The sequence below is a fragment of the Nocardia niigatensis NBRC 100131 genome, from assembly GCF_000308655.1.
Taxonomy (GTDB): domain Bacteria; phylum Actinomycetota; class Actinomycetes; order Mycobacteriales; family Mycobacteriaceae; genus Nocardia; species Nocardia niigatensis.
This window is the reverse complement of sequence record NZ_BAGC01000055.1, coordinates 1-57,671: the sequence shown is the minus strand read 5'-3', so window position 1 is coordinate 57,671 and position 57,671 is coordinate 1. Positions and strand designations below refer to the sequence as shown.

43 protein-coding genes and 2 pseudogenes (1 of these 45 running past the window's edge) are annotated in these 57,671 nt (G+C 69.7%); 29 read left to right on the top strand and 16 right to left on the bottom strand.

The window, feature by feature from the left end; translation table 11 throughout:
* Positions 1 to 482, bottom strand: a pseudogene (locus tag ON33_RS38615) (ATP-dependent DNA ligase) (its annotated part extends 49 nt beyond the left edge of the window); the annotation flags it as partial.
* Between the two features lie 564 nt (positions 483 to 1,046).
* Between ON33_RS38615 and ON33_RS38610 the strand changes: the two are divergent.
* Positions 1,047 to 3,200 carry an Hsp70 family protein gene (locus ON33_RS38610; protein ID WP_051152828.1) on the top strand — a complete coding sequence of 718 codons (2,154 nt, stop codon included), beginning with the start codon at positions 1,047 to 1,049 and terminating at the stop codon, positions 3,198 to 3,200.
* A gap of 635 nt (positions 3,201 to 3,835) precedes the next feature.
* On the opposite strand, the gene ON33_RS26505 is transcribed toward ON33_RS38610, so the two are convergent.
* From ON33_RS26505 to ON33_RS26495, 3 genes are all read right to left on the bottom strand, one after another.
* Positions 3,836 to 4,600, bottom strand: coding sequence for an SDR family NAD(P)-dependent oxidoreductase (locus ON33_RS26505; protein WP_040861810.1), 765 nt, complete (start codon positions 4,598 to 4,600; stop codon positions 3,836 to 3,838).
* Positions 4,601 to 4,716: 116 nt separating this feature from the next.
* On the bottom strand, positions 4,717 to 5,364 hold the full coding sequence (locus ON33_RS26500) for an HAD family hydrolase (RefSeq protein WP_040861809.1): 648 nt from the start codon (positions 5,362 to 5,364) through the stop codon (positions 4,717 to 4,719).
* A gap of 24 nt (positions 5,365 to 5,388) precedes the next feature.
* Complete coding sequence (locus ON33_RS26495; RefSeq protein ID WP_245550718.1) at positions 5,389 to 5,955, bottom strand: hypothetical protein; 567 nt, start codon at positions 5,953 to 5,955, stop codon at positions 5,389 to 5,391.
* A 136-nt stretch (positions 5,956 to 6,091) separates the two neighbouring features.
* Here ON33_RS26495 and ON33_RS26490 point away from each other — a divergent pair, with 136 nt between their 5' ends.
* Positions 6,092 to 6,799 carry an AIM24 family protein gene (locus ON33_RS26490; protein ID WP_040861808.1) on the top strand — a complete coding sequence of 236 codons (708 nt, stop codon included), beginning with the start codon at positions 6,092 to 6,094 and terminating at the stop codon, positions 6,797 to 6,799.
* Positions 6,800 to 6,805: 6 nt separating this feature from the next.
* On the opposite strand, the gene ON33_RS26485 is transcribed toward ON33_RS26490, so the two are convergent.
* The 7 genes from ON33_RS26485 to ON33_RS26460 form a co-directional block, all read right to left on the bottom strand.
* Positions 6,806 to 7,681: a sirohydrochlorin chelatase gene (locus tag ON33_RS26485; protein ID WP_083869319.1), complete on the bottom strand. Its 876-nt coding sequence runs from the start codon at positions 7,679 to 7,681 to the stop codon at positions 6,806 to 6,808.
* 1 nt (position 7,682) lies between these two features.
* A complete protein-coding gene (locus ON33_RS26480; RefSeq protein WP_040861807.1) occupies positions 7,683 to 8,972 on the bottom strand; it encodes a sulfate adenylyltransferase subunit 1 in 1,290 nt (429 codons plus the stop codon).
* Positions 8,972 to 9,925, bottom strand: a complete 954-nt coding sequence (gene cysD, locus ON33_RS26475; RefSeq protein WP_040861806.1) for a sulfate adenylyltransferase subunit CysD — start codon at positions 9,923 to 9,925, stop codon at positions 8,972 to 8,974. The genes ON33_RS26480 and cysD overlap by 1 nt, the downstream gene beginning before the upstream one ends.
* Complete coding sequence (locus ON33_RS26470) at positions 9,904 to 10,614, bottom strand: phosphoadenylyl-sulfate reductase (RefSeq protein WP_040861805.1); 711 nt, start codon at positions 10,612 to 10,614, stop codon at positions 9,904 to 9,906. Before ON33_RS26470 ends, cysD begins: the two co-directional genes overlap by 22 nt.
* A gap of 15 nt (positions 10,615 to 10,629) precedes the next feature.
* On the bottom strand, positions 10,630 to 12,420 hold the full coding sequence (locus ON33_RS26465; RefSeq protein WP_245550717.1) for a nitrite/sulfite reductase: 1,791 nt from the start codon (positions 12,418 to 12,420) through the stop codon (positions 10,630 to 10,632).
* A 122-nt stretch (positions 12,421 to 12,542) separates the two neighbouring features.
* Positions 12,543 to 12,635, bottom strand: a complete 93-nt coding sequence (locus ON33_RS44500) for an Ms4527A family Cys-rich leader peptide (RefSeq protein ID WP_354835468.1) — start codon at positions 12,633 to 12,635, stop codon at positions 12,543 to 12,545.
* A 166-nt stretch (positions 12,636 to 12,801) separates the two neighbouring features.
* The gene (locus ON33_RS26460; RefSeq protein ID WP_040861803.1) at positions 12,802 to 13,665 is read right to left on the bottom strand and encodes an immunity 49 family protein; all 864 of its coding nucleotides are present in this window, start codon (positions 13,663 to 13,665) and stop codon (positions 12,802 to 12,804) included.
* A 148-nt stretch (positions 13,666 to 13,813) separates the two neighbouring features.
* Between ON33_RS26460 and hemW the strand changes: the two genes are divergently transcribed.
* The 10 genes and pseudogenes from hemW to era all read left to right on the top strand — a co-directional run bounded on the left by hemW (position 13,814) and on the right by era (position 23,807).
* Positions 13,814 to 15,037 carry a radical SAM family heme chaperone HemW gene (hemW, locus tag ON33_RS26455; RefSeq protein WP_040861802.1) on the top strand — a complete coding sequence of 408 codons (1,224 nt, stop codon included), beginning with the start codon at positions 13,814 to 13,816 and terminating at the stop codon, positions 15,035 to 15,037.
* Between the two features lie 174 nt (positions 15,038 to 15,211).
* Complete coding sequence (locus tag ON33_RS26450) at positions 15,212 to 16,069, top strand: alpha/beta fold hydrolase (protein WP_245550716.1); 858 nt, start codon at positions 15,212 to 15,214, stop codon at positions 16,067 to 16,069.
* A gap of 185 nt (positions 16,070 to 16,254) precedes the next feature.
* A complete protein-coding gene (hrcA, locus tag ON33_RS26445; protein ID WP_040861801.1) occupies positions 16,255 to 17,298 on the top strand; it encodes a heat-inducible transcriptional repressor HrcA in 1,044 nt (347 codons plus the stop codon).
* Between the two features lie 36 nt (positions 17,299 to 17,334).
* Positions 17,335 to 18,489: a molecular chaperone DnaJ gene (dnaJ, locus tag ON33_RS26440; protein ID WP_040861800.1), complete on the top strand. Its 1,155-nt coding sequence runs from the start codon at positions 17,335 to 17,337 to the stop codon at positions 18,487 to 18,489.
* Positions 18,490 to 18,493: 4 nt separating this feature from the next.
* The gene (locus ON33_RS26435) at positions 18,494 to 19,234 is read left to right on the top strand and encodes a 16S rRNA (uracil(1498)-N(3))-methyltransferase (RefSeq protein WP_040861799.1); all 741 of its coding nucleotides are present in this window, start codon (positions 18,494 to 18,496) and stop codon (positions 19,232 to 19,234) included.
* A 211-nt stretch (positions 19,235 to 19,445) separates the two neighbouring features.
* Positions 19,446 to 20,516, top strand: coding sequence for a PhoH family protein (locus ON33_RS26430; protein ID WP_051152863.1), 1,071 nt, complete (start codon positions 19,446 to 19,448; stop codon positions 20,514 to 20,516).
* A gap of 22 nt (positions 20,517 to 20,538) precedes the next feature.
* On the top strand, positions 20,539 to 21,096 hold the full coding sequence (gene ybeY, locus ON33_RS26425; RefSeq protein ID WP_040861893.1) for an rRNA maturation RNase YbeY: 558 nt from the start codon (positions 20,539 to 20,541) through the stop codon (positions 21,094 to 21,096).
* Positions 21,093 to 22,418, top strand: coding sequence for a hemolysin family protein (locus ON33_RS26420; RefSeq protein ID WP_040861798.1), 1,326 nt, complete (start codon positions 21,093 to 21,095; stop codon positions 22,416 to 22,418). The genes ybeY and ON33_RS26420 overlap by 4 nt, the downstream gene beginning before the upstream one ends.
* A pseudogene (locus ON33_RS26415) lies at positions 22,411 to 22,722 on the top strand (cytidine deaminase-like protein); the annotation flags it as partial. The gene ON33_RS26420 and the pseudogene ON33_RS26415, both read left to right, overlap by 8 nt.
* 143 nt (positions 22,723 to 22,865) lie before the next feature.
* Positions 22,866 to 23,807, top strand: a complete 942-nt coding sequence (gene era / locus ON33_RS26410; RefSeq protein ID WP_040861797.1) for a GTPase Era — start codon at positions 22,866 to 22,868, stop codon at positions 23,805 to 23,807.
* Positions 23,808 to 23,952: 145 nt separating this feature from the next.
* On the opposite strand, the gene ON33_RS26405 is transcribed toward era, so the two are convergent.
* On the bottom strand, positions 23,953 to 25,368 hold the full coding sequence (locus ON33_RS26405; RefSeq protein WP_040861796.1) for an amidase: 1,416 nt from the start codon (positions 25,366 to 25,368) through the stop codon (positions 23,953 to 23,955).
* A 140-nt stretch (positions 25,369 to 25,508) separates the two neighbouring features.
* Here ON33_RS26405 and recO point away from each other — a divergent pair, with 140 nt between their 5' ends.
* The 5 genes from recO (at position 25,509) to ON33_RS26380 (ending at position 29,373) form a co-directional block, all read left to right on the top strand.
* Positions 25,509 to 26,282, top strand: coding sequence for a DNA repair protein RecO (gene recO / locus ON33_RS26400; RefSeq protein WP_040861795.1), 774 nt, complete (start codon positions 25,509 to 25,511; stop codon positions 26,280 to 26,282).
* A 97-nt stretch (positions 26,283 to 26,379) separates the two neighbouring features.
* Entirely contained in the window at positions 26,380 to 27,831 is a 1,452-nt protein-coding gene (locus ON33_RS26395) for a HEAT repeat domain-containing protein (protein ID WP_040861794.1), read from the top strand.
* Complete coding sequence (locus ON33_RS26390; RefSeq protein ID WP_040861793.1) at positions 27,828 to 28,034, top strand: hypothetical protein; 207 nt, start codon at positions 27,828 to 27,830, stop codon at positions 28,032 to 28,034. Before ON33_RS26395 ends, ON33_RS26390 begins: the two co-directional genes overlap by 4 nt.
* A gap of 131 nt (positions 28,035 to 28,165) precedes the next feature.
* Complete coding sequence (locus ON33_RS26385) at positions 28,166 to 28,969, top strand: isoprenyl transferase (RefSeq protein ID WP_040861792.1); 804 nt, start codon at positions 28,166 to 28,168, stop codon at positions 28,967 to 28,969.
* The gene (locus tag ON33_RS26380; protein ID WP_040861791.1) at positions 28,966 to 29,373 is read left to right on the top strand and encodes a hypothetical protein; all 408 of its coding nucleotides are present in this window, start codon (positions 28,966 to 28,968) and stop codon (positions 29,371 to 29,373) included. The genes ON33_RS26385 and ON33_RS26380 overlap by 4 nt, the downstream gene beginning before the upstream one ends.
* A gap of 19 nt (positions 29,374 to 29,392) precedes the next feature.
* Here ON33_RS26380 and ON33_RS26375 read toward each other — a convergent pair whose 3' ends face one another.
* On the bottom strand, positions 29,393 to 30,025 hold the full coding sequence (locus ON33_RS26375) for a TetR/AcrR family transcriptional regulator (protein ID WP_051152826.1): 633 nt from the start codon (positions 30,023 to 30,025) through the stop codon (positions 29,393 to 29,395).
* A 102-nt stretch (positions 30,026 to 30,127) separates the two neighbouring features.
* Between ON33_RS26375 and ON33_RS26370 the strand changes: the two genes are divergently transcribed.
* Complete coding sequence (locus ON33_RS26370; RefSeq protein ID WP_040861790.1) at positions 30,128 to 31,093, top strand: preprotein translocase subunit SecD family protein; 966 nt, start codon at positions 30,128 to 30,130, stop codon at positions 31,091 to 31,093.
* 66 nt (positions 31,094 to 31,159) lie between these two features.
* Here the strand turns inward: ON33_RS26370 and ON33_RS26365 are convergent, their stop codons facing one another.
* Both ON33_RS26365 and ON33_RS26360 read right to left on the bottom strand, forming a co-directional pair.
* The gene (locus tag ON33_RS26365) at positions 31,160 to 31,570 is read right to left on the bottom strand and encodes a Fur family transcriptional regulator (protein ID WP_040861789.1); all 411 of its coding nucleotides are present in this window, start codon (positions 31,568 to 31,570) and stop codon (positions 31,160 to 31,162) included.
* Between the two features lie 3 nt (positions 31,571 to 31,573).
* Positions 31,574 to 31,969 (bottom strand): ArsR/SmtB family transcription factor, encoded by a 396-nt coding sequence (locus ON33_RS26360; RefSeq protein ID WP_040861788.1) that lies wholly within the window; start codon positions 31,967 to 31,969, stop codon positions 31,574 to 31,576.
* 234 nt (positions 31,970 to 32,203) lie between these two features.
* Here ON33_RS26360 and ON33_RS26355 point away from each other — a divergent pair, with 234 nt between their 5' ends.
* The 7 genes from ON33_RS26355 to ON33_RS26325 all read left to right on the top strand — a co-directional run bounded on the left by ON33_RS26355 (position 32,204) and on the right by ON33_RS26325 (position 52,380).
* Positions 32,204 to 33,595 carry a glycine--tRNA ligase gene (locus ON33_RS26355; protein ID WP_040861787.1) on the top strand — a complete coding sequence of 464 codons (1,392 nt, stop codon included), beginning with the start codon at positions 32,204 to 32,206 and terminating at the stop codon, positions 33,593 to 33,595.
* Positions 33,596 to 33,788: 193 nt separating this feature from the next.
* Positions 33,789 to 34,496, top strand: coding sequence for a DUF6875 domain-containing protein (locus tag ON33_RS26350; protein WP_245550715.1), 708 nt, complete (start codon positions 33,789 to 33,791; stop codon positions 34,494 to 34,496).
* 9 nt (positions 34,497 to 34,505) lie between these two features.
* Positions 34,506 to 47,873: a non-ribosomal peptide synthetase gene (locus tag ON33_RS26345; RefSeq protein ID WP_051152824.1), complete on the top strand. Its 13,368-nt coding sequence runs from the start codon at positions 34,506 to 34,508 to the stop codon at positions 47,871 to 47,873.
* A 120-nt stretch (positions 47,874 to 47,993) separates the two neighbouring features.
* A complete protein-coding gene (locus tag ON33_RS38605; RefSeq protein ID WP_218001516.1) occupies positions 47,994 to 49,439 on the top strand; it encodes a molybdopterin-dependent oxidoreductase in 1,446 nt (481 codons plus the stop codon).
* 94 nt (positions 49,440 to 49,533) lie between these two features.
* Positions 49,534 to 50,571: an ATP-binding cassette domain-containing protein gene (locus ON33_RS26335; protein ID WP_083869318.1), complete on the top strand. Its 1,038-nt coding sequence runs from the start codon at positions 49,534 to 49,536 to the stop codon at positions 50,569 to 50,571.
* A gap of 70 nt (positions 50,572 to 50,641) precedes the next feature.
* Positions 50,642 to 51,778, top strand: coding sequence for a sensor histidine kinase (locus tag ON33_RS26330; RefSeq protein WP_040861786.1), 1,137 nt, complete (start codon positions 50,642 to 50,644; stop codon positions 51,776 to 51,778).
* Complete coding sequence (locus ON33_RS26325) at positions 51,775 to 52,380, top strand: response regulator transcription factor (RefSeq protein WP_040861785.1); 606 nt, start codon at positions 51,775 to 51,777, stop codon at positions 52,378 to 52,380. The genes ON33_RS26330 and ON33_RS26325 overlap by 4 nt, the downstream gene beginning before the upstream one ends.
* 122 nt (positions 52,381 to 52,502) lie before the next feature.
* On the opposite strand, the gene ON33_RS26320 is transcribed toward ON33_RS26325, so the two are convergent.
* Entirely contained in the window at positions 52,503 to 54,494 is a 1,992-nt protein-coding gene (locus tag ON33_RS26320; protein ID WP_040861784.1) for a TPM domain-containing protein, read from the bottom strand.
* A 61-nt stretch (positions 54,495 to 54,555) separates the two neighbouring features.
* On the opposite strand from ON33_RS26320, the gene ON33_RS26315 reads away from it, so the two are divergent.
* From ON33_RS26315 to ON33_RS26300, 4 genes are all read left to right on the top strand, one after another.
* Positions 54,556 to 55,251: an MBL fold metallo-hydrolase gene (locus tag ON33_RS26315; RefSeq protein WP_040861783.1), complete on the top strand. Its 696-nt coding sequence runs from the start codon at positions 54,556 to 54,558 to the stop codon at positions 55,249 to 55,251.
* Between the two features lie 44 nt (positions 55,252 to 55,295).
* A complete protein-coding gene (locus tag ON33_RS26310; RefSeq protein WP_040861886.1) occupies positions 55,296 to 55,949 on the top strand; it encodes a YdcF family protein in 654 nt (217 codons plus the stop codon).
* Positions 55,950 to 55,952: 3 nt separating this feature from the next.
* Complete coding sequence (locus tag ON33_RS26305) at positions 55,953 to 57,221, top strand: deoxyguanosinetriphosphate triphosphohydrolase (RefSeq protein ID WP_040861885.1); 1,269 nt, start codon at positions 55,953 to 55,955, stop codon at positions 57,219 to 57,221.
* 5 nt (positions 57,222 to 57,226) lie between these two features.
* A partial coding sequence (locus tag ON33_RS26300) for a HalD/BesD family halogenase (protein ID WP_218001515.1) occupies positions 57,227 to 57,671 on the top strand: 445 nt, incomplete at its 3' end.

Genomic DNA, 57,671 nt, shown 5'->3' with positions numbered 1-57,671 from the left:
CCGATATCGCGAATCCGCCGGCTTGGCCACGATGTCCTCATAGCCTGCCTCGCCCGCGATCTCCAGCAGATTTGCGGATTGGTCTCGCTGCCCCAATTCGGAGGCATCTGCACCCCTCCACCCGACAGCTCGAGCGTCTCGAGGCGTTCTCTCCGGGCCGTATACGGAAGATCCATCGTCGACCGATGCGCCTCGCGCAGCAGGTCGAACGCGACGAACACCGCTGGCGCCTGCGCGATCCGATGGGTTGTCGCCCGCGTGTGCATCCGTTGCTGCAACCGGCTGTAACTCGGTGCGCCCGACGCGCCGAGTACCACGATCGCCCCGTCCAACAGCAGCCCGTCACGCTCGCGCGCCGCATCCAGCACCGCCGCAGTCACATAGGGGTAGGTGCCGGTGATCTCACGCAGTGTGCGACTCCAGATCCGGCACACCCTGTCCTCGCACAGGATCAAGGCCCGCTGCCCAACGAACTTCAGCTCATATTTCCAGGCAGGAGAGGGCGGTGGCGGCGGCCGCCCTCTCTCTGAACTAGGTCGTCGCGCCTATCGGAACTCGCCGTTTCCCATGGTGGGTGAACGCCCTATGCCGCGTTTGCTCGCGACGACATGTCCGGTAGTAGAGGCGATTTCATCGCGAATCACGGCCGGGAAAGCGGCTCACGTGGGATGTTCCAGGGCAGTTACCGACCAGTGACCGGCAATCCATCCTCCCGTACTGACGTAGCGGTTTTATTTTTCGGACACTACTCGCCTACCGGTCGGTATGAATCGTTTGTTCGCTGAGTTGTAGCTGTTGAGCAGGACTGTTCGGTTGCTTCTTCCTCGCAGGCCGATCTGATCTTGCTCGGACGGTTACCTGACCAGTAGATTCGCCATCTTCGCTACTGGACGCGAAACCTTTTCTCCGGATTCGATATTCAGGTACGCAATCGCCAGCTAACCTGAACGCGCTGTTTGGAAAACGACCGCGACCACATGGTTGGTACGCCCGTGGGCCGTGGTCTCGGTGCGTTGACGGGATAGCAAATGACAGTTGGCTTTGGCATGAGCATCGGCACAGTGAACTCTGTCTGGGCGACCACGGCCGGTGATCGCATCCGGCCCGCGGTGCGCGTTCGCCGGACCGCCGTCACCTTCGACAGCGCCGGTGGCCCACAGATCGGGGGGATTCCCCGCTTCGCCCCGGTGGTCACCGACTTCGCCGATCTCACCACCGAGCCGGATCCGGTGGTCATCAGCGGCCGCATCTGGTCCCCCGCGGACCTGGTGGCGGCCGTGGTGAACGGGCTCATCGAGACCAATGCCCCCGAAGCCCCCGCCGTATCCACTTATCCCGCTTGCTATTCGGACAAGCAAGTCACCCGGCTGCGGCGGGCGCTGGACTGGTCCGGTGCCGCGGACGTCACGCTCATGCCCGAACCGGTAGCGGCCGTGGAATGGCTCGACGCGGAATACGGCATCTCCGAATCCGGGCTCACACTGGTCTACGACCTCGGCGGCAATGCCCTCGACATCGCCGTGGTGCGCACCGAATCCGATCGCGACGAGCGCGGCATCCTCGGGCGCGCCGAACGCTCGTACGACTACGGCGGCCGGCCGCTGGGCACCCTGCTCGCCCGCTACGCGCGCAGCATCGCCCCCGGATCGACCGAGCCCGTCTCGGCCGTGGTGCCCGCCGCCGACACGAATCGCCTGCGCAGCTGGCACATTCGCAATTCACTACGGTTGGTGCGGTCGGTCGTGCACAGAGCCGGACTGCACATGGAGGAGATCGACCGGGTCCTGCTGATCGGCGGTGCGGCCCGCCCCGCCGAGGTGGCCCGCGTGCTCGCCGACCTGGGCCTGCCGGTCGTCATGTCGCCCGACCCGGCGAACACGGTTGCGGTGGGTGCGTCCATCGCCGCCTTTCACAGCATCGACACCGGCTCCGCCATCGCCCGATACGCCCCCCGCGCGGCCGTGATCTCCGGCGCCGCAGTGGCTTCCGCGCTGGCCATGTCCGCCGCCACGGTGCTCGGCGGGCCCGTCGCCGAACCGCCCGGACTGCAGGCCGCCCCCGAACCCGCCGACCCGCCCGCGGGCACCACGGCCCTCGGCACCGGCGATGTCATCCTCGACGACGTCGGCGCCCCGCCCGGCACCCGCTCCCACGCCATCGCCACCATGGCCGCCGTCCGCGCCTACTCCCCGCTGGCCTCGACCGTCACCCCCACCTGGGTCAACGGCCACCCCCTCGACTCCACCGGCGGCGGCAACCACTGCGAAACCCGCACTGTCACAGCCCCGGTCGTCACCACCTACGGCAACCCCGCGCAGTTCACCAACCCCGTCCCGTTCCAGAACCCGGCCTTCCCGGGCTGGCATGTCGGCTCGGGCTCCGGCGTGATCCCCAAGGTCAGCGCCCCGGGCACCGTCCCCGGAACCATCCCCGGCGCAGCGCAACCCGGCACTCAGCCTGGTGCGGGTCAGCCTGGCGCGGGTCAGCCCGGCAGTGGGCAGCCCGGCGGCACGACTCCCGGAAGTACCTCGGGCGGAACCCAGCCCGGCACCCCTGGTGGAACAACCTCCGGCGACGGAACCACAGGCGGCTCGACCTCCGGCGGCTCCAAACCCGGCACGTCGACCGGCGGCAACCCGGGTACCTCCACCCCTGACGGCGGTGCAACCGGTGATCCGGTGGGCGCCAACACAGGTGGCGGCGCGCCGGGCGGATCAACCCATGGCGGAACAAATCCCGGTGGCCCGAACCCGGGCGGGTCGAACCCTGGTGGCTCCAACCCGGGTGGCTCGAACCCTGGTGGCTCCAACCCGGGTGGCTCGAACCCTGGTGGCTCCAACCCGGGTGGCTCGAACCCTGGCGGCTCCAACCCGGGTGGCTCGAACCCCGGCGGCTCCAACCCGGGTGGCTCGAACCCCGGCGGCTCCAACCCGGGTGGCTCCAATCCCGGTGGAAGCCATATCGGCGCAACATCTCCCGGCGGCTCGAACCCCGGCGCGGGCAGCCCGGGTGGCGTGACCGGAGGCGGCACCAAGTCCGGCGGCGCCAACACCGGCGGCGCCTACGGCGGCGGCGCGCCGAAGGGCGGCATGGGCAGCCCCGGCGGTTCCACGCCCGGCGGCAGCCACGGCGGCATGGGCGGCGGGGGAATGGGTGGCGGCATGGGTGGCGGCGGCAAGGGCGGAGGTGGCCACCACTGATCCCCGGCGGCACTGTCTACCTCGTCGGCCGGTGACAGACAGGAACAACGTTCTCGCTCTGATGGATTCGCAGTCTTCACTCGTTCCACCGATGCCTGAGGGCGGCAACGATTCCGACCTGAGCGGACCAACGTCGCCTTCATGCGGGACGGCGAGCCCGCACACCCCGTGCGTTCGCGGTGCACCCGCCACACGCGGCCCGAGCCGCAGCGGTCCCCGGCTCCGTTGTTGTCTCCGCAGGTAGCCGATCCGGCTGCCATGGCGTTAGCGGCGTTGGTCTTCGGTGGGCGGCATCCGGTAGACGGAGGCCGGGCGATCGGTCCGAACCGTTGTGAGCGAGGGATTTCGGGCGAATCCCTGACCGGCCATGTCGTCCCGTACGCCAGGGAGGTCGAGCGGTGGGGTTTCACCATCGGCCCGCTCCCCACGGTGACGAGGGTAGCCGGTGGGACTGACCTACCCGCCCCACCTCGTCCCCGGGCCCGGGCGAGCGCGGGCCCGTCCGCATCGATCGATGGTGAGGGAGTGGGGGCGAATGGGGACCTGCGGGTTCCGCTTCCTCCTCGTCGAAAGTGACCGGCCCACAACGCGTTTCCCGTGCCGGGGCGCGGTGGTGGGCCGGTCGCGGGTCGAGGTCAGCGGGCGGTGAAGCCGCCGTCGATGGCGAGGGCCGCGCCGGTGATGAAGCTCGCCTCGTCGCTGAGCAGGTAGGCGCAGAAGGCGGCGATTTCCTCGGGCCGGGCGATGCGGCCGAGGGGGTGCAGGGCGGCGATGGCGGCCTCACCCTCCGGGGTGGCGCCCATGGAAGCGCGGAAGGCGGGCGTGTCGACCGCGCCGGAGACCAGGGCGTTGACGCGAATGGCCTGCTCGGCGGTTTCCATGGCGACGGCCCGGGTCAGGCCCACCACACCGTGTTTGGCGGCGACATAGGGCGCGACCTGCGCCATACCGACGACGCCGAGGTTGGAGGCATTGTTGAGGATCGCGCCGCCACCGGAAGCGGTCAGCGCCGGAACCTGGTGACGCAGGCCGTAATAGACGGCGGTGAGGTTGAGTTCCAGATCCGCTCGCCACCCGGTCTCGTCGATGTGCTGCACCGGTCCGAAGGCATTGACCGCGCCGGCATTGTTGAAAGCCGCGTCCAGACGGCCGAATTCGGTGATCGCGGCCGCGGTGAGTCGCTCCACGTCGGCTTCGACGGTGACGTCGGCAGGCACGAACAGCGCCCGTCCGCCCGCGGCGCGCAGCTCCGCCGCCATCCGGTCACCGGCATCCTTGCCGCGTGCTCCGAGTACCACGCTCCCGCCCTCGGCGGCGATCCGTCGTGCGACGGCCGCGCCGACTCCCGAGGTGGCGCCGGTGATCAGAACAACCTTGCCATCGAATCGTGCATCCGTCATGACTGTGGTCCCCTTGTGGTAGAGCGGTTTTCGTTGACGCGTCATAGTCAACGCCGCGGGAGGGGTGGCCGCTGGCGGAAAGCGGCCGTCACGCTTGATGTGTCATATAGATCGAATCAGGCGGGTGCGAGCAACTCCGGCAGCTCGTCGAGTCCATCGATGACCGTGGCCCGCGCCGCCTCCGGCTGTTCGGCGGTCAGATAACCCCAGGGCCCGCGCCGGATGAGCACCGGCATCATCCCCGCGGCCAGGACCGGCAGCACGTCATTGTCGACCCGGTCCCCGACATAGCAGATCTCGCCGGGTACGACCCCCGTCACCTCCGCGACCCGGGTGAAGAACTCGGGATCCGGTTTCTCCAGCGCCCATTCGGCCGAGGTGTACACCGCGTCCACCGGCAGCGCCATCCGCTCCAGCGCCGACTTCGCCTGCGGCGGCTGGTTTCCGGCGATGATCACGGTGACGCCGCGCGCCCGCAGCTCGCCCAGCGCCCGCCGCACATCCGGGTAGAGGTCGTCGGCGTCGAAGTTGTTGCGCAGGCTGTCCGGTTCCTCGGCGGCCCACGCGATCTGCTCGGCCTCCAGATCGAGGCCCGGCCGCACCAGATCGAAGGCGTCGGTGAGGGGCCGCCCGGCGGCCGCCATGCCGCCGATCACACCCAGGAACGCGAAGCGCGGCACGCCGAGCCGGTCGGCCCAGCGGCACCAGATGCGCGTCTCGTCGATCAGCGTCTCACCCACATCGAATACCGCAGCCTTGATCATTCGCCCAGCGTATCGGGCCGTCGTTCAGTGTTGTGCGTTGAGGAAGCCGATGGCGGTCGCGCCCCACCAGCACAGCTGCGACACCAGTCCGGTGGCCGCGCCCCAGGCCAGGAGTCGTGGCGTGAGCGGGATGTCGCCGCGGGCCTTCAGCCGGCGGTTCAGCGCACAGGCCTGAATCCCGTTGAGCGTCAGAACCAGTACCAGCGCCAGTTTGGTGCGGGTCATGGTGGAGGCGAGGTTCGGTTCCAGGACGCAGCCGCTGGCGACCAGTCCGGCCAGGCCCAGCCAGATCGGCGCGTGCAGTCGGCCGACCGCCCGCAGGGTCTCGGCCAGGCCGAGACGTCCTGCGGCCCACCGCAGGACGAAGGAGTCTGCCATGAGCACTCCGCCGAAGCCCACCACCAGCGAGGCCAGGTGAACGAACAGTCCGCCGGTGTGCACGGCGGGGCTGGTGGTGACGTGAGCGGCGATCCAGACGGCGGCCGCGAGGGTTCCGGTGGCCAGCAGCGCCGCGGCGGAAACGATTCGCCACGAATCGTGCGGTAGTCCCGCCGCGCCGGTGTGGTACCGGGCGTCACTGGTCTGGAGCATGGCTGAGCCTTCTATCAAGTAAGGGAAGCCTAAACTACTAAAAAGATGGTCCGGGTGGCAAGTCGGCAACGATCCCGCGGCGGCGGGCGCCGGGGCACACTGGTGTGAGTTGTCGTGCGCGGGAGGGGAGTACCTGATGGACGCCAGGATTCGCGGCACCGTGATGCCGGTGCTGGAGGTCGCACTCGATCCCGGTGACCGGCTCATCGCCGAGGCCGGCCAGCTCTCCTGGATGACCGACGCCATCCGCATGAGCACCTCCACCCGCGGCGCCGCGGGCGGCGTCTTCGGCGCGGTGCGCCGCGCCATGGCGGGGGCGGGCCTGTTCATGACCGAGTACACCGCCCACCGCGAGCCCGGCCGCGTCGCCTTCGCCGCCAAGCTCCCCGGCCAGATACTGCCCATACCGATCGGCAAGGACCGCGAATACCTGGTGCACCGACACGGATTTCTCTGCGCCGCGGGCGATATCCGGGTGGCGCTGAGCTTCCAGCGCCGCCTCGGTGCGGGCATCTTCGGTGGCGCGGGCTTCACGCTGCAGCGCCTCAGCGGTGACGGCTATGCCTGGGTGGAGCTCTCCGGCGAGGTGATCCACTACGATCTGGCCGCGGGGGAGACCCTGCGCGTGCACCCCGGCCACGTCGGATTGTTCGATGCCTCGGTGAATTTCGACATCACCATGGTCAAGGGCATTCGCAATGTCCTCTTCGGCGGCGACGGCCTGTTCCTCGCCGCGCTGACCGGTCCGGGCCGAGTCTGGTTGCAGTCCTTGACCATCACCAATCTCGCTCACTCGCTGATCCCGTATCTCCCCATCCCGGAGGTCGGCGCCCAGCAGCGCTGATCGGTCTCAGGCCGAGAGTTCGAGCGGCAGCGCGGCGGTGGCGTAGCGGTCCAGCGCCACCTCGGCCAGCAGGGGATGCGCGCCGATCGTGTCGGCGTGCGGCAGGTTCGGCAGGGCGTCGCGCAGCCGGTCGGTCAGCAGGCCCGGCGCGAGGAACCAGGGCGCGACCAGGATTCGCTCGGCCCCGCGCGACCGCAGCCGGGCGAAGGCCCTGTCGACCGTGGGCTGGGTGGTGGCGAAGCAGATTTCGGTATCCCAGCCGGTCATGGCGGTCAGCAGGCGCGCCACGTCACCGGTTCGGATATTGGCCGCCGCGGACGAAGAGCCCACGGCGGCAACGGCAATGCCCCACCGCGGACGGGGATGTCCGAGGCGGTGCGGTGAGGTGACATCGGTCAGGGCAGGCAGGTCGTCCGCGGTCATGGCCGCCACCACCCGATCCCGCAGCGCGATGATCAGATGCGGATCCGGGCCGAGCACTTCGGCCTGGGTCAGCCGCAGCCGCGGATGCCGGGCGCGGGCGGCCTCCAGCATCCCGGGCAGATCCACCCGGGCGTGAAAGGCGCTGCCCAGCAGCAGCGGAACCACGACCGCGTGCGAATGCCCGTCGGCCGCAACCTCGTCCACGACCTGATCCAGCGAGGGCGTACTCAGATCCAGGAACGCCAGGCGCACATCGAGATCCGGCCGCTGGACCGCGATCCGCGCGACCACGGCCCGCATGGTCGCGGCCGAACGCGGGTCCCGGCTGCCGTGCGCCACCGCGATGAGCGCGGGCGCGTCGGCGAGCCGGAAGGGGCGGCTAGGACCGCCGCGCACCGTGGACAGGGTCGCTCCGCCCGGCGGGACGGCCGGAACTGCGCCGTTGCCGGGCGGATTCATCTCAGGCCCCGACTTCGACCGCGGTCAGCGCATCGCCGACCAGGCCCGCGGCCAGGGTGTTGCCGCCCGCGGGATCGATCAGCAGGAACGACCCGGTGTGGCGGTTGACGCTGTAGTCGTCGGCCACGATCGGGTCGGCCACGCGCACCGAGATGCGGCCGATGTCGTTGAGCGACAGCGACTCCGGGTTCGGGTCGGCGGCCAGGTGCTGCTCGTCGAACCGCTCCAGCAGTCCGCCGACGATGGCCTGGGTGGTGCGGGTGCCGTGCTTGAGGAGCAGGCGCGCGCCCGGACGCAGCGGCTTGTCGCCGAGCCAGCAGACGGTGGCGTCGAAGGCATCGATCGGCTCGGGGGCGCCGGTGGCGGCGGCGATCACGTCACCGCGCGAGACGTCCACGTCGTCGGCGAGGATCAGGGTGACGCTGCGGCCGGGCTGGGCCGAGGCCAGTTCGCCGTTCGGGGTGTCGATGCGCTCGACGGTGGTGCGGGTGCCGGACGGCAGCACCACGACCTCGTCGCCCTTCGACACCAGGCCCGCTGCGACCTGACCCGCGTAGCCGCGGTAGTCCGGGTATTCGGCGGTGCGCGGCCGGATCACATACTGCACCGGGAAGCGCAGGCCCACTTCGTGGCGGCCGTGCGCGTCCGCGTCCACCGGCACCGACTCCAGGTGCTCGATGAGCGAGGGACCGTCGTAGTACGGGGTGTTCTCCGAGCGCGAGGCGACATTGTCACCGTGCAGCGCGGAGACCGGGATCTCCTGCACGTCGTCGGCCGACCAGCCGAGTCTGGCGGTCAGCTCGGCGAATTCGGAGGTGATCTTCTCGAAGACGCCGGCCGGATCGTCCACCAGGTCGATCTTGTTGACCGCCAGCACCAGCTTCGGCACGCCCAGCAGCGCCATGACCGCGGCGTGCCGGCGGGTCTGCTCGATGACACCCTTGCGGGCGTCGACGAGCAGGATCACCAACTGTGCGGTGGACGCGCCGGACACCGTGTTGCGGGTGTACTGCACGTGTCCCGGGGTGTCGGCGAGCACGAAAGACCGCTTGGGCGTGGCGAAGTAGCGGTACGCCACGTCGATGGTGATGCCCTGCTCGCGCTCGGCGCGCAGACCGTCCACCAGCAGCGACAGGTCCGGCGTGGACAGCCCCTTGTCGACCGAGGCGCGGGTCACCGCGTCGATCTGGTCTGCCAGCACGGACTTGGTGTCGTACAGCAGGCGTCCGACCAGGGTGGACTTGCCGTCGTCGACCGATCCGGCGGTGGCCAGTCTCAATAGGTCGGACATCAGAAGTAACCCTCTCGCTTGCGGTCTTCCATGGCGGCTTCGGAGACGCGGTCGTCGCCTCGGGTCGCGCCACGTTCGGTGAGCCGGGACGCGGCGACCTCGGCGAGGATCGCGTCATTGTCGGCGGCGTCGGAAATGATTGCGCCGGTGGTGGATCCGTCGCCGACGGTGCGATAGCGCACCGACTTGATCAGCAGCTCCTCGCCCTCGGCCGGGCCACCCCACACACCGGGGGTCATCCACATGCCGTCGCGCTGGTACACCGGGCGCTCGTGGGCGTAGTAGATGCTGGCCAGCTCCACGTCCTCGCGGGCGATGTAGCGCCAGATGTCGAGTTCGGTCCAGTTGGAGATCGGGAACACGCGCACGTGCTCGCCCGGAGCGTGACGGCCGTTGTACAGATTCCACAGCTCGGGGCGCTGCCGCTTCGGGTCCCAGCGGCCGAAGGCGTCACGCAGCGAGAAGATGCGCTCCTTGGCGCGCGAACGCTCCTCGTCGCGGCGACCGCCGCCGAAGACCGCGTCGAAGCGGTTCTCGTTGATGGCGTCCAGCAGCGGCACGGTCTGCAGCGGGTTGCGGATGCCGTCCGGACGCTCCTGCAGGCGTCCGTCGGCGAGGTAGTCCTCCACCGACGCGACATGCAGTCGCAGGCCGTACTTCTCGACCACCTTGTCGCGGAAGGCGAGGACCTCGGGCAGGTTGTGCCCGGTGTCCACGTGCAGCAGCGCGAACGGCAGCGGCGCGGGCCAGAACGCCTTGATCGCCAGGTGCAGCAGGACGGTGGAGTCCTTGCCGCCGGAGAAGAGGATCACCGGCCGCTCGAACTCACCCGCCACCTCGCGGAAGATGTGGATGGACTCGGATTCGAGCGCAGCCAGGGTGTCGAATTCCGCCCCGAGCGGAGCGAGGACATTGGACTCGGCGAGAGAGGTCATGACGCGTGCAACCCGCATTCGGTCTTGGCGAGGCCGGCCCAGCGGCCGGATCGCGGATCGGATCCCGGTTCCGGCTTCCGCGTGCACGGAGCGCAACCGATGGAGGGATAGCCCTCTTCCACAAGGGGATTGACGAGAATGCCGTTGGCCTCGATGTAGGCCGCCATCTCGTCATCCGACCAGGCGGCGATCGGGTTGATCTTCACCAGGCCGAAGCCCTCGTCGTAGGAGATGAGGGGTGCGTTGGCGCGAGTCGGCGCCTCCACCCGACGGATGCCGGTCACCCAGGCGTTGTATCCGACGAGGGACTTCTTCAGGGGGACCACCTTGCGCAGGCGGCAGCATTCGGAGGCGTCGCGGGCGAACAGATCCTTGCCCAGCAGCTGATCCTGTTCGGCCACAGTGGTTTCCGGCTGCACGTTCACGATGTTCACGCCGTACACCAGTTCGGCCGCATCCCGGGTGCCGATGGTCTCGGCGAAGTGATAGCCGGTGTCGAGGAACAGCACGTCCACGCCCGCGCGGACCTGCGAGGCCAGCTGCACCAGCACCGCGTCCTGCATGTTCGAGGCGACGATGTAGTTCGAGCCGAAGGTGTCCTCGGTCCACTGCAGCAGCTGCTGCGCGGTGGCGTCGGGACCGAGCTCGGCATTGCCCTTCTCGACGAGGGCGCGCAGCTCGGACTCAGCGAGTTTCGTTGTGGTCATTGATGTTTCTCCCAACTACCGCAGGTCGGCTTCATCGGCACGAACAGCCCAGACCGCGAAACGCTCACCCTCGTCCCGGTTCTTGACGAAGTTGCGAACGACGCGCTCGATGTAGTCGCCCAGTTCCTCGCTGGTGACCTTGTGCTGGCGCAACTTCCGGCCGAAACCGGAGTCGAGCCCCAGGCTGCCTCCGAGGTGAACCTGGAAGCCCTCGATCTGATTCCCCTCACCATCGTCGACGAGCTGGCCCTTGAAGCCGATGTCGGCGATCTGCGAACGGCCGCACGAGTTGGGGCAGCCGTTGATGTTGATGGTGATCGGAACGTCCAGCTGCGCGTTGATATCCGCGAGCCGCTGCTCCAGTTCGGGCGCGAGCACCTGCGACCGCTTGCGGGTCTCGGTGAACGACAGCTTGCAGAACTCGATGCCACTGCACGCCAGCAGGTTTCGCCGCCAGATGGACGGACGGCCGTGCAGGCCAAGCGGTTCCAGCGCATCGATCAACTGCTCGACCTTGTCGTCGGGCACGTCGAGGACGATGAGCTTCTGGTAGGGGGTGAAGCGGACCCGATCCGAACCGACCGCCTCGACGGCCGCGGCGACCTGGGTCAGGATGGTGCCCGACACGCGACCGGCGATGGGGGAGAAGCCGATGGCGTTCAGGCCGTTGCGCAGCTTCTGCACACCGATGTGGTCGATCGGGCGTTCCGGCTTGGCCGGGGCCGGGCCGTCGATGAGCTTGCGCTTCAGGTACTCGTCCTCGAGCACCTGGCGGAACTTCTCGACACCCCAGTCCTTGACCAGGAACTTGAGGCGGGCCTTGGTGCGCAGGCGGCGGTAGCCGTAGTCGCGGAACAGCGAGACGACCGCTTCCCACACGTCCGGCACCTCGTCCAGCGGCACCCACGCGCCCAGGCGCTGGGCCAGCATCGGGTTGGTGGACAGGCCGCCGCCGACCCACAGGTCCAGGCCGGGCCCGTGCTCGGGGTGCTCGACGCCGACGAAGGCGACGTCGTTGATCTCGTGGACCACGTCCTGCTGGCCCGAGATGGCGGTCTTGAACTTGCGTGGCAGGTTGGAGTATTCCTTCTTGCCGATGTAGCGCTTGACGATCTCGTCGATGGCCGGGGTCGGGTCCAGCACCTCGCCGAAGGACTCACCGGCCAGCGGGGAGCCCAGCACCACGCGCGGGCAGTCGCCGCACGCCTCGGTGGTGTGCAGGCCGACCGATTCGAGCCGCCGCCAGATCTCCGGCACGTTCTCGATCTCGATCCAGTGGTACTGCACGTTCTCGCGGTCGGACAGATCCGCGGTGTCGCGCGCGAACTCGGTGGAGATGCCCGCGATGGTGCGCAGCTGCTCCAGGTTCAGCGCGCCGCCGTCGCAGCGCACCCGCATCATGAAGTAGCGGGCCTCGAGCAGGTCGATGTTCTCGTCGCCGGTGAAGGTGCCGTCGTAGCCCTGCTCGCGCTGGGTGTAGAGGCCGTACCAGCGCATGCGGCCGCGCAGATCGCTCTTGTCGATCGAGTCGAATCCGCCCTTGGCGTAGATGTTCTCGATCCGCGCCCGCACATTCAGCGGGTTGTCGTCCTTCTTGCTCTGCTCGTTGGCGTTGAGCGGCTCGCGGTACCCGAGCGCCCACTGTCCCTCGGACTTGCGCTTCGCCGGGCGGGCGGTGCGCTCCCGCGGCGCGACGGGCGCATCCGTACGGGGGCGATCCGGACGCACACGTCGTTCCGCTGCGGGCTTCTCGGGCCGGGCGGATCGAGCGTTATCGGAACTGCTGGCGTCGGTGCTCGACGTCATGGGGGTCGCTCCTGAGGGGTCTTGCGGGCAGGCGGGAGGGGCTGGCTCACGCCTCCGATATCAGAGAACCGGCTCTTACGGCGTCAGGTGGACGCCGGATTCCGGGAGAATTGGGAGCCGATCTACCGGAGGCTTCCTGGCAGACAGCTCGCGCTGCAGACACGCTTGAAGTCGACATGGCGACGTGCCACGAGTCGTACCCCAAGTCCAGTCATGGAGGTTATTGTGCCACGTCAGACGGGTCGTTCCGACTGCCGGATCGAATTTTCCGCAGTTTCCCGGGAAATCCCCTGGATATATTGTCCGTTTTGTGACGGGCATCATAGATTGCTGCCGGACAAACATCCTGGACGGTTGACCTGAATGGGTTCCCGGTGAACGCTACGGGATCCGATCGGCGTCGGCGGCCGCGAGCCGGGCCTTGGCCGCCGCCAGCCGGCCCAGCTCATCGGCCAGTTCGGGAGAGTGCGCCCAATCCGGGCGATCAATGAATCCGGCCGGTAGGTACGGCGAGCGGATGGCCGTCCGATACCCCAGATCCCGCGCCCAGCAGGCCAGCGCCAGCAGCGGCAGCGCGAAGACGCCCTCCGGATCGTTGCGCCAGGTGTCGTTGTCGAAGAAGGCGCGATGCAGCCGCAGCGCGTTGGTCATCTCGCAGTCGAAGCCCTCGGAATCGCCGTCCGCCAGGCGCAGGAACACCTCCACGGCCGGGCGAAAAAGCACGTCCGTCACCCGCTGTGCGCCCACCCGGCTGGTGGTGTCCAGCGCCCAGGCCGCCTCGTACACGCTCTTCGGGCCGAACCGCCAGGCCGCCTGCAGCAGCCGCACCCACTCGTACTGGAAGTCGTCGAAAGCGCCGTCGCCGAACTCGCGCAGCCGCTCGACCGGGTACTCGACCAGCTCGGCCATGGCCTCGGCATCGCGGGCGATGAGCGTCCACCAGAACGCGGCCCGCCAGCCCGCCACCCGGTCGTACTTGTCGAACCCCGATTCGATGCCCGCCGCCCGGAACCGACGGGTCACCGTCTGCTCGGTCGAATGCGCGAAATACCAGGTCCGCGCCCGGTAGGCCGGCGGATCCGACATCAGCATGGTGGCGAGCAGCGAACCGTCCATGGACCGCGAGAAATTCGGGCCGTCCGGGCGTACCGGCATCCGCGACCGATAGACCACCGGGGCCACCGACCCCTCGTCGACCTCCCGGATCGACCTGGCATCGATCCCGTGCCGCGGCACCTCGATCATCGGCCCGTCCCCGTCCGCACCTGGAGCCGCCCATCCGACTCGCCGAAATCCCTTGGAATGTATCCGGATTCGAGATGCCCCGCAGTCCGGGAACGGCTCCGGCGCGGGCGGGTGCGCTGTGACCGGCACAACCGGTCACACTGGAGGCGTGACCTCGACTGCTCCCGAACAGACCTCCGGCGCTGCCGCGGCGCCCGGCGCCGACGTGCCGGTCCTGCGCGATTTCGGGGGCGGGCCGTTCGGGATCTACATCCACGTGCCGTTCTGCGCGACGCGGTGCGGGTACTGCGACTTCAACACGTATACGGCGGGGGAGCTGGGGAGCTCGTCCTCGCCGCAGTCGTGGTTCGAGGCGCTGCGGGGCGAACTGGCCACGGCGGCGCGGGAATTCGATGGTCTTCCGTCGGCGACGCCCGCGGTGGAGACGATTTTCGTGGGCGGTGGCACACCGTCCCTGCTCGGCGGGGACGGGCTGGCCGGGGTGCTCGACGCCATTCGCGACAACTTCACGCTCGCCCCCGGGGCCGAGGTGACGACCGAGTCCAATCCGGAGTCGACCTCGCCCGAATTCTTCGACCGCCTCCGCACGGCCGGGTACAACCGGGTCTCGCTGGGCATGCAGTCCGCCGCCCAGCACGTGCTGAAGATCCTCGATCGCACGCACACGCCCGGCCGGGCCGTGGCCGCTGCCAGGGAAGCCCGCGCGGCGGGCATCGAGCACGTCAACCTGGACCTCATCTACGGCACGCCGGGCGAGACCGACGGCGACCTCGATGCCAGCCTCGACGCGGTGCTGTCGGCGGGCGTCGACCATGTCTCGGCCTACTCGCTGATCGTCGAGGACGGCACTGCCCTGGCCCGCCGGGTCCGGCGCGGCGAGCTTCCCGCCCCCGACGACGACGTGCTCGCCGCCCGCTACGAGCGCATCGACACTCGCCTGGCCGCCGCGGGCCTGGAATGGTACGAGGTATCCAACTGGGCCGCCTCCGATGCGGCCCGCTGCAGCCACAACCTCGGCTACTGGGACGGCGGCGACTGGCTCGGCGCGGGCCCGGGGGCGCACAGCCACGTGGGCGGCGTCCGCTGGTGGAACGTGAAACACCCTGCGCGCTACGCGGATCGGGTGACCACCGGCGCCCTGCCGGCCGCGGGCTGGGAGTCGCTCACCGCCGACGAGCGCTACACCGAACGCGTCATGCTGACCGTCCGCCTCCGTACCGGCCTGCCATTGGCCGACCTGGATGCCGACGGCCGCGCCGCCGCCGAGGGCGTCATCGCCGACGGGCTGGCCGAGCGCGTGAACGACCACCTCATCCTCACCGACCGTGGCCGGCTCCTCGCGGACGGCGTCGTCCGCACCCTCCTGGGCTGACCTCAGCGCCTCCGGCGACACTCGGACCTATGTCGTGACCTGCGGTAATCGGTGAACGCCGGGTGGAACCGCTCGGTCGGGACTAGATTGACGGACGGAGATTTCGCACAGCCGTCCATATCGCGGTCGAATCCTCGGCCGCGCCCCGAACACCCTTCGGCCCGAGGACATCTCATGATGAAGCCACTCGTGCGACCCGTCGAGCTCCTGCACCGCCTCCGTACCCGCACCGGTCACGCCGCTTCCCGCACGGCGGGCGCCGCGGCGGTCGCGCTGGCGCTCGCCGTGACCCCGCCGGCCGCCGCCCCGGCCACGGCCGCGGACCTGCCCACGATCGTGCTGGTACACGGCGCCTTCGCCGACGCGTCCAGCTGGGACGGGGTGGCCGCGCAGCTGCGCGCCGACGGCTATTCCGTTGTGACGCCGGATAATCCACTGCGCGGACCGGCGTACGACGCGGCGGCGATCCAGCGCACGATCGACGGCATCGCGGGCCCGATCGTGCTGGTCGGCCACTCCTACGGCGGCACCGTGATCAGCAACGTGCACGACCCGAAGGTCGAATCCCTGGTCTACATCTCGGCTTTCGCCCCGACCCAGGGTGAAGCCGCACTGCTGGAACTGAATCCGATCCAGTACCCCGGCTCGCAGCTCACCCTCGCCCTGCGGTTGAAGGTGGTGAACGACCAGCAGGGGATCGCGGGCAGGAACGTGGACGCCTACATCGACCCGGCCGGCTTCCACGACGTCTTCGCCCAGGACGTCGACCCGGCCACCGCCGCCGCCATGGCCGCCCGCCAGCACTCCCTGGCCCTGTCGGCCAATCTCGAACCCTCCGGCGCGCCCTCCTGGGCCTCGACCCCGAGCTGGTATCTGGTCAGCACCGCCGATCGGGTGATTCCTCCTGCGTCCCAATGGGATATGGCCAAGCGCATGAACGCCCGCACCTCCTCGATCGACGCCTCCCACGCCGGCCTCGTTTCGCACCCGGCGGACGTGGCCGCCGTCGTGGAGTCCGCCGCCGGTCAGTGACCCGGCGGCCCGGCTCCGCCCCGGTGGCAGGGTGGTGGTGCGGCAACTTGCGTCGGGGACACTAAACTGGAGGAGATAATCCGGGAAATCCGCGTGGCCGGTGCCGAATGATCGGCTGCTTCCTGCCGCGGAGGGCTCGGGCGTGCACGAGGCGTACCCGAGGCGAGCAAGGAGGTGGGGCCACCATGTCGAGCACCGAGCAGCGACGGCTCGAGGTCCTGCGGGCCATCGTCGCGGACTACATCGCGACGAAGGAGCCCATCGGGTCCAAGACCCTGGTGGAGCGGCACAATCTGGGTGTGTCCAGCGCCACCGTCCGCAATGACATGGCCGTACTGGAGGCCGAGGGCTACATCGCCCAGCCGCACACCTCGTCCGGCCGCATCCCCACCGACAAGGGCTACCGCCAGTTCGTCGACCACATCGCCGAGGTCAAGCCGCTGTCCGGCGCGGAGCGCCGCGCGATCATGGAATTCCTGGAGAGCGGCGTCGATCTCGACGACGTGCTGCGCCGCGGGGTCCGGCTGCTGGCCCAGCTGACCCGCCAGGTCGCCATGGTCCAGTACCCGACCGTGTCCGCGTCGACCGTGCGCCACATCGAGGTCGTCGCGCTCAACCCGGCCCGGCTGCTGCTGGTCGTGATCACCGATACCGGCCGCGTCGACCAACGCCTGGTCGATCTGGGCGCCATCGTCAGCGAGGACGATCTGGCCGCCCTGCGCGGCCTGCTCGGCAAGGCCATGGACGGCAAGCGCCTGGCCGCCGCGTCCGCGGCCGTCGCCGAGCTCCCCGAGCATTCCCCGTCGCCCAAGCTGCGCGATGTGCTGATCCGCGTCTCCACCGTGCTGGTCGAGACGCTGGTCGAGCATCCGGAGGAGCGCCTGGTACTGGGCGGCACCGCCAACCTCACCCGCAATGCGTCCGATTTCGCCGGGAATGGTTTCCCCGGTTCGCTGCGTTCGGTACTGGAGGCCCTCGAAGAGCAGGTGATCGTACTGAAGCTGCTGGCCGCGGCACAGGTCCCGGGTACCGTGACGGTGCAGATCGGCGAGGAGACCAAGGTCGAGCAGATGCGCGGGACGGCCGTGGTGTCCACCGGTTACGGGCTGACCGGTACGGTGCTCGGAGGCATGGGGGTGTTGGGACCGACCCGCATGGACTATCCGGGGACTATTGCCTCGGTGGCGGCTGTCGCCCGATACATCGGTGAGGTGCTCGCCGAACGGTGAGCGAGCACAGAGACGAAACAGGACTAGAGAGCGCACGTGGCACGGGACTATTACGCACTGCTCGGAGTCGCACGCGGTGCGACCGACCAGGAGATCAAGCGCGCCTATCGGAAGCTGGCGCGCGAACTGCATCCCGACGTCAATCCGGACCCGGAGGCCCAGGAGAAGTTCCGCGAGGTCTCGACGGCGTACGAGGTGCTGACCGACCCGGAGAAGCGCCGCATCGTCGACCTCGGCGGTGACCCGCTGGAATCCGGCGCCGGCATGGGCGGCGGATTCTCCGGCGCCGGCTTCGGTGGTCTCGGCGACGTGTTCGAGGCATTCTTCGGCGGCATGAACGCCTCCGGCGGGACCCGCAAGCCGCGCGGTCGCGTGCAGCCGGGCGCGGATTCGCTACTGCGGACCCGGCTTTCGCTGCAGGAGTGCGCCGTCGGCGTCACCAAGCACCTGACCGTCGACACCGCCATCCTCTGCGACCTGTGCCAGGGCTCGGGCACCAACGGCAACTCCAAGCCGGTGCGCTGTGAGACCTGCGGCGGCGCCGGCGAGGTGCAGAGTGTGCAGCGGTCCTTCCTCGGCCAGGTCATGACCTCCCGGCCCTGCCCCACCTGCCGCGGCGCCGGCGAGACCATTCCCGACCCGTGCCGCAAGTGCGGCGGCGACGGCCGCGTGCGTTCGCGCCGCGAGATCGCCGCACCCATCCCTGCCGGTGTCGCCAACGGCATGCGGGTGCGCCTCGCGGCGCAGGGTGAGGTCGGCCCCGGCGGCGGCCCCGCCGGCGACCTGTACGTGGAGATCGTCGAGCAGCCGCACGACACCTTCGTGCGCGACGGCGACGACCTGCACTGCACGATTCGCGTCCCGATGGTGGACGCCGCGCTCGGCGCGACCGTCGTCATCGACACCATCCTCGACGGACCGGTGGAGCTGACCATCCCGGCCGGCACCCAGCCGGGCGAGGCGTCGGTGCTACGCGGCCACGGTATGCCCAAGCTGCGCGCCAACTCTCGCGGCGATCTGATCGCGCACCTCGACATCGTGGTGCCGACCAAGCTCGACTCCAAGCAGTCGGATCTGCTGCGCAAGTACAAGGGCATGCGCGTCAACGAGCACACCGAGGTGATGACCGCCCAGTCCGAGCACAATTCGGGTCTGTTCGCGCGCCTGCGCGCCTCCTTCAGCGGACGCTGATCCGTTGGCCGCCACCGTCTTCTACCTCGACGAGATTCCCGAACCGGGTGCGACCGCGGTGCTGGACGGCCCCGAGGGCCGGCACGCCGCCACGGTGCGCCGCATCCGGGTCGGGGAACCCATCACCCTCTCCGACGGGCACGGGATCCTCGCCGATTCGGAAGTGGTTGCGGCCGGCAAGGATCGGCTCGAACTGCGGGTGCTGGCCAAGCGGACGGCCGCGCCCTGGACCCCGCAGGTGACGGTGGTCCAGGCGCTGCCCAAGTCCGACCGTTCGGAACTGGCCGTCGAACTCATGACGGAAGCGGGCGCCGACGCCATCGTCCCCTGGCAGGCGCTGCGCTGCGTCTCCAACTGGGAAGCCAAGGCGCGCAAGGGCGTCGAGAAGTGGCGGGCCGCGGCCAAGCAGGCCGCCCGCCAGTCCCGCCGCGCCTACATCCCCGATGTCGCCGAGCTGCACACCACGCGTGACCTGCTCGAGCTGGTCCGCACCGCCAAGGCGAACGGCGCGATCATCGCCGCCCTGCACGAGTCCGGCGAATCCCGTTTGACCGAGCTGCCTTTCGACGGCGTCCCCGAAGTGGTCCTGATCGTCGGTCCCGAAGGCGGCTTGGACGACTCGGAACTGAAGGCCCTCGCCGAGGCCGGCGCCGATATCGTCCTGCTCGGCCCGACCGTGCTGCGGACCTCCACCGCGGCCGCGGTCGCCCTCGGCGCGCTGGGCGCGCTCACCCCGCGCTGGTAGATCCGTCGCGGCGCGGTTCGCCACGGAATGGATTCGGGCCTGCGGCAGTTGCATGACACTGGACCGTTCACCCTGCTGGTAGCCCCTTATTCACTGGGCGGTGTCGGTGGGCGGCGGTAAACTTCTGTCACAGCAAACGGCATCGAGACCGGAAAGCAGGCCATAGCCACTTTTGAGAACACCAGGCGAAATCGGCGATCAGAGCACACCCATTGCCGGCATCGGCGCCGGCGGCAACGGTTCCGGACCGGCGGGGCGGACCGTTCGTTCCAGCATCGAATTGGCACCGGAATCGGTGTTCGGTTTCCTGGGTTCGGCTGACGAGAACCTGCGTGAACTCGAGCGCCTCCTCGATGCCGACATCCACGTTCGCGGCAATTCCGTCACGCTGACCGGGAGACCGGCCGATGTCGCGCTGGCGGAGCGGGTGGTGGCCCAGCTGGTCGCGCTCACCGCGCGCAACCGGATCGTCAGCCCCGAGGCGGTACGGCACACCTACTCCATGCTCACCGAGGGTTCCTCGGACTCTCCGGCAGAGGTGCTGAGCCTGGACATCCTGTCCCGGCGCGGCAAGACCATCCGGCCCAAGACGCTCAACCAGAAGCGCTATGTCGACGCCATCGACGCGCACACCATCGTGTTCGGAGTGGGCCCGGCCGGCACCGGCAAGACGTATCTGGCGATGGCCAAGGCCGTGCAGGCGTTGCAGACCAAGCAGGTCAACCGCATCATCCTGACCCGGCCTGCGGTCGAGGCGGGTGAGCGGCTGGGCTTCCTGCCGGGCACGCTGAACGAGAAGATCGACCCGTATCTACGGCCGCTCTACGACGCCCTGCACGACATGATGGATCCCGAGGCGATCCCGAAGCTCATGCAGGCCGGTGTCATCGAGGTCGCGCCGCTGGCCTACATGCGCGGTCGTACGCTCAACGACTCGTTCATCATTCTGGACGAGGCGCAAAACACGACGGCCGAGCAGATGAAGATGTTCCTCACCCGCCTGGGCTTCGGTTCCAAGATCGTGGTGACCGGTGACACTACGCAGGTCGACCTGCCGAACAACGCGCGGTCGGGGCTGCGGGCGGCCACCGAGATCCTGCACGGCATCGATGACATCCACATCTCGGAGCTCACCAGCGCCGACGTGGTCCGGCACCGCCTGGTCGGGGCGATCGTCGACGCCTACGACCGGTACGAGTCGGAGACGCGGCCGCCGGCCGCGGTCCACTATCCGGGAAATCGGGCGCAGCGACGTGCCGCGAGCCGGGGAGACCGGCACTGAACTCGCCCACTACGCTGATCGGGTGAGTATCGAGATCGCCAACGAATCGGGTATCGAGGTATCCGAAGAAGAACTGGTCAGCGTCGCGCGGTTCGTCATCGGTCAGATGGATGTGCATCCGGCGGCCGAGCTGTCGATGGTGCTGGTCGATCTCGACACCATGGCGGATCTGCACATGCGCTGGATGGACCTACCGGGTCCGACCGACGTCATGTCGTTCCCCATGGACGAGCTGGAGCCGGGCGGGCGGCCCGATGCCGCCGAGCCCGGCCCCTCCATGCTCGGTGACATCGTGCTCTGCCCCGAGTTCGCGGCCCAGCAGGCCGAGAAGGCCGGGCACTCCATGGATCACGAGCTGGCGCTGCTGACCGTGCACGGCGTCCTGCACCTCCTCGGCTACGACCATGCCGAGCCGGAGGAGGAGAAGGAGATGTTCGCGCTGCAGGCCTCCCTGCTGGAGGGCTGGTACGAGAACGTGCGCCAGGAGCTGCGCCGCGCGGAGCTCGCCGAGCGCGATCAGCGCCTGCTGGGCAAGACCGGATTCACCGACACGACCGGTGATCCGCTGGGCCCGGCGTGAATTCGTTCGTTCTGATCCTGCTGGCAGTCGTCCTGGTCCCCGCGGGCGGTGTGTTCGCGGCGCTGGATTCGGCGCTGAACACGATCTCGCCCGCTCGTGTGGAGGATCTGGTGCGTGCCGAGCGGACCGGGGCGGCGCGGCTGGCGCGCATCATCGCGGATCGGCCGCGCTATGTGAATCTCATGGTGCTGCTGCGCCTCACATGCGAAATCACCGCGACGGTGCTGCTGGCGGCCGTGCTCATGGACTGGCTGGACGAGGGCGCGGCGCTGCTGATCACGGCCGCGGTCATGGTGCTGGTCGATTATCTGGTGATCGGTGTCGGGCCGCGCACGCTCGGCCGGCAGCACGCGTATTCGCTGGCGCTGGGCGCGTCGCTGCCCCTGCAGGCCATCGGCTCGCTGCTGGGCCCGATCAGCCGGCTGCTGATCCTGATCGGTAATGCGATCACCCCCGGTAAGGGATTTCGCAACGGCCCCTTCGCTTCCGAGATCGAGCTGCGCGAGGTGGTGGATCTGGCGGGGGAGCGCGGCGTGGTGGACGCCGACGAGCGCCGCATGATCCAGTCGGTGTTCGAGCTCGACACCACCCCGGCCCGCGAGGTCATGGTGCCGCGTACCGAGATGGTGTGGATCGAGGCCGAGAAGACGGCGGCGCAGGCCATGTCGCTGGCGGTGCGGTCGGGACATTCGCGAATTCCGGTGGTGGGCGAGAACGTCGACGACATTCTGGGCGTCGTCTACCTGAAAGACCTGGTGCCGTACACGGATCGGGGACGGAAGGTGAAGGTGCGGCAGGTCATGCGGCCCGCCGTGTTCATTCCCGACTCCAAGCCGCTGGACGCGCTGCTGGACGAAATGCAGCGCCGCAGAAACCATATGGCGGTGCTGGTGGACGAGTACGGCGGCATCGCCGGGCTGGTCACCATCGAGGACATCCTCGAGGAGATCGTTGGCGAGATCGCCGACGAGTACGACAAGGACGAGATCGCGCCGATCGAGAAGATCGGCCAGGGCAAGTTCCGGGTCTCGGCGCGACTGCCGGTGGACGATCTGGGTGAGCTGTTCGACACCCAGATCGAGGAGGAGGACGTCGACACCGTCGGCGGTCTGCTCGCCCACGCCCTGGGCCGTGTCCCGCTGCCCGGCTCCAAGGCCGTCATCCACGGTCTGCAACTCAAGGGGGAGGGCGGGGCCGACGCGCGCGGCCGCATGCGGATCCACACCGTGGTGGTGCGCAAGAGCCCGGAGAAGACGAGAACCGAACCGGCGGAACAGGAACCGGGTGACGGCGCACACGAGGATGGAGAGGCCGATGATTGAGTTGGACGCGGAGGACAACAAGCTGTTGGTCCTCGCTCGTGGCGCCATGGGCCGTACCGGCGGCACCGGCGGTGCGGCCGTGCGTGATTCGGACGGGCGCACCTACGCGGCCGGGACCGTGGAGCTGGTCGCGCTGAAGCTGACCGCGTTGCAGTCGGCCGTGGCGGCCGCGATCTCCAGTGGCGCGGGCGGTTTCGAGGCGGCCGTGGTGGTCGCGGGCAAGCTGTCGGATCTGGGGGTGTCGGCGGTGCGTGAGGTGTCGCCGTCGGCACGCATCATCTTCACCGATGTCAAGGGTGCGGTATTCGAGGTGCTGGAGGCGGATTCGCCCCGGGACTACGGCGTCGAGAATCCCATTGCGACACAGCGGCCCGCGCCGGGCGACGCGGCCGGCGAGCGTGAGGTCCCGGCGGGCCTGGATCTGAAATCCGAATCGGAGGTTTTCGAGTGAGTAGCAAGGACGAATTCCGTTCCGGTTTCGTGTGTTTCGTGGGCCGGCCGAATACCGGCAAGTCCACGCTGACCAATGCCATGGTGGGGCAGAAGATCGCCATCACCTCCTCGCGGCCGCAGACCACGCGGCACACTATTCGCGGCATCGTGCACCGTGAGCACGCGCAGCTGATCCTGGTGGACACCCCTGGTCTGCACCGGCCGCGCACGCTGCTCGGCCAGCGGCTCAACGATCTGGTGCGCGACACGTATTCGGAAGTCGACGTGATCGCGGTCTGCATTCCGGCGGACGAGAAGATCGGGCCCGGTGACCGCTGGATCGTCGAGCAGATCAAGACCATGGCGCCCAAGACGACCCTGCTGGGCGTGGTCACCAAGATCGACAAGGTGAGTCGCGACCAGGTCGCTCATCAGCTGATGGCCGTCTCCCAGCTGCTGGGTCCCGAGGCCGAGGTGGTTCCGGTCTCCGCGGTCAAGGGTGAGCAGGTCGAGGTGCTCGTCGACGTCATCGCCTCGCAGATGCCCGAGGGTCCGGCCTTCTATCCGGACGGCGAGCTCACCGACGAGCCCGAGGAAGTCCTGATGGCCGAGCTCATTCGCGAGGCGGCCCTGGAGGGCGTGCGCGACGAGCTCCCGCACTCGCTGGCGGTGGTGATCGAGGAGGTCCTCGAGCGCGAGGAGAACGAGGACACCGAGACCGACGGCCGCCGTTCCGCCGAGGGCATGCTCGACGTGCACGCCCTGCTCTATGTGGAACGCCCCAGCCAGAAGGCCATCGTCATCGGCAAGGGCGGCGCCCGCCTCAAAGAGGTCGGCACCAACGCGCGCAAGCAGATCGAGCACATCCTCGGCACCCGCATCTACCTCCACTTGCATGTGAAGGTCGCCAAGGATTGGCAGCGCGACCCGAAGCAGCTCGGCAAGCTCGGCTTCTGATCGACTTCCTGGTCGCGGCGGCAACCGCCGCGAGCAGGATCAGCGGATCACCATGGGCTGCCGGCGATTCGGCAGCCGGCGGCGTCTTCGAGCGGCGCCGCCCGGGTGGAGTGTTCGTCCATCCCCGGAAGGTCCGCACGGGTCATCAGGGCTGGGGCCACCACGGGGCAGGCCGGGCTTTGTGCCATTCGAGCTCCGACTCCAATTGGGCCGCAACGGAAACCAGCAGGGCCTCGGAGTTGGCCGGGCCCATGAGCTGGGAGCCGACCGGCAGGCCGGTGGCGGTGAAGCCGGAGGGGATGTTGACGGCGGGCCAGCCGAGTACGTTCCAGGGCCAGGTGTAGGGGCAGGCGGCGGTGATGAGTTCGTCGGTGGCCCAGTTGCCGATGTCGTCGATCTCGTGGACGCCGGGCGGCGGGGTGGCCGTGGTGGGGGCCAGGACCAGGTCGAAGTCGTCGAAGATGCGGCCGGTTCGCATGCGCAGCAGGGGTTCTGCCCGCCGGGCGGCGAACAGCAGCGGCGCGAGGATCCGGCCGACGGTGGCGTTGTGGTGGGTGCGCGGGTCCACCCGCGCACCGGGGAGGCGGTTCAGCGCCTCGCGGATGCCGGCCATGGAGCGCGGCAGGAAGGTCGCGCCCATCAGGACGCCGTAGTGGACGTCGGCGACGGTGACCTCGTGGCCGAGCCGGCGCAGCGTGGCCGCGGTGGCGTGCACCCGGGCCTCGACCTCGCGGTCCAGGGTGGTCTTGGTGGCGGTGAACGGGATTCGCAGCGACAACGCGATGCGAAGGCGGCCCGGATCCCGGCCGACGGCGTCGGAGACGCGCAGCGCGGGCGGGGTGTGCAGGTCGGCGGGATGCGGTCCGGCGGCGGCGTCGAGCAGCAGGGCCGCGTCGGCGACGGTGCGGGCCAGCGGGCCGTTCACCGTGAGGCCGTGGAAGGCCTCCGGCAGTGGCCAGGTCGAGATGCGGCCGCGCTGCGGCTTGATACCGACCAGATTGTTCCAGGCCGCCGGGATGCGCACCGAGCCCGCGCCGTCGGATCCCAGTGCGGCGGGCACCAATCCGGCCGCCACCGCCGCGCCGGACCCGCCGGACGATCCGCCCGGGGTGTGCCCGGCGTTCCAGGGATTGGTGGTGTGTCCGAAGGCGTCTCCGCTGGTGAACGGCAGCTGCCCGAGTTCGCAGGTATTGGTCTTGCCGACGATGATCGCGCCGGCCGCGCGCAGCCGCCGCACCGCCTCGGCGTCCTCGGTCTTGGCGGGGAAGTCGCCGCCGCAGCCGAAAGCCGTTGGGGTGCCGGTCAGGTCGGTGTCGTCCTTGATGGCCAGCGGCACCCCGAGCAGTGGTTCCCGTTGTCCGGCGGCGAGTTTGCGATCGGCGTCGGCGGCCTCGGCGAGGGCTTCGGCCCGCCGCACGATCCGGAAGGCGTTGAGCGCTCCCTGGCTGGCCTCGATCCGGTCGAGGGCCGCGGTGGTCGCGTCGACCGAGGTGACGGTGCCCGCCGCCAGTGCCGCGGCGAGTTCCGCCAACCCGAATTCGCCAACCGACGCCAGTGTCATGTGAATCCCGTCTCTTCTGTACCGGGGAGTAACCTAGCGCGATTCTGGTCACACGTCCAACAATTGCCGGCCAACTTCTGATCGGCACACACCCCGCGACTCGTCGCCGCCCGGTCGGTCGCGCATGCGAGACTGTTGCGGTGCAGTTGTATCGGGATCATGCGGTGGTGCTGCGCCAGCACAAGCTCGGCGAGGCGGACCGCATCGTCACGCTGCTGACCCGTCAGCACGGTCTGGTGCGCGCGGTCGCCAAGGGTGTGCGGCGCACCCGTTCCAAGTTCGGGGCGCGGCTGGAACCGTTCGCCTACGTGGATGTGCAGCTGCATCCGGGCCGCAATCTCGACACCGTCACCCAGGTGCACACGGTCGAGACCTTCGCCGCCGACATCGTCGCCGACTACGGCCGCTACACCACCGCCTGCGCGGTGCTCGAGACCGCCGAACGCCTGGCCGGTGAAGAGGGCGCGCCCGCCGCCCGCCTGCACACCCTCACCGCCGGCGCGCTGCGCGCCATCGCGCTGGGCCGCCGCCCGCACGAACTGATCCTCGACGCGTACCTGTTGCGCGCCATGGCTTTCGCCGGTTGGGCGCCCGCCCTCGACGACTGCGCCCGCTGCGCCACCCCCGGTCCGCACCGCGCCTTTCACGTGGCGGCGGGCGGCGCGGTCTGCGTGCACTGCCGCCCGCCCGGCGCGGCCACCCCGATGCCCGGCGTTCTCGACCACATGAGCGCCCTCAACCGTGGCGACTGGTCCAGGGTCGACGCCGTTCCCGACAGTCAGCGCCGCCAGGCCAGCGGTCTCATCGCTGCGCATCTGCAGTGGCATCTGGAGCGCCAGCTGCGCACGCTGCCCCTGATCGAACGCACCCGCCCCCACGAGGCCATCGACCGCGCCGAAGCCGCCATCGGCTGACCGTCCCGGATGTGGTTCGGCCCGTGGGCTTCTCCGGTTGTCGGTGCCCAGCGCTACGTTTCTGGCGAACGAACCGGAAATGCCACCTGGGGGACCCATGGGCCGCGCTGTACCCGTCGATGCCGATCCGGCCGATCTGCCGGAGGTCCTGGTGTCGCCACCTTGGTTGGACCGCAAGCGGAATCGGCCTCCGGTACTGGAGCTGACACGGGTCGACCGGCCCGTCCGGCTGGCGTGGCTGCCGGGCGAACAGCAAGAGTGGGCACAGACGCGACCAAGATGGGTCGGCTCCGAGGCGATGTGGGAGGAAGAGGTCGGCAATGCGATCGCGCTGCCCGCTTACCCGCTCGTCGAGATTCTCGCCGACGCGCCCGACCATCTGGCCCGTCCGCATCTGCACCGGTTGCTGGAGATCGAGCAGCGCCGTCGCTACCGGCTGCACCTGCCGGTCAGACAGGATGATCCGCCCGGCTGGTCGCTGCTGGATCCGCATCGGCGGCTGCTGGGGCGATTCGGTTCGGAGGTGGTCGACTTCGAACTCGGGGCGGCCGCGTCGAACTACTGGTACGGGAATCACCTGCTGCCGCCATTCGACGGCACCGAGATCTCGCACCTCATGCTGTCGTTTCTGGACGAGGACAAAACCCTGGTGGCTCATGCCGAGGCGTGGTTCCGACGCCATCGGGACACGGCGACGAGCGATTTGATTCCGCTCGCCCTGGGCAAGGCGGTGAAGTTGCGGCGGCAGGCCGAGCGGGTGCTGCGCCTGCTCGACGGCGACGGCCACCGCGAGGTCATCCTGGAAGCCGCCGCGGGCTATGGGGACGCTGCAGTCGCCACGACGACGGCGGTGCTGGACCGGGATCCTCTGCTGTTTCTGCCCACTCGCGTCCCGACGGCTCCGGATTGGTTGAACGTCGGCTCGCTGCCGCGGATTCGGGTGCGTGGTGGAACCGAGGTGTTCCCGAAATCCGTAGTGGGGCATCTCATTTCGATGCTCATGATGTCGGCCGGAGAATCGGTGTACGCGGGCGTGCCGATGGTGGTCGTCGCCGCCGATCCGGTGTCCCTCGGCGAATTCGCCTGGATGCTCTATCAGCTCTGGGAGCAGGAAAGCTATCCGGCCAAGCGTAATCCGTGGGTGTCGCGCGCGCTCGGTCTTCTCGGCGACGACATGGTCGTCGGCCGGCTGCGGCGGATCGCGGAGGGCGATCGCGCGGTCACCCGTGCAGAGGCGGCACTGGACGCGCTGACGCAGATCGGGACGCACACTGCCCGAGTCGCCGTGCAGCGGGTCAGCGAGCACACCAAGCATCCGTACGTGCGGAGATCGGCCGATACGGCCATCGCGAACATGGCGGCGGAACTCGGGATCAGCGTCGTCGAGTTCGCCGATCGGGCGATACCCGATCTGGGATTGTCGGCGGACGGCGCCCGCACTTTCGACTACGGTTCCCGGCGGTTCTCGGTCGAGCTCGACGAACAGGTTGGCTGCCGCGTCCGTTCTCGCAGTGTCGGCCAGACATCGATCCGGCCGCCGGGCGCGTGAGCCTGATCCGCAATCAGGAGCATCCGGACGGCCTGGTGACCCCGGCCATGGGCAATGCCCAGACCCTGCCGAACGGCGACACCTTCGTCAGCTGGGGCATCACGCCGCGCATCTCGGAATTCACGCCCTCCGGCGACCTCGTCTACGACGCCGTCCTGCCGTTCGGCACCTACCGCGCCTGCCTCGCACCGCTTCCCAGCTGACCGGCGAGATATACATGGTGGGGGGCGAAATGCCGGTTTTGCCCCCCACCGTGTGCCGCCGGGTAGAGGAAATGTGGAGGTCCGGTAGGAATGCCGTGGGCGGCGTTCGGGCGTGGCGGGCATCGGGCAGGATGGTGGGCGTGATCGGGAACCGGAAGTCATCGACTGAGCAGCGTGTTGTGCGGCCGCCGTCGCCGCATCCGTCGGGGGCCAAGCCGCCGGCGATTCCGGCGGAGTTCGTGCCCAGGCATGTGGCGCTGGTGATGGACGGCAACGGGCGCTGGGCGCAGGAGCGCGGGCTGCCGCGCACGGCGGGGCACGAGCGCGGCGAGGCGGTGCTCATGGACACCGTCGAGGGCTGTATCGAGATGGGCGTGAAGTGGCTGTCGGCCTACGCCTTCTCCACCGAGAACTGGCGGCGCAGCCCCGAGGAGGTGCGTTTCCTCATGGGCTTCAACCGCGATGTGATCCGCCGCCGCCGCGACGAGATGCACGAGATGGGTGTCCGGGTGCGCTGGGCCGGTCGCCGACCGCGCCTGTGGCGCAGCGTGATCAAGGAATTGGAGATCGCGGAGGAGCTCACCCGGGACAATACGGTGATGACCCTCACCATGTGCGTCAACTACGGCGGCCGGGCCGAGATCGCCGACGCCGCAAGGGAAATCGCGCGCCGGGTGGCCGCCGGGGAACTCGACCCGGAGAAGGTCACCGAGGCCACCGTGGCCCGCTACCTCGACGAACCCGATATGCCGGACGTGGACCTGTTCCTGCGGCCCTCCGGTGAGCTGCGCAGCTCCAACTTCCTGATCTGGCAGGCCGCGTACGCCGAATTCGTGTTCCAGGAAACGCTTTTCCCCGATTTCGACCGCCGCAACCTCTGGGACGCCTGCCTGGAGTACGCCAAGCGCGACCGCCGCTTCGGAGGTGTGAAGTGACCGATCAGCCGACCCCCGCCGACGAGCTCCAGCTCCGTGCCAAGGCCCTGCTCATGCGCTACGGCGTCGACGTCCGCGAGGAGGAGGGCGGGCTCGGCTTCGAATACGAGGGCGCGCTGTGCTCGCTGCGCGGCGTCAACCTGTCGCCGGGCCTGGATGTGCTGGCGCTCATGTGCATCCTGGCCTGGGATCGACCGGTGAAACCGCAGCTGCACAAGCGGGTCGCCGAACGCAACGCCGCGCTCCAGTTCGGCACGCTCACCGTGGTGTCCCGCGACAAGCTGGCCGACGTCATCCTGCGGTACACCTTCCCCGCGGCCGGGCTGGAGGACGAGCCCCTCGCGACCATTCTGTTGCTCACCCTGTCCGGGGCGGGCCGCGCGCGTCAGGGCCTGCTGCCCTGACGTCGTCGGCGGGTTCGGTTCAGGCGCTGGTGGATTCGGCGGCGGCCGCGGCCGCGCGGCGGTAGTCGGGGAGCATCTCGGTGATGCCGCGGGCGAAGGTGTCGGAGTCGACGTCGCCGAGGATGAGATGCTGGAGGATGAAGCCCGGGAGCAGGCCGAGGAAGATCTTGGCCACCGCGTCGGTGTCGGCGTCCGGGGGGAGCCAGCCGACCTCGCGCATACGCTCGGCGTAGTCGAACCAGAGGCGGCGGATGCCGAGGATATTGGTGCGGACGTAGTCGGCGATATTGGCGTCGGTCAGGGCCAGCGACCAGGCCTGGGGGATGATCCGGACCGGCCCGCCGGGGGTGCTGAGGCGGACGATGGCATCGCACATGATGCCTACGAGGTCCGGGGGCGTGGGTAGTGGGTCGCTGTAGACGGCCTCGCTGAGGGCGGCGCGTAGGTCGACGGTGGCCTCGGTGGCGAGGTCCTTGATGATGTCGTCCTTGGATTTGAAGTAGCGGTAGACCGCACCGGCGGAGAGTCCGGATTCGGCGAACACGTCCTGCATGGTGGTGGCGTGCAGGCCCTTGCGGGCGAAGCAGGACTGGGCGGCATCGAGGATCTGCTGCCGGCGGCGTTCCAGGTGTTCCTCGCTGACTCTGGGCATGTGCCCAAAGTAAAACGAATATCCGTTCTTGACAAGGTGACAGTGGGGTGTCAGCCTTGTCCTCAACAAAAAGAACGAACCTTCGCTTTCTTTGGATGGCTCATGAATACAGTGCAGCGCTCCCTCGCGATCGGACTCGTCGCGGCCGCCATTCAGGCCCTGATGCTCATCGCCTTCGCCTGGCCCGCCGCTCGCGTCGCGCCCCGCGATCTCCCCATCGCCATCACCGGACCGCAGGCGGCCGCGGTCGCGCAGCAGTTGCACGATCGCGAGCCCGGTGGCTTCGACATCCGCACCGTGGCAGGCGAATCCGACGCCCGCACCGCCATCGAACACCGGGATGTCTACGGCGCCATCCTGACCGGCGGACAGCCCCGCGTCCTCATCGCCTCGGCCGCGAGTCCGGTTGTGGCCCAACAGCTCTCGGCCTTCGCCCAGCAACTGGACGGCGCGCAGGCGGCCCCCGTGCAGGACGTGGTCGCCGCCGACGTCCACGATCCGCGCGGAAGCGGTTTCGGCGCAATGGTGCTGCCGCTGGTCATGTCCGGCCTGGCCGGGGGAGTCCTGCTGACCCTGCTCGTGCCGTCGCCGCGGGTCCGCGCGCTCGGGCTGGCCGCCTTCGCGATCGCCGGTGGGCTGCTGAGCATGTCGATCGTCCAGGGTTGGCTGCACCTGCTGCCCGGCGCCTACCTCACCATGGCCGCGATCAGCGGACTGGTCTCGCTCGCCGTCGCCGGCACCGTGGTCGGCCTGGCCGCCGCGTTCGGCCGGGCGGGCGTCGGTCTGGCCGTGCTCACCATGCTGCTGGTCGGAAACCCGTTCTCCGGAGCCACTTCCGCGCCCGAGCTGCTGCCCAGGCCGTGGGGCGAGATCGGCCAGCTGCTCCCGCCCGGCGCCGCCGCCACCCTGCTCCGCTCGGCCGCCTTCTTCGGCGATGCCGCCATCGCGGGCCCGCTGACGGTCCTGCTGTGCTGGGCCGCGGCCGGCCTCGCACTGCTGGGCGTCGGCCTTGCCCGCACTCGCCGGACCGCCCCGGAACTCGCTCCGGAGCTGGTGCCCGCGGCCTGAGATCGCGGACCGCGAAAGCCGCAAGCCCCTTGTAATGTGCAAGGGGCATGCGGCTTTTCGTGATGCTCAGCTTTTGTGGCAGCAGCTCTGGCAGGTGCCGAAGATCTCCATGGTGTGGCTGATATCGGTGAACCCGTGCTCGGTGGCGATGGAGTCCGCCCAGGCCTCCACGGTCGGCCCCTCCACCTCGACGGTCCGCCCGCACTGGCGGCAGACCAGGTGATGGTGGTGCCCGGTGGAGCACTGCCGGTACACCGATTCCCCGGTGTCGGTGCGCAGCACGTCGACCATGCCGGCGTCGGCGAGCGACTGCAGCGTCCGGTACACCGTTGTCAGGCCGATGCCCTCACCGCGCTTGCGGAGTTCGTCGTGCAGCTCCTGTGCGGAGCGGAACTCGTCGATGTCCGCGAGCAGGGCGGCGATGGCACTGCGCTGGCGGGTGCTGCGGACCCCGACGGTCTTCTCGCTTGTTCCCACGGTTCACCCTTCCTCGGCGTGCGCTACCGCGTCGATGACAATGTGTGCCAGATGTTCGTCGACCAGTTCGTAGATGACCTCGCGTCCGGTGCGTTCACCGCGCACCACCCCGGCCGACTTGAGGATCCGCAGATGCTGGCTGATCAGCGGCTGGGTCACTCCAAGGGTATCCACCAGCTCGTGCACGCAGCGCGGCGATTCCCGGAGCTGGAGCACGATGGCGATGCGCACCGGCGCGGCGAGTGCGCGCAAGAGTTCGCCGGCGGAGTCCAGAATGGTGCGCGACGGCACGGCCGGCGGCTGGGGAGACCGGTAGGGGTACGGGTCATGGGGGATCGCGGCCGGGGTCTCCGTCGCGACGTGCGAGCGCCGCAGGGGCGCGCCGCTGTCCGTGGTCATCGAACCAACTCCTTATTGGAAACCGATGCCATTCTTATATGCACGGGTGCGCATGTCAAACAGGTACTCGGCGCGTCGGGGCGGCAATTGCTCTGCTGTGAAATCGAGACCGAGGGGTCGAAACAGCACGCATCCCCAGCTTGTAGGGGCAGTGGGTGCAAAGTCGATTGCCCGCGACCGATAGGCTGGTCTGAATCCTTTGCAATCTTCCGGATACGGATGGAGAACTGTTCAGTGGCACCCAAGTCGAAGGTGGACACCGTCGCCAATCTCGCCAAGCGCCGGGGTCTCGTGTACCCGAGCGGTGAGATTTACGGCGGAACGAGGTCGGCCTGGGATTACGGTCCACTGGGTGTCGAGCTCAAGGAGAACATCAAGCGGCAGTGGTGGCGGTCCATGGTGACCAGCCGCGACGACGTGGTCGGCCTCGACTCGTCGATCATCCTGCCGCGTCAGGTGTGGGTGGCCTCGGGCCACGTCGCGGTGTTCAACGACCCCCTGGTGGAATGCCTCAACTGCCACAAGCGGCACCGGCAGGACCACCTGCAGGAGGCGTACGCCGAGAAGAACAAGATCGACGACCCGGACTCGGTGTCCATGGAGCTCATCGTGTGCCCGGATTGCGGCACCGTGGGCAAGTGGACCGAGCCCAAGGACTTCAACATGATGCTGAAGACCTACCTGGGCCCGGTCGAGTCCGAAGAGGGCATGCACTACCTGCGCCCGGAGACCGCGCAGGGCATCTTCGTGAACTACAAGAACGTCGAGACCACCGCGCGCAAGAAGCCGCCGTTCGGCATCGCGCAGATCGGCAAGTCGTTCCGCAACGAGATCACCCCGGGCAACTTCATCTTCCGGACCCGCGAGTTCGAGCAGATGGAGATGGAGTTCTTCGTCAAGCCGGGCGAGGACGAGCAGTGGCATCAGTACTGGATCGACACCCGCCTGGCCTGGTACACCGACCTGGGCATCGACCCGGAGAACCTGCGGCTGTACGAGCACCCGAAGGAGAAGCTCTCGCACTACTCCACCCGCACGGTGGACATCGAGTACCGCTTCCGCTTCCAGGGCTCCGAGTGGGGTGAGCTCGAGGGCGTCGCCAACCGCACCGACTTCGACCTGAAGACCCACTCCGAGCATTCCGGCACGGATCTGAGCTTCTTCGACCAGAACTCGGGCGAGCGCTACACCCCGTTCGTCATCGAGCCGGCGGCCGGTCTGACTCGCTCGCTGATGGCGTTCCTGGTGGATGCCTACAACGAGGAGCAGGTCCCAACGGCCAAGGGCACCATGGAGACTCGCACCACGCTGCGCCTGGATCCGCGGCTGGCGCCGGTCAAGGCGGCTGTACTGCCGTTGTCGCGCAATGCGGACCTGTCGCCGAAGGCCAAGGATCTGGCCGCGCAGCTGCGCAAGAACTGGAATGTGGACTTCGACGACGCCGGCGCGATCGGCCGCCGGTACCGCCGGCAGGATGAGATCGGCACCCCGTTCTGCATCACGGTCGACTTCGACACGCTGGAGGACCAGGCCGTGACAGTGCGTGAGCGGGACTCGATGGCGCAGCAGCGCATTGCGCTCGATCAGGTGGAGGGCTACCTGGCCGCGCGCCTGCTCGGCGCCTGATCCCAGCTTCACAGGAAAGACCGGTCAATAGCTGACCGGTCTTTTTTTATTACGTCACCCCCCGAAATTCGGGTCACTGTGGATGAATTGGGTAACCCACTACTCGTGTTAACGGCCCATGACCGGAGCACTATTTGATAGGAGTGGGCAACGGCGCATCGTCTGCCGTAGCTCGATCATCCGAGGTGAGTTCATGAGCGAGCGTGTTATCGGCCCCCGCTCGGGGCTGCAATGGGTCTCCTTGGGGGACACCGGATCATCGTGCCCTGCCGCCCGATCCACAGTGGCGGCATTTCGATCCTGGGCCGACTCCTATCTGACCCGACCCAGTGACGAACTGGGCCGCGACGGGCCGGTCTGCCCGTATGTCCGCCCCTCGATGCGGCGTGACCTGCTGTGGCTGGCGCAGGTACCGGCCGCGGAACCGCGACCCATGCGGGTGCGCGCGATCATCCGCGACGCGCTGGAGCTCTATCCCGCGCTGCCGACGGGGAACGGCAGTTCCACCTCGGTGCTGCGCGCATTGATCACCGTATTTCCGAATTTGAGGGAATATTCGCTGATCGATGAGATACACGCGGAATTCAAGACCAAATTCGTGGAGCGCGGCACGATGCTCGGGCAGTTTTATCCCGGTTGTGATCAACCGGGCCTGTGGAACAAAGATTTTCGGCCATTGGATGCCCCGCTGCCGATGTTGGTGGTGCGCACCATGATGACGACCGATTTTCCGTTCGTGCTCGACCGGCCGGAGTGGGCCGATGCGTACGTGCGCAAGTTCGCGCCGAATCTGCCCTCTCATGTGCGCTCGGTGATGGTGGGGCGTTTGACGTCTCGTCACGCCTACCTACCCGCCTACGAGGTGGATGCCGACCCAGAATCCTGTTCGACCAGCAGTTAGGCAGTGCCCATGACGCGTGAGATCGCGGCGGATCGATCCGCTACCGTCTTCCCCCTTTCCCCGGCTCAGCTGGGAATGTTCTATGCGCAGCAACTGGATCCGGCGGTGCCGCTGTCGGAGGCCCAGTACATCGAGATGCGCGGACCGCTGGACCTGGCGGTCCTGCGGCTGGCGGGGGCGCGGGCGGCGCGTGAATTCGGTTCGGGTGTGCTGCGATTCGTCGACGTCGAGGGCCGGCCGTATCAGGCGGTCGACACCGAGCTGGAAGCCGCCGTCGGTTTCCTGGATTTCCAGGACCGGGCGAACCCGGTCGCCGAGGCGCTGGAGTGGATGCGCGCCGATGTCGCGGCGCCGATCGATCTGTTCGGTGCGCGGACCGGACTGTCAACGGTGATCCGGGTCGGCGAGTCCCATCACCTGTGGTACACCAGAGCACACCACCTCCTCATCGATGGATTCGGCTCGATGACCATGCTGTATCGGGTCGCCGAGCTGTACAACGCCGCGGTGTGCGGGCAATCGGCGCCTCCCGGCACCGCGGCCTCGCTGCTGGACGTGCACGAGACGGAGATGGCGTACCGGGAATCCAGCCGGTACACCACCGACGAGCACTACTGGCGCGAGGTCACCGCGGGCATGCCCGACCGGTGCAGCCTGGTCGGGGCCACCGCGCCCGCGAGCGCGCTGGCCCGCGAGGCGCGTGCCCAGCTGGGCGAACGGACCGCGGCGCGCCTGGAGCGCGCGGCCCGCCGCTTCGACACCAGTCCGGCGGGCGTGGTCATGGCGGCGGTCGCGCTGTACTACGCCCGTCTCACGGCCACCGAGGACGTGGTCCTGAGCCTGCCCGTTTCCGGCCGGACCACGGCGCTGCTGCGGCGCTCCGGCGGCATGATCGCCAATGTGGTGCCGCTGCGGGTGCCGGTGCCGCGTGCGGGCAGTGTGGGCGCGGTGCTGGACGCCGTGCGGGTGGCGGCGTCGGGGGCCTTGCGGCACCAGCGTTTCCGGCACGAGGACATGCGGGGCGAGGCCGATCGCGACGAGTTCGGCCGGGGCATGACCGGGCCGGTCATCAACATCATGCTGTTCCCGGCCGGGATCGATTTCGAGGGCGTGGAGTCGAGCCTGCACGTGGTCACCTCGGGTCCGATCGAGGACCTCTTCGTCAACTTCTACCAGCACGGCGCGGACGCGCCGATCCACGTCGACTTCGCCGCGAATCCGCGTCTGTACGATGAGGATTCACTGAGCAGGCATCACCGGCGTTTCCTCGCGGTGCTGGATTCGCTGCTGGACGCCGAGGCCGGAACATCGGTCGCGGCACTGGATTACACGGTGGCGGACGACAATCCGGTGCTGGCGGGGGCGCACGGGCCGGAAGCGCCGCAGCCGCGACTGCTGCCGGAGATCCTGGCGGAGGGCCTGTGCCGGGCCGGACCCGAGACGATTGCCGTCATGGGACGCGACCGGCGGCTCACCTACGGCGAGCTGGACGCGCTGTCGAATCGGCTCGCGCGCCGGATCCTGAACGCCGCATCCGGTGACGTGGCGGCCGTCGGGCCGGAATCGACCGTGCTGCTGGCGCTGCCCCGTTCGATCGAGGCGATGGTCGCGCTGTGGGCGGTGGCCAAGACCGGCGCGGCCTTCGTGCCGGTGGGCACCGCGCTGCCCGCCGGCCGCGTGGCGCGCATCGCCGCCGAAGCGGGCGCGGAGATCGGCCTCACGTTCGCGGAATCGACTGACTCGCTGCCGGATTCGGTCCGGTGGATCACCGTCGACGCCCTGGTGACGGGAGACGCGGAACTGTCCGATGAGCCGCTGACCGCGCAGGAGGTGCGGGCACCGCGGATCGGCAATCCGGCGTACGTGGTGTTCACCTCCGGATCGACCGGTGTGCCCAAGGGCGTGGCGGTGACTCATGCCGGATTGGCCGGGCTGGCCGCGGCGATCGTGGCGGCGTACCGGGTCGATCCCGGATCGCGGGTTCTGCAGTGCCTGAACCCGAGTTTCGATGCGTCGGTGCTGGAATGGCTGATGGCGTTCGCGTCGGGTACCACCCTGGTGGTGGCGGAGTCGGATCCGGTGGTGGGCGCCGAATTGGCCGGTCTGGTCGAGGCTTTCGGTATCACCCAGGTGTGTTCGACGCCCGCCGTGCTGTCCACCCTGGAGCCGGACGCGCTGGCCGGGGTGCGAGCGGTGTCGTCGGGCGGCGAGCCGACCCCGCCGGATATCGTGGCGCGCTTCGGGATCGGCCGGGATCTGCTGAACTCCTACGGCCCCAGCGAGACCACTGTAGCCGTCACCTATACCCACGGACTGGTTCCCGGCGTGAATGCCGGTCTCGGCGAACCGATTCCGGGCGCCGGGATGCTGGTGCTGGATCGCTGGCTGCGGCCGGTGCCGGTCGGGATGGCCGGGGAGCTGTACGTGACGGGCCCGGGGGTGGCGCGCGGGTATGTGGGCCGTCCCGGGCTGACCGCCGAGAGTTTCGTGCCCGACCCCGCAGGTCCGGCCGGGGCCCGCATGTATCGCACCGGAGATCTGGTGCGCTGGACCGGGAACGGCGTGCTCGAGTATGTGGGGCGCGGCGACTTCCAGGTGAAGCTACGCGGCATGCGCATCGAGCTGGGGGAGATCGACGCCGTCCTGAACTCGCACTCGTCGGTGGAGATCGCGGTCACGGTGGCGCGTCCGGGTCCGGGTGGCGGTTCGGTGCTGGCCGCGTATGTGGTGCCGCACGCCGGTCAGGTGATCACCGAGCCCGAGCTGCTGGACCACGCGGCCCACCGGTTGCCGCCGTACATGGTGCCCGCGACGGTCACTGTGCTGGGGGCGTTGCCGCTCACGCCGAACGGCAAGGTGGATCGCCGGGCGCTGCCGGAACCCGTAGTGGCGCAGCCGATGTCGGTTCGCGGTCCCGCCAATGACACCGAACGCCTGCTGTGCAGCCTGTTCGCGGAGATTCTCGGGACGGAGGCCGGCCCCGACACCTCGTTCTTCGCGCTCGGCGGCGATTCGATCATGGCCATCACTCTGGTGTCGCGTGCCCGTGCGGCGGGCCTGGTCTTCTCGGCCCGTGAGGTTTTCGAACACCGCACGCCCGCAGCCCTGGCGGCCGTGGTGACCCGGCTGGAGGACCGGCCGCGCCGGCTGCCCGAGTTGCCCGGCGGTGGCGTGGGCCGGCTGCCGCTCACCCCGATCGCGGCCTGGCTGCTGTCGCGGCCCGGCTGGCGGCATTTCGCCCAGTCGATGGTGGTGCAGGTGCCGGCCGGGGCCGAACTGCCGGTGCTGCTGCGCACCGTCCAGGCCCTGCTCGACCGGCACGACATGCTCCGCGCCCGCCTGGTCGACACCGATGACGGTCTCCGCCTGGACGTTCCGCCGGCCGAGGACACGGAGGCGGCGCCGCTACTGATGCGATTCGACTGCGCGGCGGCCGGAGTGTCCGGCGCGGCGATCGACCGGGCCCTGACCGAGGCGGCCGCCCGGCTGGATCCGCGTGCGGGCCGGATGCTCGCGCTGATCTGGCTGGACGCCGGTCCGGCGCGGCCGGGCCAGTTGGCGATAGCCGCCCACCACCTGGCCTGTGACGCGGTCTCGTGGCGAATCCTGTTGCCCGACTTGATGTCCGCGTGGACGCAGGCCGTGGCCGGAACGAAGCCCGAGCTGCGGGAGACGGGGACCTCGGTGCGTACCTGGGCGTACGCTCTCGAGGCCTTGGCGTCACCGGGCGTCCCGGGTGTCGAGGGCGATGATTCGCTGGCATCCGAAATCGGTTGGCCTGCAGGGGAACTCGGCTACTGGCGTGACGTGCTGGCCCCGGATGCCCTGATCGGGCGGCGTCGGCTGAATACGGCTGCGGACACCCACCGAACCGCCCGCCGGATCGACATCGAGCTACCGGGGCAGGTGTCGGCGGCACTGTCCCAACGGCTCGCGGACACCTACCGCTGCGGCGTCGAGGACGCCCTGCTGGCAGCCCTCGCCCTGGCCTTGTCGCGGTGGCGGGCCGGGCAGGGCGCTGACGCGGCGAGCACGGTGGTCGCGGTCGAGCGGCACGGTCGCGACGAGGCCGCGGTGCCCGGAGCGGACCTGTCCCGGACGGTCGGCTGGTTCACGGCACAGGTGCCGGTGCGGCTGGGACCCGTGGCCGTGGACGGGGATTCCGTGGTGGATGCCGCGCTGAAGACGGTCAAGGAGCAGGTGCGGTCGGTGCCGCGTGGCGGGTTCGGGTACGGGCTGGTCCGCTACCTGAACGCGCGGACGGCGAGGGAGCTGGCAGCGCTGCCGGACCCGCAGATCGGCTTCAACTATCTCGGTCAGGTTCTCGAGCTGGCGGCGCCGGCCGATTGGCTGCCGATCTCGATGGGGGATCGGCTGGGCGGGCACGCGGATCCGGATATGCCGCTGGCGGCGGTGATCTCGGTGGACGCCATCACCCTGGAGTCGGAGAACGGGCAGCGGATCCACGCGGTGTGGCAGTACGCCGGCAATGCGGTCGCCACCGAGGACGTGGAAGCGCTGGCGCGGGAATGGCTTTCGGCCGTCGGCGAGATCGCCGAACTGGTGCGCCGGCCCGGCGCCGGTGGCCTCACCCCCGGCGATCTGGCGCTGCTGAACGTCACACAGCCCGAGATCGAGTCGTGGGAGCGGGCTTTCGGCCGGCTGTCCGACGCCTGGCCGCTGACGCCGTTGCAGCGCGGCCTGCTGTTCCAGGCGCAGCTGGCCGAGGGCGGCCCGGACGGCTACTCCGTGCAGGCGATCATCGATGTCGAAGCCGACCTGGACTTCGACCGGCTGACGGCCGCCGCCCAGGCGCTGGTCCGCCGCCACGATGTGCTGCGCGCCGGATTCCTGGCCTCGGATGCCGGTGCGGTGCAGGTGATTCCGGCCGAGGTCGCGGTGCCGTGCGAATACCGCGAGGCTTTCGGCGCCACGTCGGAAGAGCTGGACGAGATCGCCGCGGCCGAGCTGCGCAAGCCGTTCTCGGTCGACCGCCCGCCGCTGATCCGATTCCTGTGCCTCGCGGCTGGGGAGCGGCGATTCCGGCTGGTCATCACCAACCACCACCTGATCCTCGACGGCTGGTCCATGCCGATGCTGTTCGCGGAACTCATCGCCCTCTACGAAACCTCCGGTGACGACGCCGGGTTCGCGATCCCGACGCCGTTCCACACGCACCTGGAATGGCTGGCCGCCCGCGATGACGACCTGGCCCGCGAGGCCTGGCAGCAGTCCCTGTCCGGCCTCGACGGCCCGACCCTGATCGCCCCGGCCGCGCCGCGTGCCGATGCCGCGACCGCCCCGGTCGCCCACGAGGTGCCCCTGCCCGACGGCCTGCCGGACGCGCTGCGCCGCACGGCCGCGGCCTGTCAGGTCACCGTCAACACCCTCGTGCAGGTGGCGTGGGCGCTGCTGCTGGCCGAGCAGACCGGCGGCTCCGACATCGTCTTCGGCGCCACGGTGTCCGGCCGTCCGCCGGAACTGCCGGGGGCCGAGCGCATGGTCGGCATGCTGGTCAACACCGTCCCGGTCCGTATTACCCTGGACCCGGCCGAATCGATCGCCGACCTGCTCACCCGCGTCCAGCGCGAGCAGGCCGCCCTGGCCGAACACCAGCACCTGGGCCTCGACGAGATCCACACCGCCACCGGCCTGGGCCCGCTCTTCGACACCGCCACCGTCTTCGAGTCCTACCCGGTGGACGCGGCGACTCTGACCGCGGCCACCCGCCAGGCGGACCTCACCGTCATGGCCCTGCGCGCCCAGGACGGCACCCACTACCCGCTCTCGCTGGCCGCCTACGCCAACAATGGCCTCCGCCTCGAACTGACTCGTTCGCCGCGCTATTTCGATGCGTCCGAGGCGGATTCACTCGCCCGTGCGCTCGCCGATCTGCTGGTCGCCCTCACCGGCAAGTCGACCCGGAGAATCGCCCAGCTGCACAGCATCGATCCGCTCGACGCCCCCTCCATCCGGCATGGCAGCCCGGCTCACGAGGTGCGTCTGCTCCCGGATCTGCTGTCCGCCAGCGGATCCCCGGACACCCCGGCGATCGTCAGCGCCGCGTCTGCGGCCGGGATGACCTACGCCGAGTTGGACAAGGCGTCGAACCGATTGGCCCGGAAGCTGATCGACGTCGGGGCCGGTCCCGGACAGGCTGTGCTGGTCGCCTTGCCGCGGTCGGTGCTGTCCATGGTCGCGGTGTGGGCCATCGCGAAGACCGGGGCCGCGTTCGTGCCGGTGGACGTGACGCAACCGGCGTCGCGGACCGCTGCCATCGCCTCGGAATGCGGTGCGGTGCTGGGGCTTACCTCGGAGCAGGTGACGGATCTGCCGGGCGAGGTGGAGTGGCTGCGCCCGGACGAGGATGTGTTCGCCGCCGAGTGCGAGGCACGGTCCGGCGAACCGATCACCGACGCCGACCGGCTCACACCCCTGCGCCCCGAGCACGCGGCCTACGTGGTGTTCACCTCGGGATCCACGGGCACCCCGAAGGGCGTCGTCGTCCCGCACACCGGTCTGGCCGCCCTGGTCGCGGCCACGGCGGAACGCGGTGGGATTCAGCGCGACTCCCGCGTGATGCACTGCCTGAACCCGGCTTTCGACGCGGCCATACTGGTGTGGATGTCCGCCTTCGCCGCCGGAGCGACGCTGGTCGTGGCACCCCCGGAGGCCGGCGCGGGCACGGAGCTGGCGGCGGCCCTCCGCCGCGGCGCGGCCACCCATCTGACGTGCACGCCGAGTGTGCTCGGCACCCTCGAGGCGGCGGATCTGCGCGGCGTGCGGACGGTCGTCATCGGCGGTGAGCCGTGCCCGCCCGCCCTGGTGACCCGGCTCGGTCCGGGCCGCGCACTGGTGAATTCCTATGGTCCGGCGGAGACCACGATCGCCGCCAGCTTCGGCGACCCCATGACGGCCGGCACCTCGACCCTGCTGGGCGACCCGGTGCCCGGCGCATCCCTGCTCGTCCTGGACGCCTGGCTGCGTCCGGTACCGTTCGGCGCGGTCGGCGAACTCTATGTGCGCGGTCCGGGTCTGGCGCGCGGTTATGCCGGTCGCGCGGGCCTGTCCGCGAGCCGGTTCGTCGCCGACCCGTTCACCGCCGGTCAGCGCATGTACCGCACCGGCGACCTGATGCGGTGCACCGCGAACGGCTTCGAGTACGCCGGTCGCAGCGACTACCAGGTGAAGATCCGCGGTATCCGCGTCGAGCCGGGTGAGGTCGACGCCGTCCTGCTCACGCATCCGGTCATCGAGGCCGCGGTGACGGTCGCCCGGCGCAACCCAGCCGGGGCGATGACCCTGTATTCGTATGTTTCGCTGACGGATCCGGTGCCGGTGTCCGAGCTGCTGACCTGGGCTTCCGGGCGGCTGCCGCGCTACCTGATGCCCTCCAGCCTGCAGGTGCTGCCGGAGCTGCCCCTGACCGTGAGCGGCAAGGTGGACCTGCGCGCACTGCCGGAACCCCAACTGGTCCAAGCCGAGTACGCCGCCCCGGCGGGGGCCGAGGTGGCCGTCGCCGAGACCTATGCCGAGGTATTGGGGCTGGATCGCGTCGGCGCTCGCGACGACTTCTTCGCTCTCGGTGGCGATTCGCTCATCGCGACCCGCGTCGCCGCCCGCCTCGCCGTGCAGCTGGGTCGCGCCGTTCCGGTGCGCCTGCTCTTCGAGTCCCCGGTGGTCGCGGACCTGGCCGTGCGCCTGTCCGCCGCCGAGATCGATACCGCCGCACCGGATCTCACCCGGACGGAACGTCCCGAGCTGGTTCCGCTCTCCCCGGCTCAGCAGCGCATGTGGTTCGTCAATCGATTCGATCCCGACTCCCCGGCGTACAACGTTCCTGTGGCCCTGCGGCTTTCGGGCCGCCTGGATCACGACGCATTGCGCGCCGCGCTACAGGACGTGCTGGCCCGCCACGAGACCCTGCGCACCGTCTACCCGGACGTCGACGGTGTCGGCGTGCAGCGGGTGCTCCCCGCCGAGGACGTGCCGCTCGACCTCGACCCGGTGCCGGTATCTCTCGACCGGCTCCCCGAGGCCGTCGCGGACACCCTCGGCCACGGGTTCGATGTCACCGCGGCCGTCCCGCTGCGGGTCCGGGTATTCGTGGTCGAGGACCGCGAGGGAATCGGCTCGGCCGTGTTCGGTTACGGCCCGCGCACGGTGCCGGCCGACGGGTTCGAAGAGCACGTGGTCGTGCTGGTCGCGCATCACATTGCGACGGACGGCTTCTCGATGGCCCCGCTCACCCGCGATGTGGCCGCCGCCTACGCGACACGGGCTGCCGGGCAGCTGCCGGCCTGGGAACCGCTGCCCGTCCAGTACGCGGATTACACGCTGTGGCAGCGGGATCGGCTCGGCTCCGAGGACGACGCCGGGTCGCCGGCGGCGCGTCAGCTCCAGTACTGGTCGGACACCCTCGCCGGCGTGCCGGATCACCTGGAGTTGCCCACGGATCGGCCGCGCCCGGCCCGCGCCTCCCACCGGACGGCCGAGTGCGCCGCGCGCGTGGACCGTGACCTGACCGCCGCGATCGACCGCTGCGCCCGCGCGCATCGCGCGACCCCGTTCATGGTTGTGCACGCGGCGCTGGCCGTACTGCTGGCCCGCCTCAGCGGCACCGGGGACGTGGTGGTCGGCACCCCGGTCGCGGGCCGCGGCGTCCGGGAACTCGACGACCTGGTCGGCATGTTCGTGAACACGCTGGTGCTGCGCACCGGCATCCGCCCGGAGGAGGGTTTCGCCACGCTCCTGGATCGGGTGCGGGACGCGGATCTCGCCGCCTTCGAGCACGCGGACATCCCGTTCGAGCGGCTGGTCGAGGTACTGGCCCCGGCCCGGTCGGAGTCCCGGCATCCGCTCGTTCAGGTCATGCTGGTGTTCCAGAACCTGGCCATGCCGGAGCTCCAACTGCCGGGGCTGACCGTGTCCCCGCTCGAATTACCGCAGACCAACAGCCGTTTCGACCTGAGCCTCACGGTCATCGGCGACACGGACGGCCTGGAACTGCGCTGCTGCTACGCCACCGATCTGTTCGACGCATCGACCATGGCGGACTTCACCGCCCGGCTGGTGCGCGTGCTGGCCGAGGTCACGGCCGAACCGGCCCGCCCGGTCGGCGATCTCGACCTGCTCACCGCGGCCGAGCACGAGCGTCTGCACACGGCCGCCGAACCCGTCGCGTCCCCGCGCCCGCTGGCCGACCTCATGGCCGACGCGGTCGCCGCGAATCCGGACGGCCTCGCGGTGATCTGCGGGGACCGCCGGCTCACCTACCGTGAGCTCGACGCCCGGGCCGAACAGCTGGCGCGGCGGCTGGCCGCGGCCGGGGCCGGGCCGGAAACACTGGTGGCCGTGGGTATTCCGCGATCCATCGAATCGGTGCTGGCGGTCTGGGCCGTCACGCGGACCGGGGCGGCGTTCGTCCCGGTGGATCCGGCCTACCCGCTGGATCGGATCGCCCGGATCATCGACGTTTCGGGAGTATGCCTTGGCCTCACCGTGCGTGCGCAGTGCGACCGGCTTCCGGGCACGGTGGATTGGTGGTGCCTGGACGATCGTGACCCGCAGGCGTATCCGGCCGCGATTCAGGAAATCAGCAGGGACACCGCACATCCGGCGTACGTCATCTTCACCTCGGGATCGACGGGTGCGCCCAAGGGCGTGGTGGTATCCCACGCCGGGCTGGCGAATCTCGCGGCCGCGCAGCGGGACCGGGATGCACTAACCTCCGAATCCCGAGTTCTGCACGTGGCGTCACCGAGTTTCGACGCCTCCGTCGTGGAACTGCTGATGGCGGTGGGCGCGGCCGCCACCCTGGTGATCGCGCCCCCCACCGTCTTCGCCGGACCCGAGCTCGGCGAACTGCTGGCGCGCGAACGGGTCTCGCACATCGCGCTCACTCCGTCGGCGCTGTCCACGGTGGATCCTTCCGGTCTCGACGATCTGCGCCTGATCGTCACCGGCGGCGAACCCTGCCCGCCGGAACTCGTCGCAACCTGGGCGGCCGAGGGTCGCGATCACTTCAACGACTACGGGCCGACCGAGGCCACGGTGTGGGCCACCGGTGCGCCGTTGGCTCCCGGTGCGCCGATCACCATCGGCCGGGCCGCACCCGGGATGGAAGCCGTCGTCCTCGACGACCGGCTGCGTCCGGTCCCCGACGGTGTGGTCGGCGAGCTGTACCTCGCGGGAATCGGTGTGGCGCGTGGCTATTTCGACCGCTTCGACCTGACCGCCACCCGATTCGTGGCCGACCCGCACGGGCCCGCCGGTCGGCGCATGTACCGCACCGGCGACCTGGTGCGGCGTCGCGCCGGAAACCTGGAATATCTGGGCCGCACCGACACCCAGGTCAAACTGCGCGGCCTGCGCGTCGAACTGGGGGACGTCGAGGCGGCGCTGACCGCGGAGTCCACGGTCGCCCGAGCGGTCGCCGTGGTCCGCGACGACGGACGCGGCGGCATGCTCGCCGCCTACGTGGTCGCCGCCGATGGAACCGCACCCGACCCGGTGGCCTTGAAGAAGGCGGCCGCACAACGACTCCCGTCGTACATGGTGCCGTCCGCCATCATGGTCCTGCCCGACCTGCCGCGCACCGCCAACGGCAAACTGGACCTGGATGCCCTGCCCGCACCGCAGCTCGTGGTCGGTGAACAGCAGCCGCCGCAGGGAACCGTCGAGACGGCCGTGGCGGCGGCCTTCGCCGAGGTGCTCGGCGTCGATCAGGTCTGGCGCGGAGACGATTTCTTCGCCCTCGGCGGCAATTCACTCATCGCCACCCGGGTGGTGGCCCGGCTCGGCGCCGCACTCGGTACGGCGGTCCCGGTGCGCGCCCTGTTCGATGCCCCGACCGTGGCCGAACTGGCCGAACTCGTCACCACCGGCGGCGCGTCGGACCGTCCGCGTCCGGGACCGCGCCCGCGCCCCGAGCGGATTCCGTTGTCGGCGGCCCAGCAGCGCATGTGGTTCCTCAACCGCTACGACCCAGGCTCGCCGCTCTACAACATCCCCGGAGCGTTCGAAATCACCGGAGCGCTGGGTATTTCGGTGCTGCGCTCGGCGCTCGACGATGTCGTCGACCGGCACGAGACACTGCGCACCATCTACCCGGTGGGGCCGGATGGCCGGCCGTGCCAGGAGATCCTCCCCGCGACAACGGGTTCGGTACCGATCACCGAATTCGAAGTGGCGGAGCCGGATATCGCCGGAACCCTGATGGCCCAGCTGTCCCGCGGCTTCGACATCACCCGCGAGACCCCGCTGCGGGTCTGCGTGCTCCGTATCGCGCCCGACCGCACCGTGCTGGCCATGGCCGTGCACCACATCGCGGCCGACGGCTGGTCCATGGCCCCACTGGCCCGGGATGTCATGTACGCCTTCGCCGCTCGGTCGGCGGGGGTGGCGCCCGAATGGATCCCGCTCCCGGTGCAGTACGCCGATTACGCCCTCTGGCAGCACGAACTGCTCGGCTCGGATCGCGATCCCGATAGCCTGGCCGGCCGTCAGCTGGAGTTCTGGCGCACCACCCTGGACGGTGTGCCCGAGGTCCACGCGCTGCCTGCCGATCGGCCCCGCCCCGAGGTCCCCTCCGGTGCCGGTGACCGCATCGAATTCACCGTTCCCGCAACGGTTCACGACCGTATCCAGGTGCTCGCCCGCCGGCACGGAGCCAGCCCGTTCATGGTGGTGCACACCGCCCTGGCGGTGCTGCTGGCGCGGTTGTCGGGCCGCACCGATATCGCCATCGGCTCGGTGGTCGCGGGCCGTGGCGACGGCGAATTGGACGACCTGGTCGGCATGTTCGTCAATACCGTGGTGCTGCGGTCCCAGCTCGATCCCGCCGCCGGTTTCGCCGCCACCCTCGACGCCGTGCGGCAGGCCGACCTGGCTGTTTACGGCAATATGGACCTGCCGTTCGAGCGGCTGGTGGAGGCGCTGGCCCCGGTCCGCTCCACCGCGCACCACCCGCTGTTCCAGGTGCTGCTCGCCTTCCAGAACCTGCGCACCGAGGCGACCACGCTGCCCGGCTTGGAGATTCGGCCCCTGGAAGCGCCCGCGCCCGGATCCAAGTTCGACCTGGAATGGATGCTGGCCGAACAGTTCGGGACGACGGGGGAGCCGGCGGGCATCACCGCCTCGCTCACCTTCACCACCGACCTGTTCGACCGCGCCACCGCCGCGGCCATGGTGGAGGGGTTCCTCGCCCTCCTGGACGCGGCGACCGCCGCGCCCACGGCGGCGATCGGCACGCTCGCCGTGACGCCCACCGAGGGCGGTCCGCTGCCCGCCCTCACCGGAAATCCCCCCGACGACACCGCCTCCGTGGTGCGGGCGCGGCCCGCCCCGGTCCGCCGCGTCTACCGCGCCCCGCGCACCGACGCCGAACGCACACTCGTCGACGCCTTCGAAACCGTGCTGGAGTCCCCGCGAATCGGTGTGGACGACAACTTCTTCGATATCGGCGGCAATTCCATGGGCGCGGTCCGCCTGGTCACTCTGATACGCGAGCGGACCGGCCTCCCCATGCCGCTGCAGTGGATGTTCCTCGACCCGACGCCCGCCGCGCTGGCGGTGCGCCTGGTCGAGGCCGCCGAGCAGCCTGAGGTGACGGCATCGATGCGAGTGCTGCTGCCCATGCGCCCGCAGGGCGACGCGCCGGCCCTGTTCTGTGTGCATCCGGCCATCGGATTGGCCTGGTGCTACGGCGGATTGGTGCAGTACGTCGATCGGGACCGCCCGATCTACGGCATCCAGTCACCGGGTGTCGCCGACGGCGGCACCGCCGACCGCACCGTGCGCGAACTGGCCATCCGGTACGTCGAGGAGATCCAGCATGTCCAGCCCGAGGGGCCGTACCACCTGCTCGGATACTCGGCGGGCGGTCCGCTGGCGCATGCCATGGCCGTCGAACTGCGTCGTCGCGGCGCGGACGTGCCGTCGCTGATCATGATCGACTCGCGCGCCGACGTCGCGGTGCCCGACGACAGCGCCCTGCCGCCGCTGTCCATGCTGCTGGCCGAGTTCGGCGGCATCGACATTCCGCCGGAACTCGAGCACCTCACCCCCGCCCGGGCGGCCGATCTGCTCGCGGCATCCGGAATCACCTTCACCGCAACCGAACTGGAGAACTTCTACAGCGATCTGCGGCACCTGCTGCGGCAGATCGCCGCCCACGAGCACGAGGTCTTCGACGGCGACCTGCTCTTCTTCGCCGCCGCCAACAACCCCGACCCCAACCCGAACGTCAGTACCTGGCGGCCCTACATCGGCGGCGCCATCGAGGACCGGCCGCTGCCGTACAGCCACAACGAGATGATCACCGCCGAAGTCCTGGCCCAGATCGGCCCTCTCGTGGACGCCTACCTGCGCCGGTGACCCCGACGCGGTCCGCCCGATAGAGCGGGGCATCCGGGAAAGCTTGCGGGCCCACACCGTGACTGGGGAAGAATGGGCGCTGGAAACCCGATCGGTTACTGGAGGTTCGGGCAAGTGTCGGTGAACGGGCAAGTGTCGGACAGCGTGACGCGGCGGCTGCTGGGGGCGGCGGCGGTGGGGCTGGGTGCGCTCGGCGCGGGCGAGCTGCTCGCCGCGGCCAGGGGCGGATCCGTGCTCGACGGCATCGGGCGGCTGGCCGCCGATTACGCGCCCGTGCCGGTGGTCGAGACCATGGTGGCGCAGGCCGGAGAGCACGACAAGGAGATGACCCGGCTCGGCGTGGCCCTCGGCGGCATCGCCGCGGCCGCCGGGATGGCCCTGCTGCCGCCGCGGCTGCGGACCCCCGCGGCCATGGCCTTCGGCGCGGGAACCGCGGCCGCGGCACTGCGCGGCGCCAACCGCTCGGTGCCCGGGGCGGCCGGCGGTCTGGCGGCGGCCGCACTGCTCCGCGCCGGGATTCGACGCCCTTCCCGTCACGAATTGCTTTGGGCGACAGCGGGAACCGGCATGCTCGCCGCCGCCGAGGTGCTGGTGCGGCGTGCGGACCTGCGCTACCGCGAGCTGGCCCGGCGGTCCGGGCCGAGGGGCGCGCACGCACCGGTGCCCGAGGACGGCCTCGGAGTGGAACCGGGTCTGTCGCCGCTGATCACACCCGCAGCCAAATTCTATGTGGCGGATGTGAATTCGCGGCCGCCGCGTATCGACCCCGTCCAGTGGCGGCTGACCATCGGTGGCCGGGTCGCCCACCACCTGCGGCTGTCGCTGGCCGATCTGGCCGAGCAGGCCGTGGAATTCGACGCCGTCATGGTCTGCGTGCACAATACGGCCGGCTCGGGCCGCTGCGGCAATGCCCGCTGGCTGGGTGTCCCGCTGACCGCGCTGTTCGACCACGCCGTCCCCGAAGCTGGGGCCACCCGGCTGGTCACCCGCGCCGTCGACGGCTACACCATCTCGCTGCCGCTGGAACGGCTGCGCACCGGCGAATGGCCCGGCTACCTGGTCATCGGCATGAACGGCGAACCGCTGCCACCCGAACACGGCTTCCCCGCACGGGTTTTCGTGCCCGGCATCTACGGGCAGTACTCCGGCGCGAAGTGGCTCACCGAGCTCGAACTCGCCGACGACACCCACGTCGACTACTGGTGCAAGCGCGGCTGGCCGGTCGAGCCGCTGTGGGTGCGCCCGCAGGCGCGCATCGACGTGGCCTCCAGCGGCGCGGCGGGTTCCGGCAAGTTCACGGTCGCGGGCGTGGCCTGGGCCCCGCCCCACGGGGTCGCTGGGGTCGAGATCCGTATCGACGAAACCGAATGGCTCCCGGTCGAACTCGGCTCCGAACTCGCGCCCGCGGCCTGGCGCCGCTGGCGCACCCTCGTCGACCTCCCGCCCGGTACCCACACCCTCCAGGCCCGGGTGACCAGCCGTTCCGGCGAGGTCCAGGACGCGGCCCAACGCGCGCCCTTCCCGCTGGGCCCGGGCGGCCTGCACACGGTCACGGTCACCGCCTAGCCCTCGGCCTCCCGGCCCTGCCATGACATCTGTCATGCCCGACCGATGACGGACGACGCAGGCGCCGAGGCTCCCGGCCGCCGACAGTAGAGCTATGAACGCTACTGCTGACGGTATCGCGGTCCGGCGGCCCGGGGGCGGGGCTGCACCGGCCATCGAGATTCGAGGGCTGGTCAAGACTTTTGCCACCTCGGGTGGGACCGTGCGCGCCGTGGACGGACTGGATCTGACCGTGCGGCCGGGGGAGATCGTCGCCTTCCTCGGGCCCAACGGCGCGGGCAAGACGACCACCATCGATATGCTGCTCGGTCTCGCCCGGCCGGACGCGGGGGAGGTGCGGGTGTTCGGCGCGGCGCCCGCGGAAGCCATTGCCGCGGGCCTGGTTTCGGCGGTCATGCAGTCCGGCGGCCTGCTGCCGGACCTGATCGTCGGCGAGACCGTCCGCCTCGTAAAGCGCACCGTCCTGTTCGCGCTGGTGATGCCGCCGCTGTTCTTCATCATCTTCGGCGCCAGCGCCGACTTTCGCAGCCGGGGACTGGGTTCCGGCAACACCACCGGCTACGTCATGGTCTCCATGGCCGTCTACGGCGCGCTGCTGGCGACCTCCACCGGCGCGGCCCGGGTGGCCGTGGAACGCGCGGCGGGCTGGAGCCGCCAGCTGCGCCTGACCCGGCTGCACCCGCCGGCCTACATCGCGACCAAGATCGCCGTCGCCATGGTGCTCGGATTGTTCTCGGTGACAGTGGTTTTCGCGGTCGGAGCCGTGTTCGGTGCACACCTGTCGGCGTCGGCGTGGGTGAGCTGCTTCCTGATCGCCTGGCTGGGCTCACTCGTCTTCGCCGCCTTCGGACTGTTCATGGGGTACCTGCTGCCCTCGGAGAACGTCATGCAGCTGCTCGGCGTCTCCCTGGCGCTGCTGTCCTTCGCCGGCGGCCTGTTCAACCCGCTGCACGGCTGGCTCGACATCGTCTCGAAACTGGTGCCCACCAATGGAATAGCGGTTCTCGCCCGCGCCCCGTTCGCGCAACCCAGCGCCGTGGGCATCGTGCTGGCCATCGCCAATGTCGTCACCTGGGCCGCGATCTTCACTCTCGGCTCCGCCTACCTCTTCCGCCGTGACACCGCACGCTGAGCGATCCCGGGACGCCGGACCGGCAGAGCACTCTGCCCGGCCGGTCCTGTTCGGTGTAGCGTCCGGCTCTGTGGACGCGGAGGAAGAGGGCATTCGGCGACGGCGGCGATTCGGGTCGCTGTTCGCGGCGGTGTGGGCGGTGTATCTGATCCAGCCGCTGCGGCGGGGCTGGGAGCTGGACAGCCCGGTCGCCCGGGTGTACACGCTCGCGGTCATCGTGGCCTTCGGCGCCTGCTACATCTGGTCCTACTGGCGGATCGTGCGGGGCGGCCGGCCGGTCGGCGGGGCGTGGCCGCCCGACCCGGAACCGCGGACGGTCTTCGTTCCCCTGGTCGTGCAGGCAGCGCTGATCGCGGCGGCCGCGGTCACCCTGCACACCTCGGTGCTGGGCATGAGCGTCTATATGGCCTCCTATATCGGCTTCAGCGCCCCGGTCCGGTGGGCGATCCCGCTGGAGCTGGCGCTGATCGTGGTGTTCGGGACGGTGCCGCAGCTGGTCACCGGGCAGCCACCGGACTGGGGGCTCATCCAGTCGATCGCGCTGGCGGGCTTCGCCGTCGGCGGCATCCGCGTGATCCTGATGCGCAATCACCAGCTCTACCTGGCCCGCAAACAGCTCACCGAGCTGGCGGTGGCGGAGGAACGGCTGCGGGTCGGCCGCGACGTGCACGACATCCTCGGCCACTCGCTGACCATCATCGCGGTGAAAACCGAACTGGCGCAACGACTCATCGAGCTCGACCGGGACCGCGCGAAAACCGAGATGGCCGATGTGGAGCGGCTGGCGCGTGAGGCGCTCGCCGGGGTGCGCACGACCGTCGGCGGCCTGCGCGAGGTGTCGCTGGCCGGCGAACTCGCCAATGCCCGCACCGCGCTGCGTGCCGCTGAAATCGAGGCCGAGCTACCGGATTCCGACGACCTGCCCATCCGCCACAGCGTGGTGTTCGGCTGGGTGCTGCGCGAATCGGTCACCAATGTGGTGCGGCACAGCGGTGCCGCCCACTGCCTGGTGCGGGTCACCCCCACCAGCATCGAGGTGTCCGACGACGGCGTCGGCATGCGCGATGCCGCGCGCACCGGCTCCGGCCTGGCCGGGCTGCGTGAGCGGGTGCAGGCCACCGGCGGCACCCTCACCCTCGCCAACCGGCCGGAGGGCGGATTGCGGGTGCTGGCAAGCTTTCCGGCGACCATCAAGGAGCCGGAATGATCAAACTGCTGCTCGCCGACGACCAGGCTCTGGTCCGCGGGGCGCTCGCCGCCCTGCTCAGCCTCGAACCCGACCTCGAGGTGGTCGCCGAGGTGGGCCGGGGTGACGAGGTCCTCGCCGCGGTCGCCCGCACCGCGCCCGACGTGGCCCTGCTGGATGTGGAAATGCCCGGTCAGGACGGCATCTCGGCCGCGGCGCAGTTGCATGCCGCCCACCCCGAGGTCCGCATCCTCATGGTCACCACCTTCGGGCGCCCCGGCTACCTGCGCCGCGCCATCGACGCCGGCGCCTCCGGCTTCGTCGTCAAGGACACGCCCGCACGGGAATTGGCCGATGCCGTCCGCCGGGTCCACCTGGGCCTGCGCGTGGTGGACCCCGCCCTCGCCACCGAAACCCTCACCGCCGGAACCTCACCCCTCACCGCCCGAGAACGCGAAGTCCTCGCAGCGGCCTCCACCGGCGCGACCGCCGGCGCCATCGCCAAACAACTCCACCTCTCCGAAGGCACGGTCCGCAACCACCTGTCCTCCGCAATAGGAAAGACCGGCACACGAAACCGGGCCGAAGCGGTCAAGGCCGCCGAACGCCTCGGCTGGCTGTAGCGACCCGGTACCTGGCTCATTTGCTGTGGATGCCCACGGGCGATCAACTTCATCGGAACGATTCTGGCGAACACCGGATCGGGTGGCACCGGCTCCGACTGGTGAACCGGACGGATTCGTGCTCAGAAGCGGCCGCCGCGGCTGATGCGGCGGGAGCCGTCCGAGCCGCCGAAGGAGCCCGGGCCGTAGCTGCCTCCACCGCCGAAACCGCCTCCGCCGCTGCGGTATTCGTTGCCCATGCCGCGGAGCATGCCGTCGATGAGAATGCCCCCGAGGATGGCGCCGGTCTGGGAGCCGGAGCTGACGCGCTGCTGCTGGGCCTGCCAGTCGCGGACGGCGGCCTGGGCGGTGTGGAGGGCGCGGGCGCCGAGTTCTGCTGCGCGCTGGGCGGATTGGAGGGCCTGGGCCGGATCGGCGAGGGCTTGCTGCTCGGCCTGGGCCAGGCTGCGCTCGGCTTCGGCGAGCCGGGTGCGGGGTTCGGCGTCCACGCCACCGCGGCGAGTGCTGATGAAGTCGGCCGCGGCATTGACCTGACCGCGGGCCGCGGTCAGGGTCTGGTCGAGGCGGCGACGCAGTTCGTCGTCGGCGCGCTTACGGTCGGTGGCGGAGGCGATGGCCTGGTCGAGGGCGGCGTCGGCGGCGATGGCCCGCCGGAAGACGCCGAGCGGGTTGGTGGCGGCGTCTGCGGTGGCCTGGCCCAGAGCGGTGCGGGCTTCCGCTGTGGCACTGGGCAATTCGGACCCACCGTGTTCGGACAGACCGGCCGCGGTGGCCAGGTCGCGTCGCAGTTCCTCGATGAGGGCGGGCAATCCGGCGCGGGCCTGGTCGATATCGATGGCCGCGGTGTCGACCGCGTCGAGCAGCGTGCGGGCCGCGTCCACGGCGGATTCGGCGGCGCGGATGTCCCCGACCGCCGCGCCCTGCCGGCCAACCGGTTTCGCGACCGCGGCCCGACCGTCCTCGATCGTCCGTTCCGCGAACCCGATTCGCTCCTGTGCCATGCCCACGTTGTCGCGGATGGGCGCGAGCACCGACGCCGGATGCTCGGCCACCAGCTGGGTGAGCGTGGCCTGCGATTTCGGCAGCCGCGCGGTCAGTTCCACCATGGCCCGGGTCAGCGCGTCCAGCCGGTCCCCGGCATTGATGAGCAGATCGCGCATGGCGTCGAATTCGCCGACTTTGGCGTCCAGCTCCCGATTCGCGCTGCCGCAGCTGCTGATCAGCTCGATCAGCATCCGCTGCTGCTGGTCGGGCGTCTCGGGAATGTCGTCGTCGAGCTGCTGGCGGATCGAGAACGCTTTGGCCAGCGCGTTCTTCGCGCCCGTCAGCGCGGCGGTGAACGGCGCGGTGGCGGTGGCCCCGAATTCGTCGGTGGCCAGCCGCAATTCCTCGGCACTGGTGCGAATGGCGTTGTCCGTGTCGACGAGGGTCTCCTTGGACAGGGCGTCCAGGACGACCAAGGGAAGGGCTTCCAGCGCGGTGACATCGGTCGGATCGGTCTTGCGGGCCGAGTCCATCACCGACCGCTCCCGCCGCGTCTTGCGCCGTCGTGCCCACCACCACACGCCCAAAACCGCCGGCACCACCACCAGCGCCAGGATCAGCAGCGGCCCGACGCCGACGCCGCCGGACCCGCTCATGGCGTGCGACAGCCCGCTCGCCGTGGCGAGCCCGGCCCCGGCCCAATCCCCGGACCGCAATCTGGGTTCGACCTGATCGATCAGCAGCTTGTCCAGATCCTTGTCGCTGACCGACTTTGGCACGGTCCCGGTGAACGCGTAGGCCCGATCGTCCACGGCCACCGACAGCAGCACGTCCCGATCCCCGAACCCGGACAGCCGCGCGGTCTCCTCACCCCACGAATGCGAGTCCATCCCGTTGAAATCGCGCACGTAGACGACCCACAGCCGTTCGCGGTCGCGCGAGTACAGCGAGTCGATGGCCTGCTGCAGCTCGGCGGTCTGCCCTCGGTCGAGCACGCCCGCGTTGTCCGTGACATAGCTGGGCAGCCGCAGCGGCGCTTCGGCCGTCGCCGACGCGGCCCGCCCGCCGACCAGGGCCGAGGCCAACAGCAAGCCGATCGCGAAGAGGAACAGCTGCTTCGGTAGCCGCATGCCTCGAATCTAACTGTGGAACGCGGAGGGTCGGTTTCTTCTGCACACTGTGTCGTCGGCCATGACTACGATCGGGGGCGTGATCACGATCGATTCGCCCTACACGGGCCATGTCTCGCCCGGTTCCAATCCGCAACAGCGTGAGGTTCCCGGCGCGCGCATCGTGAAAATGTCGGTCGGCGGCATGGACAACAACACCTACCTGGTGCAATGCACCACCACCGGTGCGACGCTGCTCATCGATGCCGCCAACGAGGCGGACCGGATTCTCGAGCTCATCGGCCAGGAGGCGCCGGGCCGAGTCGAACTCATCGTCACGACCCATCAGCACATGGACCACTGGGTCGCGCTGCCGGAGGTCGTGAAGGCGACCGACACGCCCACCGCCGCCCACGCGCTGGACGCCGAGCCGCTGCCCGTCACCCCGGCCCGGCTGCTCGCGGACGGGGACAAGATCCAGGTGGGCGAACTCGAGCTGGAAGCCATCCATCTGCGCGGCCACACGCCCGGCTCGGTCGCCCTGGCACTGACCGACGGCGCCGGCCGCACCCACCTGTTCACCGGGGACTCGCTGTTCCCGGGCGGCGTGGGCCGCACCCTCTCGCCGGAGCAGTTCACCTCGCTGCTCGGCGATGTCGAGACCAAACTCTTCGGCCGCTACCCGGACGACACAGCGGTCTACCCGGGTCACGGCGACGACACCACCCTCGGAGTGGAGCGACCGCAGTTGCCCGAGTGGCGGCGACGCGGTTGGTGAAACTCCGGAACCGCCCTACCGAACCGGACCGGCTGGTCCGCGACATGTCCGCCGTCAACCCCCCGGGCGGGAACGGCGTACTGCGCTGGGCCCGCCGGCTGCTGGCCGGCGCGCTGCTCATGGGCCTGCTGGTGGTGGGCGGTACCGCCGTGCGGGTCTGGCAGGTGGCCCGCATCGACGACTACACCCCGGCCGACGCCATCGTGGTGCTGGGCGCGGCGCAATACGACGGCACCCCGTCCTCGGTGTTCGAGGCGCGACTGGACCAGGCGTACAAGCTGTTTCGCAAGCAGATCGCTCCCATGGTCGTGACGGTCGGCGGCAAGCAGATCGGTGACAACTACACCGAGGCGGCGTCGGGCAAGAACTATCTGAAAGACCGTGGCGTGCCGGAGGATCGGATCCTGGCCGTCGAAACCGGTTCCGACACCCTGCAGAGCGTGGAGGCGGTGTCGAGAGCGCTACTGGCGCGCGGCAAGTCGTCGGTGGTGCTGGTCAGCGACCCGTGGCATTCGCTGCGGGTCCGGACCATGACGCGGGATGCCGGGCTGTCGGCCTGGACCGCGCCCACCCGCACCGGCCCGGCGGTGTACACCCGGGAATCGCAGGCGCACGGCATCTTCCGGGAGACCTTCGCGTTGCTGTGGTATCAGCTGACGCATTTCTCGGCGGATTTCAAATACACGGCGGATCAGTGAGTGATGAACGCGCGTATCGACTATGACGGTGTGTACTCCGAGGCCGATCGGGAGCGCATGGTGCCCGAAACGGACCGGACGGCGGGACTGAACTGGTCGCCGTGCCCGGCCCGGCGCAGCGAATTCGCCAGGGATCGGGCGCGAGTGCTGCATTCGGCGGCACTGCGGCGACTGGCGGACAAGACCCAGGTGATGGGCCCGCGCGACGGGGACACCCCGCGCACCCGGCTCACGCATTCGCTGGAGGTCGCCCAGATCGGCCGAAGCATCGCCGACAGTCTGGGCTGCGATCCCGACCTGGTGGATCTGGCCGGGATGGCGCACGACATCGGGCATCCGCCCTACGGCCACAATGGTGAGAAGGCGCTAGACCAGTTCGCCGACGCGCACGGCGGTTTCGAGGGCAATGCGCAGAACCTGCGCATCCTCACCCGGCTGGAGCCGAAGGTCATCGACGAGCAGGGTGTCAGCTTCGGGCTCAACCCGACCCGGGCCGCCCTGGACGCCGTCATCAAATACCCTTGGGGCAGAACGGGTCCCGGCTCCAAGTTCGGCGCGTACGACGTGGACATGGACCGCCTGGACTGGGTCCGCAAGGGTGCGCCGGAGCGCCGCCAATGCCTGGAGTCGCAGATCATGGACTGGTCCGACGATGTCGCGTACTCGGTGCACGACGTGGAGGACGGCGTGATCGTGGGCCGCATCGATCTGCGGGCGCTGGCCGACCCGGTCGAACAGCGTGCGCTCGCGGAACTCGGTGCGCGCCAGCATCCTTCGCTGACCCTCGACGAGCTGGTCGCCGCCGCGCAGCGGCTCTCGGAGATGCCGGTGGTCTCCGACGCCGCCGAATACGACGGCTCCCTGCGCGCCTCGGTGGCGTTGAAACGACTGACCAGCGATCTGGTGGGCCGCTTCGCCACCGCCGCCGTCGAGGCCACCCGCGCCGCCTGGGGCGGCCGCCAATTGTCGCGCTACGCCGCCGATCTGGAGGTGCCGCGCATCGTGGCCGCCGAGGTCGCGGTGCTCAAGACCATGGCATTGCGCTACGTGCTCTCCGACCCCATCCACCGGGTGCGGCAGGCCGGGCAGCGCGAACGCATCCTGCTGGTCGCCGACCGGTTGCTCGCCGCCGCCCCGCACGGGCTGGACCGGCTGCTGCTGCCGTGGTGGGAGGCGGCCGGCGACGACACCGCGCGGGTGCGGGTGATCGTCGATCAGATCGCGTCCTACACCGAGAGCCGCCTGGAACGGGTCGCCGCCGCGATACCCTGAATCCGGTGAATCCAGCGGCAGGGGGCGCGATGGCACGCGAGGTGGACGGCATAGTCGACCTGGATCGATACCCGCTGGACCGGAGGTCGACGGTGCGGCTGCGCGAAGTGATCGAGCGGGCGCAGGCGGACTTCCTGGTCAGCGGTGTCACCGTGCTGCCCGAATTCCTGCGTCCCGCCGCGGTGACCGAGATGGCCGCCGACGTGCTCTCCGACGGGCTCGGCGACGCCATGCGCTTCGAGTACACCGTGGCGTGCGACCGGATCCCGGATTCCTCGCCGCTGAAGGCGCTCTACCACTGGGAACCCTTGCGGGAGTTCGTGTCCCACCTGGTCGGGGAGCAGGCGTACCGGTCGGCCGACGAGCTGGGCGCGATGACCGTGCAGATCCACGAGAACGGGGATGTGCAGGACTGGCACTACGACCTGTCCGATTACACGGTGATGCTGC

What these genes read in the sequence shown, in the direction of transcription:
- ON33_RS26345 (WP_051152824.1), top strand. Translation starts at nt 34,506, where the DNA reads ATGACGCGTGAGATCGCGGCGGATCGATCCGCTACCGTCTTCCCCCTT.
- ON33_RS26350 (WP_245550715.1), top strand. Translation starts at nt 33,789, where the DNA reads ATGAGCGAGCGTGTTATCGGCCCCCGCTCGGGGCTGCAATGGGTCTCC.
- hrcA (WP_040861801.1), top strand. Translation starts at nt 16,255, where the DNA reads ATGTCGAGCACCGAGCAGCGACGGCTCGAGGTCCTGCGGGCCATCGTC.
- ON33_RS26465 (WP_245550717.1), bottom strand. Translation starts at nt 12,420, where the DNA reads ATGACGTCGAGCACCGACGCCAGCAGTTCCGATAACGCTCGATCCGCC.
- ON33_RS26335 (WP_083869318.1), top strand. Translation starts at nt 49,534, where the DNA reads ATGAACGCTACTGCTGACGGTATCGCGGTCCGGCGGCCCGGGGGCGGG.
- ON33_RS26395 (WP_040861794.1), top strand. Translation starts at nt 26,380, where the DNA reads ATGGGCCGCGCTGTACCCGTCGATGCCGATCCGGCCGATCTGCCGGAG.
- ON33_RS26325 (WP_040861785.1), top strand. Translation starts at nt 51,775, where the DNA reads ATGATCAAACTGCTGCTCGCCGACGACCAGGCTCTGGTCCGCGGGGCG.
- cysD (WP_040861806.1), bottom strand. Translation starts at nt 9,925, where the DNA reads ATGCGGGTTGCACGCGTCATGACCTCTCTCGCCGAGTCCAATGTCCTC.
- ON33_RS26315 (WP_040861783.1), top strand. Translation starts at nt 54,556, where the DNA reads ATGACTACGATCGGGGGCGTGATCACGATCGATTCGCCCTACACGGGC.
- ON33_RS26470 (WP_040861805.1), bottom strand. Translation starts at nt 10,614, where the DNA reads ATGACCACAACGAAACTCGCTGAGTCCGAGCTGCGCGCCCTCGTCGAG.
- ON33_RS26385 (WP_040861792.1), top strand. Translation starts at nt 28,166, where the DNA reads ATGGTGGGCGTGATCGGGAACCGGAAGTCATCGACTGAGCAGCGTGTT.
- ON33_RS26460 (WP_040861803.1), bottom strand. Translation starts at nt 13,665, where the DNA reads ATGATCGAGGTGCCGCGGCACGGGATCGATGCCAGGTCGATCCGGGAG.
- ON33_RS44500 (WP_354835468.1), bottom strand. Translation starts at nt 12,635, where the DNA reads ATGACTGGACTTGGGGTACGACTCGTGGCACGTCGCCATGTCGACTTC.
- ON33_RS26505 (WP_040861810.1), bottom strand. Translation starts at nt 4,600, where the DNA reads ATGACGGATGCACGATTCGATGGCAAGGTTGTTCTGATCACCGGCGCC.
- ON33_RS26495 (WP_245550718.1), bottom strand. Translation starts at nt 5,955, where the DNA reads ATGCTCCAGACCAGTGACGCCCGGTACCACACCGGCGCGGCGGGACTA.
- ON33_RS26305 (WP_040861885.1), top strand. Translation starts at nt 55,953, where the DNA reads ATGAACGCGCGTATCGACTATGACGGTGTGTACTCCGAGGCCGATCGG.
- ON33_RS26490 (WP_040861808.1), top strand. Translation starts at nt 6,092, where the DNA reads ATGGACGCCAGGATTCGCGGCACCGTGATGCCGGTGCTGGAGGTCGCA.
- ON33_RS26485 (WP_083869319.1), bottom strand. Translation starts at nt 7,681, where the DNA reads ATGAATCCGCCCGGCAACGGCGCAGTTCCGGCCGTCCCGCCGGGCGGA.
- ON33_RS26450 (WP_245550716.1), top strand. Translation starts at nt 15,212, where the DNA reads ATGATGAAGCCACTCGTGCGACCCGTCGAGCTCCTGCACCGCCTCCGT.
- ON33_RS26310 (WP_040861886.1), top strand. Translation starts at nt 55,296, where the DNA reads ATGTCCGCCGTCAACCCCCCGGGCGGGAACGGCGTACTGCGCTGGGCC.
- ON33_RS26375 (WP_051152826.1), bottom strand. Translation starts at nt 30,025, where the DNA reads ATGCCCAGAGTCAGCGAGGAACACCTGGAACGCCGCCGGCAGCAGATC.
- ON33_RS26360 (WP_040861788.1), bottom strand. Translation starts at nt 31,969, where the DNA reads ATGACCACGGACAGCGGCGCGCCCCTGCGGCGCTCGCACGTCGCGACG.
- ON33_RS26500 (WP_040861809.1), bottom strand. Translation starts at nt 5,364, where the DNA reads ATGATCAAGGCTGCGGTATTCGATGTGGGTGAGACGCTGATCGACGAG.
- ON33_RS26370 (WP_040861790.1), top strand. Translation starts at nt 30,128, where the DNA reads ATGAATACAGTGCAGCGCTCCCTCGCGATCGGACTCGTCGCGGCCGCC.
- ON33_RS26320 (WP_040861784.1), bottom strand. Translation starts at nt 54,494, where the DNA reads ATGCGGCTACCGAAGCAGCTGTTCCTCTTCGCGATCGGCTTGCTGTTG.
- ON33_RS38610 (WP_051152828.1), top strand. Translation starts at nt 1,047, where the DNA reads ATGAGCATCGGCACAGTGAACTCTGTCTGGGCGACCACGGCCGGTGAT.
- ON33_RS26405 (WP_040861796.1), bottom strand. Translation starts at nt 25,368, where the DNA reads ATGACACTGGCGTCGGTTGGCGAATTCGGGTTGGCGGAACTCGCCGCG.
- ON33_RS26480 (WP_040861807.1), bottom strand. Translation starts at nt 8,972, where the DNA reads ATGTCCGACCTATTGAGACTGGCCACCGCCGGATCGGTCGACGACGGC.